This is a genomic window from Rathayibacter sp. AY1B7 (assembly GCF_002932735.1).
Classification (GTDB): Bacteria; Actinomycetota; Actinomycetes; order Actinomycetales; family Microbacteriaceae; genus Rathayibacter.
On record NZ_PSWK01000005.1, the window covers coordinates 1 to 57,211 of the forward strand.

Below are 57,211 nucleotides of genomic sequence, written 5' to 3' on the forward strand. Positions count from 1 at the left end.
CATCGTCTGCACCTTCGACACGACGGGGAGCTGGTCGGAGGCGGCGATCTCGCCCGCGATCCGGCCGACTCCGACGACGCTGATCGGGCCGTTGGCGTCGCGCGCCTCCGAGCCGAACGCCGCCTGGGCGACGTCGATGAGGCGCTGCGGCAGGTTGAGGATCACATGGGCGACGCTGGTGATGTTCGACCAGACCGTCTCGGGCACCGCGGTGACCGGCTGCTGCGCGAGGGCCGACGTGGGCGAGATGCCGATGAAGCCGACCGTCTGCGTCTCGATCGCACCGGAGGCGTCGGTGACGGGGGCGCCGTTCGCGTCGGTCACCGCGACCTCGTTCTCGGCGGGGGTGATCGTGAGGGTCAGCGGGGCGCCGTCGCGCTGGACGGACACGCTGAGCGGGACGCCCGCGGAGCGCTGGATGATCGGGGTCAGGTCGTTCCAGGTGCTCACCGGAGTGCCGTCGATCGCCGTGATCGTGTCTCCCGGCAGCAGGCCCGCCGCGGCTCCGGGTGCCAGCGGGTCGTCGGCGGTGCAGGTCGCGGTCGCGCGCTGCGACTCCGGGACCACGCACTGCGAGACCGCGGCGAGGGTGCTGGTGCTCTGCGGGATCCCGATGCCGCAGAGGAGGACGGTGAAGAGGACCGTGGCGATCACGAGGTTCATGAAGGGGCCGCCGGCCATGACGATCACGCGCTTCCACACGGGGAGCCGGTAGAACGCGCGGTGGTCCTCGCCGTCGCCGATCGTCTCGGCGCTGGCGGCGCGGGCCTCGTCGATCATCGTGGCGTAGGCGCCGCGCCGGGGCTCCTCGAGCTGGGCCTCGGAGGACGCCAGGCCGTTGAAGAAGCCGGTGCTCGACTCCTTGGGCCGGTCCCCCGGGTGCTTCGGCGGGTACATGCCGATCATGGCGATGTAGCCGCCGAGCGGGATCGCCTTGACGCCGTACTCCGTCTCGCCTCGGCGCCGGGAGAAGAGGGTCGGCCCGAACCCGATCATGTACTGCGTGACCTTGACCCCGAACAGCTTGGCGGGGAGCAGGTGCCCGACCTCGTGCAGGGCGATGGAGAGGGCGACGCCGACGGCGACGATGACGACGCCGAGGACGAAGAGCAGCACGGATTCCACCGACACACTGTAGGCCGGGCCCGCCCGTCCACGCTGGGGTGCGCCTGCACGGATCCGATGAACTCCGCGGCCGAGCGGATCAGCGGCGCGACGTCCGCCGACACGGATCCGCGGGGACGGAGCCCGTCCGGATGACCCCTGGTCAGACTCCGGCGATCCGCTCGTCCGCCGTGCGGCGCGCCCACTCCTCCGCCGCGGCCAGCGACTCGCGGGTCAGCGTGCCGTCGACGCTGTGCGCGTCGACCACCGCTTCCACCGTCTCGAGGATGTCGAGGTAGCCGATCCGCCCCGCGTGGAACGCCTGCACGGCCTGCTCGTTCGCCGCGTTGAACACGGCCGGGTAGGAGGCGCCCGCCTCCCCGACGCGCTTCGCGAGCCGGACCGAGGGGAACGCCTCCTCGTCCAGCGGCTCGAACGTCCAGGAGTGGGAGCGGGTCCAGTCGAGCGGGACGCCGACCCCGGCGACGCGGTGCGGCCAGTCGAGGCCGAGCGAGATCGGGAGCCGCATGTCCGGCGGCGAGGCCTGGGCGATCGTCGAGCCGTCGACGTACTCGACCATCGAGTGGATCACCGACTGCGGGTGCACGGTGACGTCGATCCGGTCGTAGGGGACGTCGAAGAGCAGGTGCGCCTCGATCACCTCGAGCCCCTTGTTGACCAGGGTGGAGGAGTTGGTCGTGACGACCAGGCCCATGTCCCAGGTCGGGTGCGCGAGCGCCTGCGCCGGGGTGACGTCGCGGAGGGAGGCGCGGTCGCGTCCCCGGAACGGCCCGCCGGACGCGGTCAGCACCAGGCGGCGGACCTCGCGGTGCTCGCCCGCGAGGAGGGCCTGGGCGATCGCGGAGTGCTCGGAGTCGACCGGCACGATCTGGCCGGGACCGGCGAGCGAGGTGACGAGCTCGCCGCCGACGATCAGCGACTCCTTGTTGGCGAGAGCGAGCGTCCTGCCCTCCTCGAGCGCCGCGAGCGTCGGGCCGAGCCCCACCGAGCCGGTGATCCCGTTCAGCACGACGTCCGCGTCGACCGAGCGGATCAGCTGCTCGGCCTCCTCCGCACCGAACGCCGTGTGCTCGACGCCGAACGCGGACGCCTGCTCGGCGACCGCCGCCCGGTTCGAGCCGGCGGCGAGGCCGACGACCTCGAACCGCTCGCGGTTCGCGCCGATGACGTCGAGAGCCTGCGTGCCGATGGACCCGGTCGAGCCGAGGATGATGACCCTGCGCATCCGCCCATCCTGGCACGGAGCACCCAGCGCCTCCCGGTCAGCTGATGGCGAGGATGTCGACCACGAAGACGAGGGTGTCGGTCCCGCTGATCCCCGCGTTCTGGTTGCCCTGGTCGCCGTAGCCCTTCGACGGCGGGATGGTGACCAGCACCTGCGAGCCGACGGTCTGGCCGACGACGGCCTCCTTGAAGCCCTCGATCACGTCGCCGGTGCCGAAGGCGGCGGGAGCGGGCTTCCCCCAGCTCTGGTCGAACACCTCGCCGGTTCCCCAGACCACGCCCTGGTACTGCACGATCAGCTGGTCGCCGTCGGCCACGGTCGCGCCGCTCCCCTTCTTGAGGACGGCGAGCTGCAGGTCGGCGGGCGGGTCGGTCGAGGGGATGGTGACGGTGGGCGCCCCGTCCTCGGCGAGCGCCACCGTCGGCAGGCCGTCGACCGGGGGCTGCGGCTCGCCGTCGGCGGCGGTCGGCACGATCTGCTCGACGTCGATCACCATGACGATCGAGTCGGTCGCGGCGATGCCGAACTGGCTCTGCCCGGCGTCGCCGAACGCGTCGGCCGGGGGAACGACGGCGACGACGCGCGAGCCGACGGTCGCGCAGTTGACGGCCTTCACGAGGCCGGCGAGGTACTGGTCGGTGTCGACCTCGAAGGCCGCGCGGCCACCGGACGCGTAGCTGCTCGCCGAGAACTCGGCACCGCTCGTCCCGTTGTAGAGCGTGTAGTCGACCAGCACGGTGTCGCCCTCGGCGACCTCCTCGCCGGTGCCCTCGATCGCGACGGAGCGCTCGGTGGCGTCCACGCTGACCGGGCTGGGGAACACGGTGACCGGCTTGGTGGCGAAGTCGCCGCTGGTCTGCACCGCGGCGGTCGCCTCGCCCTCGGTCGCGCAGCCGAGCGGGGTGGCGGAGGCGGACGGCGCTGCATCCGGCTCCCCGGGGGTGCAGGCCGCCAGGCTCAGGGAGGCGCCGAGGACGGCGAGGATCGCGAGGGTTCTGCGCACAGGGGCACCTTTCGTGACCGGCGGCGGCCGGTGGACGTTCGGGGATCGCCTCCATCCTGCACGGCGCGCCTCGCAACGCGCTGGGTGCGGGTCCTCGAACGGTCCCAGGCCTACCATCGGGGCATGCGTGAATTCTCGGTCCCCCAGTCCCGAGAGCTCGTCACCGAGCTCCCCGGCCCGCGCTCCGTCGCCCTCCAGGAGCGCCGCGTCGCCAGCGTCTCCCGCGGCGCCGGGACGCTCGCGAACATCTACATGGACCACGCGTCGGGCGCGGTCCTGGTCGACGTCGACGGCAACCGCCTGATCGACCTCGGCTGCGGCATCGGAGTGACCACCATCGGCCACGCGCACCCCGCGGTCGCCGCGGCGGCCGCCGCGCAGGCCGAGAAGCTGACGCACACCCTCTTCACCGTCACTCCGTACGAGAACTACGTCCGGGTCGCCGAGAAGCTCGCCGAGATCACCCCCGGGGACTTCGAGAAGCACTCGATCCTGGTGAACTCCGGCGCGGAGGCGGTCGAGAACGCCGTCAAGATCGCGCGGAAGTTCACCGGCCGCCGCGCCATCGCGACGCTCGACCACGCCTTCCACGGCCGCACCATCCTCACGATGGCGATGACCTACCGCCCCTGGCCGGAGCGCGCGGGCATGGGCCCCTTCCCAGGAGAGATCTACAGCCTCCCGATCAGCTACCCGTTCCGCGACCCCGAGGGCATGACGGGCGAGGAGGCGGCCGAGCGCACCATCGACTACATCACCACCCACATCGGCGCGCAGGAGCTGGCCGCGCTCTTCGTCGAGCCGATCCAGGGCGACGGCGGCATCATCATCCCGGCGCCGGGCTACTTCCGCCGCCTGTCCGAGTTCTGCACCGAGAACGGCATCGTCTTCGTCGCGGACGAGATCCAGGCCGGCATCGCCCGCACCGGCACCTGGTACTCCATCGAGCACCACGGCGTGGTCCCGGACCTCATCACGACGGCCAAGGGCATCGCCGGCGGCTTCCCGCTCGCCGCCGTCACCGGCCGCGCCGAGATCATGGACGCCGTGCAGCCCGGCGGCATCGGCGGCACGTTCGGCGGCAACCCCGTCTCCACCGCCGCGGCGCTCGCGACGTTCGAGGCGATCGAGTCCGAGGGCCTGCTGGAGGAGGCGCAGCGGGTCGAGCGCCTGCTGCAGGCGCGGATCGGCGACTGGGCCGAGCGCTTCGCGGTCGTGGGCGAGGTCCGCGGCAAGGGCGCGATGTGGGGCGTCGAGCTCGTCCACCCGGGCACGAAGAAGCAGTACCCGGAGGCGCTCACCGCGATCCTGAAGCACGCCACCACGAACGGCGTGATCGTCCTCGACGCGGGCAGCTGGGACAGCGTGCTGCGGATCATGCCGAGCGTGGTCATCAGCGAGGAGCTCATCGACGACGCCGCGACGGTCATCGAGGAGGCGCTCGCCCAGTTCGGCTGATCCGCCGCATGACCGGAGCGGCATGGACGCCCCGGTAGCTTCGTCGGAATGCGGATCGACGACGACCACGAGAGGCCGACTCCCCCGGGGATCGGCCTCTCCGCGCGTCTGGCGCGCCTGTCCATCGGCGTCGTCGGCCGGCTGGTCTACCGGCCGATCGTGGAGGGGCGCGACAACGTCCCGGCCGAGGGACGCGTGATCCTGGCGGCCAACCACCTCTCGTTCATCGACTCCCCGGTGCTGACGCTGCTCGCCCCGCGGCCGGTGCAGTTCCTGGCCAAGTCGGACTACTTCACGGGGACCGGCGTGCGGGGCGCCCTCTCTCGCGCCTTCTTCACGAGCGTCGGAGCCGTCGCGGTCGAGCGCGGCGCCGGCCAGGCCGCTCAGGAGGCGCTGGACCTCGGCCGGGCGATCCTCGAGCGGGACGAGGCGTTCGCCGTCTACCCCGAGGGCACCCGCTCCCGCGACGGGCGCCTCTACAAGGGCCGCACCGGAGTGGCATGGCTCGCCCTCACCACGGGCGCGCCGGTGGTCCCCGTCGGCATGATCGGCACGCAGGAGCTCCAGCCGGTGGGCACGAGGGTGCCGCGCCTGCACCGGATCACGGTCCGCTTCGGGGCTCCGCTGGACCTCTCGCGGCACGGCTCCGCCGACTCCGGCCGCGCCCGACGCCACGCCACCGACGAGGTGATGGCGGCCGTCCACGCGCTCTCCGGGCAGGAGCTCGCCGGTGCGTACAACGAGTCGCCGCCGACGACCACGGTCGAGCGCATCCGCCGGGCGCTCCCGCACGAGCGCCGCTGAGCCTCAGCGCGCGGACGCCTCCGGCTCGTGGGCGACGGGGAAGTTCACCGAGTTGGCGATGAAGCAGAGCCGGGAGGCCTCGGCGTGCAGCGTCTGGGCGATCGCCACCATCGACTCCTCGGCGACAGTGACGCGGGGCCGGAGGGTCACCGAGGTGAAGCGGCCGCTCTCCCCCTCCTGCAGCATCGAGCCCACCGCGTCGTCCGTGTAGCCGGTGACGACGACTCCGTTCTTGACCGCCACGTGCAGGTAGGAGAGGAGGTGGCACTGCGCGAGCGCCGCGAGGAGCAGCTGCTCCGGGTTCCAGCGGTCGGCGTCGCCCCGGAAGGGCGTGTCGGCCGAGGCGAGGATGGGCGCCGGGCCCTCCGCCGTGACGGTCAGCTGGCGCCCGTACTCGCGATAGCCGCTCGTGCCGGTGCCCCGGTCGCCCTCCCAGACGACGGACACCGCGTACTCGTGCTCGGACTTCATCGGGCTCCTCCTCGACGGCGGTGGATCAGGCCGGTCGCGCCGGTCTGGACCTCTGGACGCGGAACCCCCGCGGGTAGACTCCGAGGACCATGACAGACACGCTCGCCCCCCAGGTTCCCACGTCCGCAGTCCCCCAGGAGCGGCGCGTCGCGACCGAGATCCCCGGGCCGCGATCCCGGGCCCTGCACGAGCGCCGCCTCGCCGTCGTGCCCACCGGCGTCGGCACCGCGCTCCCCGTCTACATCGACCGCGCGCACGGCGCGATCCTGGTCGACGTCGACGGCAACAGCTTCATCGACCTCGGCGCCGGCATCGGCGTGACGACGATCGGGCACACCGACGACTCCGTCGTCGCGGCCGCCGCGGAGCAGCTCGCGCGCCTCACGCACACCCTCTTCACCGTCACTCCGTACGAGCCCTACATCCGCGTCGCGGAGCTGCTGGCCCAGCACACCCCCGGCGACTTCGCCAAGAAGACCGTCCTGGTCAACTCCGGTGCCGAGGCGGTCGAGAACGCCGTCAAGATCGCGCGCAAGCACACCGGCCGCCCCGGCGTCGCGGTGCTCGACCACGCGTACCACGGACGCACGAACCTCACGATGGCCATGAACTTCAAGGCGCTGCCCTACGGCCTGGGCTTCGGACCCTTCGCCAGCGACGTCCACCGTGCGCCGAGCTCGTACCCGTACCACGACGGCCTGTCGGGAGCCGAGGCCGCCCAGCGCGCGATCTCGTACCTCGAGAAGACCGTCGGCGCGTCCGCCCTGGCCTGCCTCGTCGCCGAGCCCATCCAGGGCGAGGGCGGCTTCATGGTCCCCGCCGACGGCTTCCTCCCGGCACTGCAGGAGTGGTGCACGGCCAACGGCATCGTCTTCGTCGCCGACGAGATCCAGTCGGGCATGGCCCGCACCGGCGCCTGGTTCGCCAGCGAGCACCTCGGCCTCGTCCCCGACCTCGTCCTCTCGGCCAAGGGCATCGCCGGCGGCCTGCCGCTCGCGGGCGTGACGGGCCGCGCCGAGATCATGGACTCGGCGCAGGCCGGCGGGCTGGGCGGCACCTTCGGCGGGAACCCCGTCGCCGCCGCCGCCGCCGTCGCGGTCTTCGAGCGCATCGAGCGCGAGGGCCTCCTCGCCGAGGCCGATCGGATCGGCGCACGCCTGGGCGCGGCGCTTCGAGGCCTGCAGGAGCGCTACGACATCATCGGCGACGTCCGCGGCATCGGCGCGATGATGGCGATGGAGCTCGTGCAGCCCGGCACCGCCGGCACCACGAAGGAGCCGAACGCCGTCGCGGTCCAGGCGATCATCGACTACGCCGCCCAGCACGGGGTCCTCGTGCTGAGCGCCGGCACCTACGGCAACGTGGTCCGCTTCCTGCCGAGCCTCGCCCTCACCGACGAGCTGCTCGACGACGCCGTGTCGGTCATCGCCGACGCGTTCGCCACCCTCTAGGCGCGATCCTCCGAAGGCCACCGCGGGCGCCGAGGCGCTCCCCGGTGGCCTTCGGCGTCTCCGGGAACGCGGGACCGGGCGGCGCATCGGGCAGGATGGGGGGATGCCAGCAGGAACCTTCACCGTCGCCGAGTCCGTCGAGCTGGCCGTCGTCGAGCGATCCGGGTTCGTCGAGTCGCGCCACGCCGGCTCCGCCGTCCTCCTCGACTCCGAGGGCCGCGTCGCCCGCAGCCTCGGCACCCCGACGGCTCCCGTCTTCCCCCGCTCCTGCCTCAAGCCGTTCCAGGCCCTCGCGGTGATGACCGCCGGAGTCGAGCTGAACGGCGCGGAGGCGGTCATCGCCACCGCGAGCCACGCCGGCATCCCCCAGCACGTGGCGCTGGTGCAGAACCTGCTCTTCCGCGCCGGCCTGGACCACACCGCCCTGCAGTGCCCGGCCGACTGGCCCGGCGACTCCGGGACCCGCGCTCAGCTGCTGCGGGCGGGCGCGACTCCGGACCCGCTCTACATGAACTGCTCGGGCAAGCACGCGGCGATGCTGCTGGCCTGCGTGCAGAACGGCTGGAGCACCGAGGACTACCTCGAGCGGACGCACCCGCTGCAGCAGCACATCGTCGACACGATCGAGCGCCTCACCGGCGAGCGCGTCGTGGCCTCGGGGATCGACGGCTGCGGAGCTCCCGTGCACGCCCTTCCTCTGACCGCGCTGGCGAAGGGCGTCTCGCGGATCGTGTCCTCCTCCCCCGCCTCACCGTTCGGCCTCTACCGCCAGGCCGGCGTCCTCACGGCCGCGATCCTCGAGAACGCGTGGGCGATCGACGGCCCGGGCCGGGACAACACCGTCGTGATCGAGCGCCTGGGCCTGGTCGCCAAGCTCGGCGCCGAGGGCGTGCTCGTGATGGCCTCGCCCGACGGCACCACCGTCGCCCTGAAGATCCTCGACGGGAGCCTCCGCGCCGCGACCGTGGTCGCACTGAAGCTCCTGGTCGAGGCGGACGCGGTGGACCGGACCGCGGCGAACGACGTGCTGGTGCGGCTGAACCCGGTCGTGTCGGGCGGCGGGCGCCCGGTCGGCGCGATCCGCGCCTCCTACGTCTGACCGCACGTCCCGGCACGCCCTGAGCTACTGCTCGCGCGCGAGGCGCTTCGCCCGGGCCGCCGCGGAGACCTGCGTGATCACCACCACGAGGATCGCGAGGACGAACACCGCCGATGCGATGACGTTCGCCTCCGCCGGGATGCCGCGCGCCGCCGCGATGTAGATGTACTTCGGGAACGTGGTGACCGATCCGGAGTTGAAGTTCGTGATGATGAAGTCGTCGAAGCTCAGCGCGAACGAGAGCAGCGCCGCGGCGAGGATGCCGGGCAGCAGCAGCGGGAAGGTGATCCGCCAGAAGACCTGGTTCGGCGACGCGTAGAGGTCGCGTCCCGCCTCCTCCAGCTTCGGGTCCAGGCTCGCCACCCGCGCCTTCACGGTGACCACGACGAAGCTGATGCAGAACATCGTGTGCGCCAGCACGATCGTGACCAGTCCCTTCTCGGCGCCCACGCTGAGGAACTGCGCGGCGAGGCCGGCTCCGAGCACCACCTCCGGAGTCGCCATGGGGAGGAACAGCAGCAGGCTGATCGCCGACCGGAACCGGAAGCGGAACCGCACGAGCGCGATGGCGATCATGGTGCCGAGCGCAGTGGCCAGCACGGTGGCGATCACACCGACCAGCAGGCTGTTCCCGAAGGCGGTCATCACCTCCTCGCTGGTCCAGGCCGACACCCACTTGTCGAGGGTGAAACCGCGCCAGGCGAGGTTGCTCTTCCCCGAGTCGTTGAAGGAGAAGACGAAGGTGTACCCGATCGGGATGAGCAGGAAGAGCAGCGCCAGCGCCGTGTAGACGCCGAGCCCGAGGCCGCGGAAGCGGCGGCGGCCCCGGACCGGGGCGGGGGGCGGCGCGCCGAGCGCCTCCTGGGCGCTCGCGAGCGGACGGTCGGCCGTCGCGGTCACAGGAGGTCCTCCGTTCCACTGCGCTTCACGTAGAAGCCGACGATGACCAGGATCACGGCCATCAGCACGATCGAGAGCGCGGCGGCCGCCGGGTAGTTCTCGAGCGTGAGGAAGTTCGCCTCGATCGCGTTGCCCACCATCGAGGTCTGCGACGAGCCGAGGAAGTCCCGGCTCGCGTTGATGTAGTCGCCAGCCGCGGGGATGAACGTCAGCAGCGTGCCCGAGACGATGCCCGGCATCGACAGGGGGACGGTCACGCTCCAGAACACGGAGGCGGGGTGCGCGTAGAGATCCGACCCTGCCTCCAGGAAGCGCACGTCGAGGCGCTCGAGCGTCGTGTACAGCGGCAACGTCATGAACGGGATGAAGTTGTAGGTGATGCCGAAGATCACGGCGATCGGCGTCCCCGTGAGGTGGCCGTCGCTCGGCAGGACCGCCACGGCCTTGAGCGCCTGCACGAGCGGGCTCTCGTCCGCGAGGATCTGCTTCCACGCCAGCGTCCGGAGCAGGAAGCTGATGAAGAAGGGCGCGATCACCAGCGTGAGGAGCAGGTTCTGCAGCAGCGGCCAGGGCCGCGCCTTCACTCCGATGAAGTAGGCCAGCGGGTAGCTGATCACCAGCGCGAGCACCGTCGCGATCAGCGCGTAGCCGAAGGAGCGGAGCACGTGCGGCCAGTAGTCGCCCATCACCACGAGGTAGTTCTGCCAGGCGAACCCGGGGGCGTACTCGCCGATGTCCCCGTCCGGCACCTCGGCCTGGAAGGACGTGAGCACGAGCGAGATCAGCGGCGCCAGGAAGAACAGCAGCATGTAGGCGATGCCCGGCAGCAGCAGGACGAGCGCGATCGTCGACCGCCGGCGGACCGGAGCGTCCCGAGGATCCGCCTGCCCCGTGGCGAAGGCGGCGAAGGCCATGCCTACGCTCCCCCGCTGCGACCGGCCAGGAGCCCCCGGCGCTGCACGGCGATGGCGCTGGTGGAGTCGTCCGCCTCGAAGCGCGGGACCGAGCCCGGTTCGTCCGCGAGTCCGAAGCCGTGCTCGGTGCTGAAGCCGACCCACACCTCCGCTCCCTCGCCGACGACCGGCCCGAAGACCATGTTCTGCGCGAAGACGACCACCGGGCCCAGGCCCGGCATCCGGATCGTGTACTGGGTGCTGACCCCGCCGAAGGAGACGTCGACCACGCGGCCGGGCCCGAGCACGTTCCGGCCGGAGTCCGTCGGCGGCTCCTGCGTCAGCAGCAGGAGCTTCTCGGGGCGGACGCCGACCGTGATCTCCCCGCTCGTGCGGGCGCAGCGGGCGACGGGCACGACGATCCGGTGCCCGCCCGCGTCGACGGTGAGTGCGCGGTCGGTGCTGCCGACCACCTCACCCGTGAAGAGGTTGGACTGGCCGAGGAAGTTCGCGACGAACGCGGTGCGCGGGAGCTCGTAGAGCTCCTCCGGCGCGCCCATCTGCTCGATCCTGCCCTTGTTCATCACCGCGACGGTGTCGGCCATCGTCATGGCCTCCTCCTGGTCGTGCGTGACGTGGAGGAAGGTGAGGCCCACCTCCTCCTGGATCGACTTGAGCTCCAGCTGCATCTGCCGGCGGAGCTTGAGGTCGAGGGCGCCGAGCGGCTCGTCGAGCAGGAGCAGGGCGGGCCGGTTGACGAGGGCGCGCGCGAGGGCGACCCGCTGCTGCTGACCACCGGAGAGCTGCGCGGGGCGGCGCTGGGCGAGGTGGTCGAGCTCGACCAGGCGGAGCGCCTCGTGCGCCTTGCCGACGGGGTCGGCGATCCTCCGCCGCTTCAGGCCGAAGGCGACGTTCTCGAGGATCGACATGTGCGGGAACAGCGCGTACGACTGGAACACGGTGTTGACGGGCCGCTGGTACGTCTTCGTCTCGGTGACGTCCCGCCCGCCGATGAGGATCCGGCCGGCGGAGGGCTCCTCGAGCCCGGCGACCAGGCGCAGCGTCGTCGTCTTGCCGCAGCCCGAGGGGCCCAGCAGGGCGAAGAAGGAGCCCGCCGGGATGGTGAGGTCCAGGGAGTCGATGGCCGTGAAGCCCGGGTACTGCTTGCTGATCCCGACCAGCTGGAGGTCGGCGCCGCTCTCGGCGAAGGTCCCGATCGCCATCAGATGCCCAGGAGCACCTTCTGGAACTCGGCCTGGTACTCCTTCTCCTCCGCGGCGGTCAGGGTCCGGAACACGTGCGCCTGCGCGAGCGTGTCCTCGTCGGGGAAGATCAGCTGGTTCTCGGCAAGCTCCGGATCGATGCTCTCCATGACGTCCTTCGCTCCATCCACGGGGGTGATGTAGTTGACCCAGGCGGCCACCTCGGCGGCGACCTCGGGCTCGTAGTAGTAGTTCATCAGGGCTTCGGCGTTGGCCTTGCGCTCGGAGCCCATCGGGACCACGAAGGTGTCGTTCCAGAGTGCGCCGCCCGAGTCGGGGAAGGCGAACTCCCACTTGTCGCCGGCCTCGGCGTTGATCAGGGTGATGTCGCCGGACCAGCAGATCGCCGCGAGGGTGTCCTCGTTCTGCAGGTCGTTGAGGTACGCGTTCCCCTTGATGTTGCGGATCTGTCCGGCGTCGACCTGCTCGCGGAAGACGTCGATCGCGTTCATGTACTCGTCGTCGCTCCAGGAGCCGGCGATGTCCGTCCCCTGAGCGAGCATGATGAGCCCGATCGTGTCGCGCATCTCGCTCAGCACGCCGACGCGGCCGCGGAGCGACGGATCCCACAGATCCTCGATGCTCGAGAGGCCCTTCGGCAGCTTCTCCCTGTTCCAGCAGATGCCCGAGAACCCCGCCTGGTACGGGAGGGAGAGCCGGCGGCCCGGATCGAAGTCGGGGTTCGCCAGCGAGGGGGTGAGGTTGGCGATGTTCGGGATGTTCGCGTGGTCGAGCTCCTGCACGTAGCCGCGGCGGACCAGGCGCGAGACCATCCACTCCGTCAGGCAGACCGTGTCGGCGCCGATGTACTGCCCGAGCGCGAGCTGGTCCTTCACCTTGCCGTAGTACGAGTTGTTGTCGTCGACGGCGACGTTGTAGGTCACCGCGATGCCCGTCTGCTCCTCGAAGCCCTGGAGCGTGGGGTGGTTCCCGTCGTCGTCCTCGTCCATGTAGGCGGGCCAGTTGTCCCACACCAGGCGCGGGTCGCCGGCCGATCCGTCGGCGGCGGCGGTCGGAGCGGCACGGGTCTGCGGGGCGCAGGCGGCCAGGGCGAGGGCACCCGCTCCGAGGCCGATCCCGCCGAGGACCGCCCGACGCGAGAGGACCGCCCGGCGCTCGCGCTCGTGCGAGCGTGCCGCGGCGACGGCCCGGCGGAGGACGGGATCCCTCGGGAGGGGACGGGTCATGGCGGGGGCTCCTGACTGCGTCGGGGCTCGTGCCTCGGGGGCCGAACGTGGGGAAATACTGGCACAGCGCTCATCCACCTGTCACGGTGAACGGAGGAGAACGCTCATCCGGAAACATGATCGTCACGAATTCCGCACCCGGAGGCCGTGTCGACCGCCGATTCGGTCCCCGGAGGCCCTGCCGTCAGCGGGTGAGGGGCGGGCGTCCCGAGCCGCCGGCGGACCCGTCGACGCGCTCGACCGCCATCTCGACGGAGGAGAGCAGGATCCGGCTGCCGAGCTTCGCGCGGTAGCGGCGGCCGGCCTCGAGCGGGAGCGGCGCCTGGGTCGGCGCGACCAGCACGGACCCGTTGGCCGACCAGCGGTCCCTGACCCAGAGCCCGCCCTCGTCGAAGCCGAACTCGAGGTGGGTCTTGGAGAGGGATCGCGACGGATCCGGGATCGCGAGGATGTGCCGGAACGTCTCGTTGGGGTCCGGGAGCGGCTGGCGTCCGATCAGGCCGTTGCCGGTCACGATCGCGTGCTGCCCGGTCGCGAAGCTGAGGCGCACGAGCCCCTGCGAGGGCGGCGCCATCGGAGCGCCGGGGGCGGGACGCCGGTGCCGGCCGGGGGCCAGGCCCGGCAGCCAGGCACGGCGGGACGGATCGAGGACCGTCGTGTCGCCGGAGGACGAGGGGCGGGACGCACCCGTCGTGGCATGCGCCGCCACCGACGAACCGCACTCGCCGCAGAGGATCGCCCCGGGAGCGAGGTTGGAGCCACACGTGCTGCAGATCACCGAGAACGCCCTTCCGCTCACCATCGTACCCAGCGCCGGCGCGGGGAGCCCCGAGCCGGCCGAACCCGACGCGAACCGGCAGGCGCAGGGCCGTCGTACGGCCGTTCGGCGCGTGCGGGCGGTCCGGCGGCACCGCCACCGCGGCCGTCCCGTGCCGGAGCGCTGCTCGTCAGACCGGTGCGCCGGCCTCCTCGTCGCCGGTGACCGCGAGGACGTCGACGACGATCACGGTGACGTTGTCGCGCCCGCCGTTGTCCAGCGCGGCGTCGACCAGGGCGTCGGCCGCCTCCTGAGCGGAGCCGGTGCCGCTGAGCAGGTGGCCGACGCCGGCATCGGTCAGCTCCTTCGTGAGTCCGTCCGAGCAGATCAGCAGACGCGATCCGGCGAGGACGGGCACGAGCCGGTAGTCGGGGACGGGCGCCTCGTGGAAGCCGACCGCGCGGGTGATCACGTTGCTGTGCGGATGCACGTCGGCCTCGTCGCGGGAGATCAGGCCCGCGTCGACCAGCTCCTGGACGATGGAGTGGTCCACGGTGAGCTGCACGAGGGTCCCGGCGACGCTCAGGTACACGCGCGAGTCGCCGATGTTGAAGACGGACCAGTAGGGCTCTCCCCCGACCACCGTGAGCGCGATCCCGGTGACCGTGGTCCCGGTGCCGACGTCGGCCGTGTGCGACTGCCGGGCGATGTCCCCTACCGCCTCCCGAAGCGCCCGGTCGATCTCCTCCGCTCCGACGGTCGCGCCGAGCGCCGCGGTGGACAGGCGCGACACGACCGCGTCGCTGGCGACCTCTCCTGCCGCGTGCCCGCCCATCCCGTCGGCGACAGCGAAGAGCGGGCTCTTGGCGAGGTAGCTGTCCTCGTTCGCGCTGCGCACGTGGCCGGTCTCGGTGCGCGCGGCCCAGCCGAGGGTGACTTCGGCCGAGGGTGCGTCGGAGCTCCAGGCGGAGACGGGGACGGTGACGGACGCGCGGCTGCGGCCGATCTGCGTCATCGCTGCTCCTCGCATCCCCGTGGCCTGCGGCCGTCCGGTCCGACGGCCCGTGACCGCCGGCGCCAGGGGTGCCCGGCCGCCTCCCGATGGTAGTCGCTGACGGCCCTCCGCCGAGCCGGCCGCCATCGCTGTCGCCCGATGTCCGTCGCGCAGACGGGTCGACGCTCCGACCACCGGATCCGATGCCGGATCGAGCTCCGACGTGCGGATCCACTTGCCCGGGCATCCGTGGACTGCCAGAATCGCCGCATGGCCCCGTCTCGCCCGCCCTCTCAGCGTCCTGTCCAGCTCGACGAGGTGTCGAAGGCGATCATCGAGCAGCTGCAGGCCGACGGTCGGCGCTCGTACGCCGAGATCGGCAAGGCCGTGGGCCTGAGCGAGGCGGCCGTCCGGCAGCGGGTGCAGAAGCTCACCGAGTCGGGCGTCATGCAGATCGTCGCGGTGACGGATCCGATGCAGCTCGGCTTCTACCGCCAGGCGATGATCGGTGTGCGCGTCACCGGCGACACCCGCGACGTCGCGGACCGGCTCGCCTCCATCCCCGCCGTCGACTACGTCGTGCTGACGGCCGGCTCCTTCGACATCCTCGCCGAGGTCGTGTGCGAGAACGACGACGATCTGATCGCCCTGCTCAACCAGGAGATCCGGTCGCTTCCCGGCGTGCTCTCGACCGAGACCTTCGTCTATCTGAAGCTCCACAAGCAGTTCTACAACTGGGGAACGCGGTAAAAGATGACCACCGAGACAGCCTTCTCGACCTCCGGCCTCGAGTCGGGCGATCCCGTCCGCGGGACCGACGCGCCTGGGGGGACCGACGACGCCTCCCTGCAGAAGAAGGCGAAGGACCACCTCTGGATGCACTTCACCCGTCAGTCGACGATGGACTCGGGCGCGGGCGTGCCGATCATCACGCGCGGCGAGGGACACCACATCTGGGACAGCACCGGGCGCAAGTACTTCGACGGCCTGTCCGGCCTCTTCGTCGTCAATGCGGGACACGGGCGGCGCCGACTGGCGGAGGCCGCGGCGAAGCAGGCGTCCGAGCTCTCCTTCTTCCCGCTCTGGTCCTACGCGACCCCCTCGGCGATCGAGCTGGCCGACCGTCTCGCCGACCACGCGCCGGGCGACCTGAACCGGGTCTTCTTCTCGACCGGCGGCGGCGAGGCGGTGGAGACGGCGTTCAAGCTCGCCAAGCACTACTGGAAGCTGCAGGGCAAGCCGGGCAAGCACAAGGTCGTCTCGCGCTCGGTCGCGTATCACGGCACTCCCCAGGGAGCGCTCGCGATCACGGGCATCCCCGGGATGAAGTCGATGTTCGAACCGCTCGTGCCGGGCGGCTTCCGTGTCCCCAACACCAACTTCTACCGGGCTCCCGAGCACGGCGACGACCTGGAGGCGTTCGGCCTGTGGGCGGCGAACCGCATCGAGGAGATGATCGAGTTCGAGGGGCCGGACACGGTGGCCGCCGTGTTCCTGGAACCCGTGCAGAACTCGGGCGGCTGCTTCCCGCCCCCTCCCGGGTACTTCCAGAGGGTCCGCGAGATCTGCGACAAGCACGACGTGCTGCTGGTGTCCGATGAGGTGATCTGCGCGTTCGGCCGTATCGGGCACATGTTCGCCTGCGACGAGTACGGCTATGTGCCGGACATGATCACCTGCGCGAAGGGGATGACCAGCGGCTACTCCCCCATCGGCGCGACGATCGTCAGCGATCGGATCTACGAGCCCTTCCGCCACGGTCAGGTCGTCTTCCCGCACGGCTACACCTTCGGCGGCCACCCCGTCTCGGCCGCGGTCGCGCTCGAGAACCTCGACATCTTCGAGGAGGAGGGCCTGAACGAGCGCGTGCGAGAGAACTCGCCCGTCTTCCGGTCCACGCTCGAGAAGCTGCTCGACCTGCCGATCGTCGGCGACGTCCGGGGCGACGGCTACTTCTTCGGCATCGAGCTGGTGAAGGACAAGGCGACGAAGGAGACGTTCGACGAGGACGAGTCGGAGCGGCTGCTGCGCGGATTCCTCTCGAAGGGGCTCTTCGACGCGGGGCTGTACTGCCGAGCGGACGACCGAGGCGATCCCGTCGTGCAGCTCGCACCGCCGCTCACCATCGGCCCGCGCGAGTTCGACGAGATCGAGCAGATCCTCCGGAGCGTTCTCACCGAGGCCTGGTCGCGGCTCTAGCGACCTCACGCGGCGCGCTCCCGCCGATCGGCGGCGAGTGCGGCCGCGACCCGGCGCGCACCTGCGTGGTGCGGATCGAGAGCGACGGCCTCGTCGGCGAGCCGTCCGGCCTCGTCGGCACGGCCCTCACCGGCCAGGATCCGCGCGAGGAGGACGAGCACTCCGGCTCGCTCGCTCGCGGGTGCGACGACGGCGGCACGGCGGAGCAGCGGGGCGAGCGCTCCCGCCGCGCCGGGGTCACCGCTCCGCGCCGACCGCAGCACGCGGTCCGCACCGCGGCTGCGCTGCACGGCCACGACGAGCGCAGCCAGGCCCGCCGGCCGGACCTCGGGATCGGGACCGGTGAGAGCTCGCCGGACGAGGTCGTCGACGCCGTGCAACAGCACGTCGGGCAGTTCGGCCCGCGGGTGGCGGTCGAGGAGACGGTCGACCGCGGCGGCCACCGCTCGCGGGTCGTCCCGGTCGCCGGCCTCGAGCCCGTCGTCGCGGCCGGACGACGGGAGCACGGCGACGCGGAGGGCGAGGCCGGGGAGCCGGCGCGCACGCTCCTCGAGGGCGGCGACGAGTCCCTCGCACGACTCCGGACTCGCCTCGCCGGGATGCACCAGCGCGAGTGCTCGCTGCACCCGCCCGAACCGGCCGAGCGCACCGAGGCTGGCCCGCGCGATCAGGGACGGATCCGCCCCCGACAGCTCGAAGCGGAGCGAGCCGCTCGGCGCGCCGGCCCGGAACGGGACGAGCACGAGGCTCGCCTCGGCCGCACCCCGCCGGGACCCGTGAGCGGCGTGGAACAGGGCGGCGTCGTCGGGTGAGGCCGGGACACGCGAAGCGGGAGCGGGGTGGAGGAAGATCGCTGAGGAGGTCATGCTGCGATCCTGCCGACCCTCGCACCCGCCGAGAGCGACGGCCCTCGGGATCATCGGAAGGATCTCGAGATCGCCGCCTGTGGAGGGAGAGGTCCCATCGACACCGAATCGCCGGCGCACGGATGGCGCCCTCCGGCCCCCAGGAATCCCTCCACAGGGACCGATCGGCCGAGTTCTGCACCGGTGTCCGATTCCCGCCGGTCGGTGGGGAGTCCCGCGGATACTCTCGACGCATGAGAACGACTCCCCTTCACGTCCGACGGACGACGAGCCCCCTCGGCCGCATCGAAGTGGGCAGCGACGGCGATGCGATCGTCTCGCTCGCCATCGAGCAGGCCGGTCTGCTCCCGCACGAGCACCTCCCGGAGTCGGACCTCCCGGTGCTCCTGCGGGCCGTCGAGCAGCTGGACGAGTACTTCGACGGGACCCGCCGCTCTTTCGATCTGCCGGTCGCTCTGCGCGGCACGCCCTTCCAGCTCGAGATCTGGCAGCGGCTCCAGGCTCTGGGCTTCGGGGAGATCACCTCCTACGGCGCACTGGGCACGGCCGCCGGTCGCCCCCGGGCGGGCCGGCCGATCGGCGGAGCGGTAGGTGCGAACCCGGTGCCGATCATCGTGGGCTGCCACCGCGTCCTCGCGAGCGACGGACGGATCACCGGCTTCAGCGCGGGCGAGGGCGTCGCCACGAAAGCCTGGCTTCTCGATCACGAGGGGATCCCCCACCGATGAGCACGGCCGACGGACTCGTCGAGGGAGAGGACGGCCTGGTCCGCTGCGCCTGGAGCGGCGCGGATCCGGAGTACCGCCGCTACCACGACGAGGAATGGGGCACCCCGCTGCACGGAGATCGCCCGCTGTTCGAGAAGATCTCCCTCGAGGCGTTCCAGTCCGGCCTCTCCTGGATCACGATCCTCCGCAAGCGGCCGAGGTTCCGCGAGGCCTTCGACGGCTTCGATCCGGCCCGCGTCGCCCGGTACGACGACACCGATGTCGAGCGGCTGATGGAGGACAGCGGCATCATCCGGAACCGCGCGAAGATCATCGCCACCCGGGACAACGCCCGGGCCGTGCTCGCGCTCCTGGAGCAGAGAGGCGAGGGCGCGCTCGACGAGCTCGTGTGGTCCTTCCACGATCCGGACGTCGAGGACCGGGTGGTCCGAGCCGCCGACGTCCCTGCGACGACGCCCGGGTCGACGGCGCTCGCGCGAGCGCTGAAGGCCGCTGGGCTCCGCTTCGTCGGACCGACCACCGCGTACGCGCTGATGCAGTCGGCCGGAATCGTCGACGACCACCTCACCGGCTGCTGGCGCCGACGCTGACGCCTACGACTCCGGCACGACGAGGTCGAGCTCTCCCGTGTGCCGGTTCTCGGCGAGCAGGAACCCGCGCCCGGCCGCCCACGCCGAGAGCTCGCCGAGCGACTCCGTCGCCACCCGGTCCTCCGCCAGCGCCCTGACGAAGCGTCCCTTGCCCTGCTTGTTGAAGTGGTTCAGCGACCGGAGGACGCCGTCGGCCCCGCGCGAGCGGACGCGGACGAAGAACCGCCCCTCGCCCGCAGGGACCGGTCCGAGCGCCGCGTACGCCTCGCTCCGCAGATCGAGGACGAGCCCGTCGAGCGCGCTCAGCACCCGCCCGGCCTCCGCCGCCCACCACCGCTTGAGCGGTCTGCCCGGCACACGGGAGTCGTGGGACAGACGGTATGCAGGGATCAGGTCGAGGGCGCGGATCGGCCCCCAGAGCGCGGACTGCACGATCGCCGTCCGACCGAGCACCTCCCGTGCACCGGAATCGAGGCTGCGCGCGTCGAGCGCATCGAACAGCACCCCGTCGAAGCGGTCGACCGCGGGGAGACCTGCCGCGGTCGCGAGCCCCGCGTTGCGATCGATCTCGCCGAACTGACGCGGACCGAGCTTCAGCGCCCGGGCAGAGAGCTCGGGGTCCCCGGCCAGCGCGATCAGCGCCTCCGCCAGCTCGCGCCGCTTCGCGTGGAGCTCGGGGAAGGCGAGCGACTCGAGCACGAACGGCTCGTCGCCGCCGTCGCGCTTCGTCTCGGACGGTGGCAGCAGGACGTGCACAGGACTCCTTCGGAGAAGAGGGACGGGCGGCACGACGAAGGGGCCGGACGATCGCGATGATCGTCCGGCCCCTCCGAGCCGCGGTGAGCGGCGGTGTACTAGACCAGCGATGCCTGACGGGCGACCACGGTCACCACGTCGTTCTCGACGGACAGGAAGCCGTCGTCGGCCTGCGCGGTGAGACGCGTGCCGTCCAGGGCCGTGACGCGCACCTCGCCGGTGGCGAGGATCGCGAGCATCGGCTCGTGGCCGGCGAGGATGCCGATCTCGCCCTCGACCGTGCGAGCCGTGAGCTGCTTCGCCTCTCCGGACCACACCTCGGCGTTCGCGGACACGACGCTGACCTTCAGGGTCCCGGCCATGATCAGCCGTTCTCCTTCTGGATCTGGGTCCACTTCTCCTCGACGTCCGAGATCGAGCCGACGTTGAAGAACGCCTGCTCGGCCACGTGGTCGAACTCGCCCTTTGTGATCGCGTCGAACGACTCGATCGTGTCCTTCAGCGGGACGGTCGATCCCTCGACACCGGTGAACTTCTTCGCCATGTAGGTGTTCTGCGAGAGGAACTGCTGGATCCGGCGCGCACGCGACACCGTGATCTTGTCCTCCTCCGACAGCTCGTCGACACCGAGGATCGCGATGATCTCCTGCAGCTCCTTGTTCTTCTGCAGGATCTGCTTCACGTTCGTCGCCACGCGGTAGTGGTCGGCGCCCAGGTAGCGGGGGTCGAGGATGCGCGAGGTGGACGTGAGCGGGTCGACGGCCGGGTAGAGGCCCTTCGACGCGATCTCACGGGAGAGCTCGGTGGTCGCGTCGAGGTGGGCGAAGGTGGTCGCCGGCGCCGGGTCGGTGTAGTCGTCGGCGGGGACGTAGATCGCCTGCAGCGAGGTGATCGAGTGTCCGCGCGTCGAGGTGATGCGCTCCTGAAGCACACCCATCTCGTCGGCGAGGTTCGGCTGATAGCCCACCGCGGAGGGCATGCGGCCCAGGAGGGTCGACACCTCCGAGCCGGCCTGCGTGAAGCGGAAGATGTTGTCGATGAAGAGCAGCACGTCCTGCTTCTGCACATCGCGGAAGTACTCCGCCATGGTCAGTGCCGACAGGGCGACGCGCAGACGCGTTCCCGGCGGCTCGTCCATCTGGCCGAAGACGAGCGCGGTCTTGTCGAAGACGCCCGCCTCCTCCATCTCGGCGATGAGGTCGTTGCCCTCACGGGTGCGCTCGCCGACGCCGGCGAACACGGACACTCCACCGTGGTCCTGCGCGACGCGCTGGATCATCTCCTGGATGAGGACGGTCTTGCCGACGCCCGCGCCGCCGAACAGGCCGATCTTGCCGCCCTGCACGTACGGAGTGAGCAGGTCGATGACCTTGATGCCGGTCTCGAACAGCTCGGTCTTGGACTCGAGCTGGTCGAACTGCGGGGGCTTGCGGTGGATCGGCCAGCGCTCGGTGATCTCGAACGACTCTCCGTTGATCTTCCCGTCGGCGTCGGCGTTGAGCACCTCGCCGATCACGTTGAAGACCTTGCCCTTGGTCACGTCGCCGACCGGGACCGAGATCGGCAGGCCGGTGTCGTGGACCTCCTGGCCGCGGACGAGTCCGTCGGTGGGGTTCAGGGAGATGGCCCGGACGAGGTCGTCGCCCAGGTGCTGCGCGACCTCGAAGGTCAGCTTGCTCGAGACGCCCTCGACCTCGACGTGCGTGTAGAGCGCGTTGTAGACCTCGGGGATCGCGTCGTGGGGGAACTCGATGTCAACGACGGGGCCAGTGACGCGGGCGATGCGGCCGATGGCCCCGCCCGACGTCCCGGTCGCCGCCTCAGGTGCGGTCAGTGTCATTGCTACTTCCTTCTGTGGTCTCACCGCTCCCGGAGGGCGGAGTCGAAACTGTGTGGAGCGGAGCCCTCTTACTTGGAGGAGGACAGGGCGTCGGCGCCGCCGACGATCTCGGCGATCTGCTGCGTGATCTCGGTCTGGCGGGCGTTGTTGGCGAGACGCGTGTAGGTCTTGATCAGCGTGTCCGCGTTGTCGCTCGCCGACTTCATGGCCTTCTGACGTGCCGCGTGCTCCGAGGCCGCCGACTGCAGCATCGCGTTGAAGATGCGGCTCTCGACGTACACGGGCAGGAGGCGGTCGAGGACGGTCTCGGGGTCGGGCTCGAACTCGTAGAGCGGGTACAGCTCGCTGTTCTGCTCCTCGGCGCCCTCGACGACCTCGAGCGGCAGCAGCCGGACGACGGTCGGCTGCTGGGTGACCATGCTGACGAAGCGGTTGTAGACGAGGTGGATCTCGTCCACGCCGCCCTCCTCGTCATCGAGGTTGTACGACTCGACGACCGCGTCCGCGATCTCCTTCGCCGTCTCGAACACGGGCTGGTCGGTGCCGCCCGTCCAGACGCGGACGCTGGCCCGCTTCCGGAACGAGAAGTACGCGTTCGCCTTGCGTCCGACCAGGTAGAAGACGACCTCCTTGCCCTCGCTGCGCAGCAGCGCGGCCAGCTCCTCGGCCTCCTTGAGCACGCTCGAGGAGAACGCCCCGGCGAGGCCGCGGTCGGAGGTGAAGATCACGATCGCGGCCGTGTCCAGCTTCTCGCGCTCGGTCGTGAGCGGGTGCTCCACGTTCGAGTAGGTCGCGACAGCGGACACGGCGCGGGTGATCGCGTTCGAGTACGGCGCCGCGGCAGCGACGCGGTTCTGCGCCTTCTGGATGCGCGAGGCCGAGATCAGCTCCATGGCCCGAGTGATCTTCTTGGTCGTCTGGGCCGAGCGGATCTTCGACCGGTAGACCCGGAGTTGCGCTCCCATGTGTCTCCTGTTGTCCTAAAAGTGGCGAATCGTCGGGGTGCCGCTGGTCAGCGACGGCCCTTGACGATCTTCTCCTGGCCGACCTCGTCGGCCGCGATGGCCTGGTGCTCCTCGCGCCCGACCGAGGCGAGCGGCTTGCCCTCACCGGTCTGGAACTCCAGCTTGAAGCCGTCGACGGCACGGTTGAGCTCGGCGACGGTGTCGTCGGAGAGCACGTTGGTGTCGCGGAGGGTGTTCAGCACCTGGGTGTTGCGGCCCAGGTAGTCCAGGAGCTCGCGCTCGAAGCGCAGCACGTCGGGGACCGGGACCTCGTCGAGCTTGCCGTTCGTTCCGGCCCAGATCGAGACGACCTGCTCCTCGACGGGGTACGGCGAGTACTGCGGCTGCTTGAGCAGCTCGGTGAGGCGGGCGCCGCGGGCGAGCTGACGGCGCGAGGCGGCGTCGAGGTCGGAGGCGAACATCGCGAAGGCCTCGAGCGAGCGGTACTGCGCCAGCTCGAGCTTCAGCGTGCCGGAGACCTTCTTGATCGACTTGACCTGCGCGTCGCCGCCGACCCGCGAGACCGAGATGCCCACGTCGACCGCGGGACGCTGGTTGGCGTTGAAGAGGTCGGACTGGAGGAAGATCTGGCCGTCGGTGATCGAGATCACGTTGGTCGGGATGTAGGCCGAGACGTCGTTCGCCTTGGTCTCGATGATCGGGAGACCGGTCATCGAGCCGGCGCCGAGCTCGTCGGACAGCTTCGCGCAGCGCTCCAGCAGACGGGAGTGCAGGTAGAAGACGTCACCCGGGTACGCCTCGCGTCCCGGCGGGCGGCGCAGGAGGAGCGACACGGCGCGGTAAGCCTCGGCCTGCTTCGACAGGTCGTCGAAGATGATCAGGACGTGCTTGCCGCCGTACATCCAGTGCTGGCCGATGGCCGAGCCGGTGTAGGGGGCGAGGTACTTGAAGCCGGCGGGGTCGGAGGCGGGGGACGCGACGATGGTCGTGTACTCCATCGCTCCGGCGTCCTCGAGCGCGCCCTTCACCGAGGCGATGGTCGAGCCCTTCTGGCCGATGGCGACGTAGATGCAGCGGACCTGCTTGTTCGTGTCGCCCGACTCCCAGTTGGCCTTCTGGTTGATGATCGTGTCGATCGCGATGGCCGTCTTGCCGGTCTGGCGGTCGCCGATGATGAGCTGGCGCTGGCCGCGGCCGACCGGGATCATCGCGTCGATGGCCTTGATGCCGGTCTGCAGCGGCTCGTGGACCGACTTGCGCGACATGACGCCGGGAGCCTGGAGCTCGAGGGCGCGGCGGCCCTCGGAGGCGATCTCGCCGAGTCCGTCGATCGGGTTGCCGAGCGGGTCGACGACGCGGCCGAGGTAGCCGTCGCCGACGGGGACCGAGAGGACCTCGCCGGTGCGAGTGACCTCCATGCCCTCCTCGATGCCGGAGAACTCGCCGAGGACGACGACGCCGATCTCGTTCTCGTCGAGGTTCTGGGCCAGGCCCAGGACACCGTTGGAGAAGCGGATGAGCTCGTTGGCCATGACGCCGGGGAGGCCCTCGACGTGGGCGATGCCGTCGGCGGCGTCGATGACGTAGCCGACCTCGGTGGTGGAGGCCTTGCCCGGCTCGTACGACGAGACGAAGTCCTTCAGCGCGTCGCGGATCTCATCCGGGCTGATGGTGATATCTGCCATGGGAATTCCTATTCGTTGGGTCCGTGCGAGCCGAAGAGGTCGTCGGGGCCTGACCTGGATGGTGCGGGGGTCGAGGGCAGTGCCCTCTGAGGATACGTGCGCCCGTCAGGACGCGAGCTGGAGCTTCAGGTCGGACAGCCGTGCGGAGACGGTTCCGTCGATGACCTCGTCGCCGACGTGCAGGCGCATCCCGCCCAGGAGGGAGGGATCGACCACGACGTTGACGGAGACCGGTCGGCTGTACTGGCGCGTGAGCGCCGAGCGGAGCCGGTCGAGCTGCTCGGGGGCGATCGGTGCGGCGACCGAGACCGTGGCGAGGATGAACCCGCCCTGGTCGGCGACCACGCCTGCTGCGAAGCGGACGAGCTCCGGGATGCGGCGACCGCGCGGGTGCGCGATCAGCTGCCGGAGGATCGCCAGCGTCTCGGCCGCGGCCTTGCCCTCGAGGAGGCGCTGCACGAGCGCGACCTTCGAGTCGGCGGCGGCGAGCTTGCTGCCGAGCGCGAGCTCGAGCTGGGCGTCGGAGGCGACGACCTCGCCGAAGGAGTGGAGCTCCTTCTCGAGGTTGACGCCCTCCGGAGCGGACGACGCGATCGCGCGGACCCCGACCTCCTCGACCCCGGCGACCATGTCGCTCGGGCTCGACCAGCGGTGGCCGACGATCACGGTGAGCAGGCGCTTGGCCGGCTCGCCGAAGGGACCGAACACGCGGGCGACGAGAGCCTGCTTGCTGCTCGAGTCGGCGCTCGGGTCGGCGAGGGCCGCGCGCAGCTGCGCCTGGCCGTCGATGACCCGTGCGGCCTCGAAGAGCTGCTGGGCCGTGTCGAGGGACGCCTGACCGGCGAGGGCGGAGAGCTCCGCCTTCGCCGATGCGAGTGCCTTCCTGGACGCGCTGCCCATCAGTTGTTCGCCTTCTCCGAGGCCTCGAGGTCGGCGAGGAAGCGGTCCACGATCGCGGACGCCTTCGCGTCGTCGTTGAGGCTCTCGCCGATCACGCCGGAGGCGAGGTCGATGGCGAGGGTTCCGACTTCGGAGCGGAGCGAGACCACGGCGGCCTGACGGTCCGCCTCGATCTGAGCGTGCGCGTTGTGGAGGATGCGCTCGGCCTCGACCTGCGCCTGCTCCTTCTTCGCCGCCACGATCGCGTTGCCGTCGGCGTTCGCCTTCTCACGGATCACTCCGGCCTCGGCGCGGGCCTCGGCCAGCTGGGCGGTGTACTTCTCGAGGGCGGCCTCGGCCTGTCGCTGAGCCTCGTCGGCCTTCGCGATGTTCCCCTCGATCGCGGCGGAGCGCGCGTCGAGGATCTTCTGCAGGCGCGGCAGGACCAGCCTCCAGAAGAAGAACAGCAGGATGAGGAAGATCACCCCCGACCAGAAGAAGTCGTAGAACTCCGGGATCAGAATGACCGCGGGGACGTCACCTTCTTCCGCAGCGATGTTCACAGCGGTGCTGAACACGACTACGCCGCGAAGATGAAGTAGGTGGCGAGGCCGATGAGCGCGAGCACCTCGGTGAACGCGATGCCGAGGAACATCGTGGTCTGGAGGCGGCCGGCCATCTCGGGCTGGCGCGCCATGGCCTCGACGGTCTTGCCCGCGACGATGCCGACACCGATGCCGGGGCCGATCGCTGCGAGGCCGTAACCGACCGTCGCGATGTTGCCGGTGAGTTCGGCGAGAACGGTGACTGAGTCCACGAGTGGGTCCTTTCAGTGGGGTGATCGTGAGAACGGGCGGGAGCCCGTGAGTAGTGGGGTCAGTGCTCCTCGGCGACGGCCAACTGGATGTAGACCGCAGCGAGGAGGGTGAAGATGTAGGCCTGCAGCACGGCGACGAGGAGCTCGAAGAGCGTGAACGCACCGCCGAAGGCGAAGGTCACGACGCCGAAGAGCTTGAAGCCCGGGTCGATCTGGGAGCTGAAGAGGAAGAACTGCGTGGCCGAGAAGCACAGCACCAGCAGGAGGTGGCCGACGATCATGTTCATCACGAGCCGCAGTGCGAGCGAGAGCGGACGGATGATGAACGTCTGCAGCAGCTCGATCGGCGTGAGGATGAAGTAGATCAGGAACGGCGCTCCGGGCGGGAACAGGGCGTTCTTGAAGAAGCCCATCCCCCGGTCCTTGATGCCCGCGTAGATGAACGTCACGTAGGCGACCAGGCCGAGGAAGAGCGGCATGCCCACCACGGAGGTCCCCGCGATGTTCAGGAACGGGACGATGCCGGTCAGGTTCATCGAGATGATCGCGAAGAAGATCGTCACGAGGATCGGGAGGAACCGGCGCGCGTCCTTCTCGCCGAGGATGTCCTTGGCGATGGTGACGCGGACGAAGTCGAACGCGAGCTCGACGACGTTCTGGAAGCGGCCGGGGACGAGGCGCAGCTTGCGCGTCCCGAGCCAGAAGAACAGCATCAGTGCGATGACCGCGATGAAGCGGACCAGCATGACGCGGTTGATCTCGAAAGGGGTTCCCTCGAAGAGGAAACCGGGCGGGAAGAACTCGGAGATCGACGGGGTGTGGAAGTCACTCTCACCGGTCGAGGACGAGACCAACAGGGTCACAGCGTTAGCAAACAGCGCTAGCTCCTGGAATTCGGGGCGTGGCACGTTGCAGCCGACCGAATCGAATCATTCGGACGCAACGCTCTCGCGACGACGAAAGGTGGGGTTTTCCGCTCGGACGGCGATCGTGCTCGACGACCGCCATCAACGATGAGACGATCTGAGGACACGTTCGCCTGCGGGATTCGTCCCTACTGTAGCAACAGAACGGCCTGAGAGCCGAATCGTGGTCCTCTCAGGAACCGTTCGGCTCGTCCTCATCGAGCGATGTCGCTGACGTTCGGCATGCGCGAGCGCGAGACGACGAGGACGTCGATCACCAGGGACCCCAGGACGGCGACGATGATCGTGACGAACATCGCGGTGCTGTTCAGCCACGGCTGATCGCGCAGGAACAGGGCGGCGATCACGAACAGCACGAACTTGGCGAGCCACGTGCCGAGGACGACGGCGAAGAACCCGCCGATGTCGAGGCGGTTGGCGACGAGGATGCTCGCGGCGGTGAGGAGCACCATCACGCCGCCGACGATCGCGCCGAGGAGGGCTCCGATCGCGCCCTCTCCCCCGGCGGCGATCCCGCCGACGACGGTGCCGAGAACGGCCAGGGCGAGCACGAAGAGGCCGCCCACGACCAGCGCGCGGCGCAGGACGGGGACGGACGCGGGCTGCGGACGGGGGGTGGCCGGGGAGGCTCCGGTCATGATGCTTCCTTCCGCGCCGTGGTCGGCGCTGTCGTGTCTCGGTCGATCGGGAGTCCGGCCGGCGGACGGAGCAGCTCCGTCGAGGACGCGCGGTCGAGGGGGTCGAGGACGGGTGAGGCCTCCGCGGACTGCGCCGCCGCCTCGAGCCGCTTGCGGCGGCTGAGCGGGGCGAGCGTGACGACGGTGCAGACCAGCAGACCGACTCCGAGGAAGACGAGCGGGACCCACAGCACGTCGACCACGAACATCAGCAGGCAGCTGACGGCGACGACGGCGGTCCACGCGTAGAAGATCAGCACGGCGTGCAGGTGGGAGTGCCCCATGTCGAGCAGGCGGTGGTGCAGGTGCTTCCGGTCGGCGCTGAACGGCGACTTTCCCGCGCGCAGGCGCCTGATCACGGCGAGGCCGAAGTCCATCAGCGGCACCACGAGGATCGCGAACGGCAGGATGATCGGGATGAACGCGGGCAGGAGCTCCTTCGCCGCGAGCTGGGCCGGGTCGATCTGGCCGGTGACCGCGATCGCGGAGGTGGCCATCAGCATCCCGATCAGCAGTGCGCCGCTGTCGCCCATGAACATCCGCGCCGGACGCCAGTTGATGGGGAGGAATCCGGCGCAGGCGCCGACGAGCAGGACCGCGATGAGCGAGGCCAGGTTGAAGTAGTCGGTGGGCGAGGTCTGCTGCACCAGCAGGTAGCTGTAGAGGAAGAAGACCCCGTTGGCGATCAGGGCGACGCCCGCCACGAGGCCGTCGAGGCCGTCGATGAAGTTGAGAGCGTTGGTGACCAGGACGATCGCGAGCACGGTGATGATCAGCGACATCCACGGCGAGCCGACGGTCAGGCCGCCGATCGGCAGGGAGACGATCTGCACGCCCTTCCAGGCGATCAGGCCCGCGGCGATCAGCTGACCGGCCAGCTTCGTGGTCCAGTCCAGGTCCCAGATGTCGTCGGCGACGCCGATGAGGACGATGAGCAGGCTCGCGCCGAGGATCGCGAGGATCGGCTCGGGATTGGCGAACACCAGCCGGAAGTAGGGCAGCTGGGAGGCGATGCCGAAGCCGACGAGGATCCCGAGGAACATCGCGATGCCGCCCAGGCGGGGGGTCGGCCGCGTGTGCATGTCCCTGACGCGGATCTTCGGGTAGAGCCGGTACTTCAGGCTCAGCTTCCAGATGACCCACGACAGCGCTCCGGTCACGAGCGCGACCGCGAGCGAGACGAGGGCGAAGGTGATCACCGGTTACTCACCCGGAGCGGAGTCGGTGCGGGCGGCGCCGGTGCCGGTGTTGGGCGTCGGCGCGTTCGTGCTCGACGAACCCGTGTCCGGCGCATCGGCGGAATCGACGGGAGCGGAGTCGTCCTGCAGGCGGGCACCGGAGGCCCAGTCGGGGCGCGCTGTCGGGGTCCGCTCGAAGGCGTACGGGTCGCTGCCAGTCGCGGTCTCGGCGGGCTCCTGCTGGTCCCCGGCCTGCGCCGCGCCGACCGTGGAGGCGTCGGGCTCCGACGTCTCGGCGCGGGGCGCGTCCGGATCCGGCAGCAGGTCGCCGACGACCTCGCGGATCCGCTCGGCCGACACGACGCCCTGGCGCAGGATGCGCAGGGTGCCGCCCTCGAAGCTCAGCGCTGTCGCATCGACGATCGTCGAGGACTCGCTGGCGCCCGCGGGGCGGTCGCTGTAGCGCGATCCGGCGGCGCCGGCGTCGAGATAGACGTCGACGGAGTCGCCGAGCTGGTCGAACGCCTCCTGTGCGGTCGTGGCCGAGGGCTGCCCCGTGCGGTTGGCGGAGGAGACCGCCAGCGGACCGGTCTCGGCGAGGAGCTCGATCGTCACCGGGTTGTCCGGCATGCGCAGCGCCACGGTCCCGCGCGTCTCGCCCAGGTCCCAGACCAGGGAGGGCTGGGCGTGCAGGACGATGGTGAGCCCGCCGGGCCAGAACTCGCGCGCGAGGTCGCGCACCGCCTCCGGCACGTTCTCGGCGAGGGCGTCGAGGGCGGCCACGTCCCCGATCAGGACGGGCGGCGGCGACTGCCTCGTCCGTCCCTTCGCGTCGAGCAGGCGCTGGACCGCGGCGGCGTCGAACGCGTTGGCCGCGACGCCGTAGACGGTGTCGGTGGGGATCACCACGAGCTCGCCGCGGCCGATGGCCGTCCGCGCGAGACGGGTGCCGGTCAGGAGGTCCGTGTCGACGGAGCAGTCGTAGATGCGTGCCATAACGGGTCGATGATACCGGCGCGGTCCGTGTCCGGACCGGCTGCGGCGCGGCGGTCGCGTCAGCGCCGCCCGAGGCCGGGGCTCGGCGGCCGTCGCAGCGGCGCCCGACCCGCGCCGGCCGAGGCCGCCGGAGCGCTTCCGTGAGGCACTCGGCCCGGCGCGGGCGCCTCCGCCGACAGGACGCCCACGAGCGCCACGGAGACGGCGAGCGTCGCGAGCGAGTGCTGATCGCCGAACCAGGTGGTGTTGTCGGCCATCCCGTGCAGGAACGTCCAGAGGACGGCGACGGCGAGCGCACCGACGGCGACGGCCTCGTTCCGGGCGACCCGGAGGAGCAGGCGCACGACGGCGACGGTGGCGAGGAGGAGGAACGCGAGGACGGGGAGCGCGATCGGGAGTCCGCCGTTGGTCCACGCGGTGACGAGGAGGTTGTGGGGCGGGCGCGGCTCGCTGTGCTGGGTGAACTGCGACCCGCGCGCCAGCCACAGCTCCTGCCATCCGCCGTACCCCAGCCCCAGCAGCCAGTTGTCGGGGAACGCGCTCGCAGCCAGGCGCAGGAAGTCGCCGCGGGCCCCGAGCGTGAGCACGCCCGCCTCCGCCAGCTGCGGGAAGGACACGGCGACGGCGTACACGGCCGTGATCCCGGAGGGGATGGTGATCATCCAGGCGACCGGACCGAGGCTGCGTCCCTTGAGTCCGCGGATCGCGGCGACCAGCAGGGGCAGGACGATCGCGAGGACGATCGCGGTCTTGGACAGCGTGAAGAGGGCGCCGACCAGCCCGGCGACGGCGACGAGCAGGAGGAGACTCCCCCGCTGCCGTCTCCAGACGGCGAAGGCCAGCGCGCCGGTCGTGGCCATGTACATCGAGGCGATGTTGCCGTTGAGGAAGAACCCTCCCGACTTCTCCTGCAGGACGTTGTTGAAGGACGTCGTGAAGATGTCCCGCACGTAGATGTCGGAGAACAGCACCGCTTCCGGCCACCGGAGGTAGGCGGTCTCCTGCACGGGATCGAGCTGGAAGAGGATCGTGAGCGTCACCTGGAGGAGGAACACGGGCGCCGCCCAGTTGAGGGCGCGGCCGACGACACGCCAGGCGCCGTCGCCGAGCCCGCGGACGGCCAGGTACGGAGTGAGGAAGGAGACGACGGAGACCACGTCGCGCAGCGCGGCCGCGCGTGCTCCGGAGTAGGTGAGCGCGAAGAGGGTGCCGGCGATCACGAGGAGGACCACGACCACGAACCGGTCGATCCGCCCGCCGCGCAGCCGCGCCACGGAGTACGGGAGGAAGAGCAGGCTCCAGGCGACCGGAGCGGTGACGGGGCCCAGGGTGTAGAGCTGCACGACGCTCAGCGCCAGGAGCACCGCGAGGAAGACGAGGACGATCCGCTCGTGCCGCCGCTGAGCGGGATCCGCCGGCGCGCGCGACGGCCGCCCGCGGGTCTCCGGAGCGTCGGTGACGCGGGTCGCGGCGATGACGGAGGGACGAGAGGCGGTCGGGCGGCGGAGGAGGGCGTCGTCGGCGTGGCGGCCCATGTCAGAGCCGTTCCGCGGAGGTGCTGGTGGCGGCCTCCGTCTGGCGGAGCGGAGGAGCGGCGCGCCGATTCCGGGACGACGGGCCGACCTCTCGCGGCGGGAGGGTCGTCCGCGGGCGCCGGTCCGGGGCGGGAGGCGGATCGAGCAGCACGGGAGAGGCGGTGGCGTCGGCGGACGCGGGCGGGAGAGGGGATGCAGGTGGCATGTCGCGCCGACACTAATCGCGCGGCACGAGCCTCGACGGGCTTGGCGCGGAACGTCGATCCGCGTGCGCGCGGCGGCCCCGCGCCTCAGCCACGGGGGTCTGCCAGCAGCTCGTCCGCGCGGCGGGCGATGCCCGGCCAGCCGAAGTCCGCCGCTCGGCGCCGCGACGCCGCAGCGACCTCCGCGCGTCGCCGGGGATCGCGCAGCGAGGCGATGAGGGCGGGGAGCTCCGCGAGGACGGCGTCCGCGACCTCCTCCTCCGTGCCCGGCGGGACGAGGACGGATCCGTCGACCACTCCGTCGGAGGTGCGCAGGATCTCGGGGAGGCCTCCGCGCTCGACCGTCACGACGGGGATCCCCCGCGAGAGCGCCTCCACCACCACCATCCCGAACGGCTCGTCCCAGCGGCAGGGGTAGAGCAGGAGCGCCGAGGAGCCGAACAGCTCCAGCAGGTCCTCGTGCCGGAGGAACGGGAGCCGGCGCACGACGCCGGGCAGGGCGGCGACAGCCTCGTCGAGCGCTCGGACGTACGGGGTGGGCGTCGCGTCGTCCCCGAGGCCCGATGCGCCGGCGATGACCAGCCGCAGATCGGCGCCGTGCTCGGTCCGCATCCGCCTCACGATCTCGACGGCCTCGCGGGCTCCCTTCTCGGCCACCAGCCTCCCGGCGAAGACCGCCTCCGCAGTACCGCCGAGCGGCGCCGGCGGGACCTCGGGCGGAGGGACGACCCCGTTGTACAGGACGGCTGTGGCGATCAGGCCGTACCGGTCGACCGCCCGGGCGCGCAGGAACTCGCTGCAGAAGATCCACTCGTCGACCGCGTCGAGGTAGCGCCGGGCCGCGGCGGGATCGGGCGGCAGGTGATCGAGCAGGTCGTTGTGCAGGTGTGCGACGATCCGCCCCCGGTAGCCCAGGCGGCGCAGGCGCACGGCGTAGCGGGGGCGGTTGTGGATCCAGACCGTCGGGACACGGCGCAGCGACGGAGCGAGCACCAGCAGCCAGAAGCGCCCGCCGAAGGACAGCCGGCGCAGCTCGGCGCCCGGGTCGCTGTCGCGCCGATGCGCCAGGAGGAGTGCCGCGCGCCGCTGAACCGCGTAGATCCGCCGGTACAGACGATGGGGCCTGACGTCCACGCCCGGTGACGCCGACGACCACGGCGCGTGCACGGCGATCCGGAGCGAGGACCGGGACACCGTCTCGCGGACCCAGGTCGCCACGGCTCCCCCGCTGCCGTCGAAGCGCTCCTCGGCGGCCAGCACCACGGCGACCTCGACCGGGGCGGCGGAGCCGAGCCGGAGCCGGGCGGGCAGTCGCGACAGGACGAGCGATCGCGCCTCGGCGATGTCGCGCCCCGGCGCCAGGAGGGCGGTCGCTCCCAGCACAAGGCCCGCGAGCGCCAGCTCCACCGGGAGCAGCCGCAGGGGCGCGCCCTCGGGGAGCAGGCGGAGCAGGAGCAGCACGATCGCCATCGGTGCGGCGAGCAGCGGCCCCGCGGCGCACGCGCGCAGGAACGCGCCGAGGCGCACTCCGAGCACCACCCGCAGCACGGCGCAGGTGACGGCGAAGCCGAGAGCGCTCGAGAGCAGCAGCCCGCCGATCAAGCCGTCGAGTCCGAACAGCACTCCCCCGCCGACGATCATCGGGACCGTGATCGCGGTCTTCACGATGTTCACGACCAGCCCGAACCGCACCCGGTCCATCGCCATCAGGATGAAGCCGACCGGATTGCCGATCGCCCGCACCGCGCCCACCACCGTCAGTGCGCTCGTCATGCCCGCGATCCAGCCCCAGCCGGGTCCGTAGAACAGCCGCACGATCTCCTCGGAGCGCAGCGCCACCAGCATCAGCGGCGGGATGCTCGCCATGCTGAGCACCGCGGTGACGCGGAGGTGGTTCCGCGCGACGCGCTCACGGTCGTGCTGGATCGAGGAGAACACCGGGAACATCACCCGCGTCACGATCGGGTTGACCCTCGCGGGGAGGTTCACGGCGAGGTTGTATCCCAGGGTGTACCCGCCCAGCTGGGCCGGTCCGAGCAGGCGGCCGATCGCGAGCGAGCCGGCGTTCGAGCCCAGGTAGTTGACGATGCCGTCGAGGGTCTGGAAGACGCCGAAGGAGAGGAAGCGGGCGGTCTCGCGGATCCGGAACCGGAACCGCAGCCGGAACCAGCGGCGGGCCTGCACGAGGGCGAGCACGGAGCGCAGAGCCGCGGTCGCGACGAGCCCCCACGCATAGGAGAGCGCCCCCGCGCCCGAGACCGCGAGGCAGACCGTCACGGCGAAGCCGCCGACGAGAGCGATCGTCTCGGACACGGCGACCGCTCGGAACCGGATCCCCTTCTCGAGCACCGCTCTCGGCACCTGCCCGGCTGCGCTGCCCACGAACACGAGCGAGGCAACGCTGAGGACCGGCGCCGCGGCGGCGGACCCGAGCAGGGAGGCGATCGGTGCGGCGCCCAGGAGGACGGCGACGGTGACCAGGAGCCCGACGGAGAGGTTGAGCCAGAAGACCGACGAGAGCTCGAAGCTGGTCGCCCGCCGGCGCTGGATGATCGCCTGGGCGACCCCCATGCCGAGGAAGATGTCGACGAACGCGTTGAGCAGGGCGACGATCGCGATGATCCCCATCTCGGAGGGGTCCAGCAGTCTCGCCAGGAGCGCGAACTGCCCGAGCTGCACGACGAGCGCGACGGCGAACGAGACCGCCGTCCAGGCGGTCGCGTCGACGGTCCTCCGGCGCAGGCTCACCTCTCCCGCCCGGCGGAGGCCGGACGGAGGCCCGGTCGCGGATCGTCGGCGCGGTGCTCGGCGCGGCTCATCCGCGATCTCCGTCCGTCGTCGTCGGCATCGATCGGCCGGCCGCCCAGTCGTAGAGGTCCTCGAGGTCGCGGATCCGCTCGGCGAGGTCGAACGAGGCGAGCACGCGCTCCCGCCCCTCCGCGCCCATCCGCTCCGCGCGGTCCGGGTCCCGGAGCAGGGCGGCGAGCGCCCCGGTCAGGCTGGGCACGTCCCCCTCCGGGACGAGCAGCCCGGTGACGCCGTCCTGGACCGCCTCCGGGACGCCGCCGTGGCGGTACGAGACGACAGGGACGCCTGCGAGCGCGGCCTCGAGGAAGACCATGCCGAAGCCCTCGGAGTCGCCTGTCGCCGCGGTCCGCGACGGTGCGCAGAAGACCGCGGCGCCGGCGAGGATGCGGGCGACCTCGGCGGGGGGCAGGGAGCCGGTGAAGGTCACCTGCAGGCCCAGCCGCGCCGCCTGCTCGACGAGCGCCCCCCGCAGGTGGCCGTCGCCGACGACGGTCAGGGGGACGTCGCGGATCGGTCCGGGGAGGGCGGCGACCGCCTCGAGCAGATCCGGAACGCCCTTCTTGTCGGTGAGGCGTCCGACGAAGACGATTCCCGCGCGCTCCGCAGCCGGTGCGGCCTCGGGGCGGGAGGTCGGGACGCCGATGTAGCCCACTCCGGTGCGCCGCGGGTCCGCGCCCAGGCGCAGGAGCCCGTCGGTGATGAAGCGGGAGACCCCGATCACCGCGTGCGCGGTGCGGAAGACGGCGCGGGCCTCGAGGGCGCGGTGAGCTCGGGCGAGGGGGCGGAGCAGGCGCGGAGCTCCGGTCGCGAGCGGCCAGCTGGTCACGTCGTAGCCGTGCCCCGTCACGACGAGCGGGAGGCGCCTCCTCCGTGCGTACCGCGCGATGAAGACGGCGTCGATGAGGAAGTGCGCGTGGATGAGGGCGGGCCGGTGCTCATCGACGATCGCGTCGAGCCGTCGTGACACTCCGAGCCACCGCAGGAGGAGGGACCGCCGCCCGCGAGGGGTGATCGGATCGTGCAGGACGATGTCCGTGCGGTCGTGGAGGACGCCCGAGCCGGTGCGCTCGAGGCCCACTCCGAGGGCGCGCCAGCGCTCGAGTCCGTGCATCTGATTGCGGACGAACGTCTCGGAGTCCTGCAGCCACGCGCGCTTCCAGACCAGGACCAGCGGCCTCTCGGCGGCGGCGGCGACTCCCGCGTGCTCAGCGGACGGCACGGCGCACCCGGTAGCGGAGGGCCGCGACCACGCTCGGCAGCACCCGCACGGCGTCGCCCAGATAGCGCCGCCAGAGCCTGCCGGGCTCCCGGCTGAGCCGGTGCGCCCACTCGAGGCCGAGGCGCTGCACCACGAGCGGCGCCCGCGGGATCTCGCCGGCGAGGAAGTCCACGGCGGCGCCGACGCCGAGGCACACCGCTCCCGTGCCGCCGACGGCGAGCAGGCGCTCGCGGACCTCCTCCTGCTTCGGGGAGCCGAGGCAGAGCGCGACGATGCGGACGTCGGCCGCGCGCAGGGTCGAGGAGAGGCGGGCGAGGTAGGCGTCGTCCGCGAGCTCGGCCGGCTCCGGCGAGACGACGACCGGCACCTGCAGCCCGGCGAAGCGCTGCTGCAGCTCGGCGGCTGCGCGATCGCCGACTCCGGGGCGTCCGCCGATGAGAGCGATCGGCGCGCCCTCGAGCGCCGCGCGACGGCAGACCTCGGTGAAGAGGTCGATGCCTGTCACGCGGCTCGCCGTGCGGTGACCGTACGAGCGGGCCAGCCAGACCAGAGGCGCCCCGTCGAGCACCACGAGGGACGCCCGGCCGTAGTACCGCCGGAACTCGCCGGAGTGCTTCCAGCGCACGAAGTGGTCGGTGTTCGGCGTGACGACCAGCTCGTCGCGGCCGCTCCGGGACAGCTCGAGCACGGCCTCCGCCGCCTCGTCGAGCGTGGTGATGCTGGCCGGCATCCGCTCGATGCGGCCGGTGATGTAGGAGGTCATGCCGGTGCTCCTCGGGGGTCGGTGCGGGAGGGAGGGAACGGAGCTGGTGTGCGGAAGGGGCCGGTCGCGGCCGCCTGCACGGGGACCGTCACGTCGTCCACCGGGTGCTCCTCCGATCGGAGAGCCGGCGGCGGGTGTCGTGCACGGCGTAGAGGATCCGGCTGAGCGCCGTGAAGGCGGCGGGGACGTGCTTGAGCACCAGCCCCAGGACGAGCAGCCGCGGCGACCGCGCGGAGCGGAGCACGCGGACGTCGCGCAGCGCCTCGGACCCGAGCCGGACGCCGGTCTCGACGAGCGCCGCGTCGGAGTTCTGGCGGATCGGGGTGAGCGCGACGGGGACGGCGTAGAACCAGGTCGTGAACCAGTCCGACAGCGGGCGCGGCACCTCCTCGAACGTTCGGGCGAGCGCCGCGCGCATCTCCTCGGCGCAGACCAGGAGGTTCCGGAGGTCCGGGTCGCGCCGACGGGTGATCGAGGACGCCGTGTAGACGTAGGAGTAGAGGATCTCCGGCACGAAGAGCACCCGTTCCGACGCCTGGACCGCCCGCAGCACGCCGACGAAGTCGGACTGGGAGCTCAAGAGCGGGAAGAGCTCCTCCTGCAGGACGGCGCGGCGGAAGAGCTTGTTCCAGAGGAAGCCGTGCAGGCGCCCGGACGCCATCCGCTCGAGAGCGAGTTCGGACGAGACCAGTTCGCGCCGGTCGAGCCCGTCGATCACGCGTCCGGAGGTCGACTGCCGGGTGCGGTAGAGCGCCCGGCAGACGACGACGTCGGCCGCCGTCCGCTCGGCCTCGGCGGTGAGGGTCCGGAGGATCTCCGTGTCCCATTCGTCGTCGACGTCCACGAACCAGACGAACTCGGAGTCGATGCCGTCGAGGGCGCGGTTCCGGGCGGCAGCGACGCCGCCGTTCTGCTCGAGGAGCAGGACCCGGGCGTCCTCGCGTCCCTCGGCCCACTTCTCGAGCACCTCCGCCGTGCCGTCCGAGGACGCGTCGTCGACGAGGACGACCCGCATCCCCGGTCCGAGAGTGAGTGCGAGCCGCGCGAGGAAGCCGTCGAGCCGGGCGATCGCGTTGTAGCAGGGAGCCACGACGGTCACCGAGTGCACGCCCCCGCTCACCGTCGGCCCCCGAGCTCGCGGTAGGCGGCGACGACGGGTCCGAAGACGGCGTCGGGTGAGGCGGCCTCGTCCACCCACGCCTTCGCGCGGTCGGCCTGCATCAGGAGCCCCTCGGGTCGCTCCAGAGCGGCGGCGAGGAGCTCGGCGATCCGCTCCCCGTCGGCGTCGGCGGGGAGCAGGAGGCCCCGACCGTCGGCGAGCAGCTCGCCCACACCGCCGACGTCGGTCGCCACGACCGGGCGACGGCGGGCCATCGCCTCCAGCATCACGAGCGGAGTCCCCTCCCACCGCGAGGTCGACAGGAGGAGATGCGCCGCGTCCAGCGCTCCGGTCACGTCCGCCGACGGACCGGCGAAGTCGACCACTCCGGCTCCCCGGGCGCGCTCGCGCAGCACCGGCAGCATCGGACCGTCGCCGAGCCAGGTGCCGGTGACGGGCCGGACCCGGGCGAGGGCCTCGACGGCCGCGAGGAAGCGGATCGGGTCCTTCTGCTCCGCGAGCCGCCCGATGCCGAGGACGCGGACGACCGGCACGGCGAGTTCCTGCGCGCTCGCGGGCTCCGCGGTGACGTTCGCCGGGGCGTTGCCGGTGACCACGACGCGATCCTGCGGGCGGCCGTAGTCCTCGACGACCATCCGCCCCACGGAGGCGGAGACGGCGAACACCCGCCGGGAGCGGAAGGAGAGCGCTCGCCTGTCGATCCCGGGCAGCTCGGTGTGCGCGTGCTCGACCACGGGGACACCGAGCGCGGCGCCGACGAGGAGGGCCAGCAGAGCCTCGCGGCGCTGGTGGGCGTGCAGGACGTGCGGGCGGAACCGGCGGACGGCGAGAGCGACGCCGCGGAGATCGGCCGCGAAGCCCTGTCTCGGTCTCGGCACCACGAAGACGGGCGACTCCTGCGCGGCGCGGTCGCTGAGCGGCCCGGGACGCCCCCAGTAGGCGGTCTCGCAGCCGTGCTCGCGGCTCCACGCGCCCAGGGAGAGTGCCACACGCTGCGCTCCGCCGTCCTCGAAGGAGTCGAGGACGTGCAGGATCCGCAGGGATCGGGAACGGGCGGCCCTCATGAGAGCGCCCCGTCGGGAACCGCGCCCGGGAAGCGGACGTCGAGTTCGGCCAGGACGGCGTCGACGTCGCGGCCCATCGTCCCGGGATCGACGTCGTAGTGATCGGCGAGGAGGTCGACGACCTCGTCCCGGGGCCGGCGCTGCCGGATCACGGCCTCGAAGACCGAGGCGGCGCTCAGCGAGAGCACGATCGGGGGCACCGACGGGCGGGACAGGTCGAGCACGTAGACCTGACGGTCCGTGCGCTCGACGGCGAAGCGCTGGGCCGGCGGCGCGCTGCCACCCTGCGCCTCGGCGGAGGCCTCCACCGGATGCACGGCGCTCGCCGCGGGATCGGACGAGGCCGGGAGGTCGCTCACCGGCGCCGTGGTCGCCGCGATCGCATCGAACGAGGACGCCGGGCCCTGCTCCTCGCTGCGGCCGCTCAGCGCCACCCTGGCGAAACCGGTGAGGGCGGAGGGGAGGCCTCGGAGCGCCCGCAGGGTCCGCTCCCCCCGGAGCCGGAGCCGACGTCGGATCGTCGTCGCCTCGGGATGGCTCGCCTCGAGATCCGCGCGGGTGGGGAAGGCGGCTCTCAGCAGCAGGCCTCCCTTCAGGCGCCAGGGAGCGGACGCCACGGCGTGCAGCCAGTTGAAGGTGTGCCGGTCGGAGCTGCGGCGCACGTCCCAGAGAGTCTGGGCGTGCCGGTAGCGCTCCTCAGGCGCGGCGGGGACTCCCCAGGAGGTGAGGAGCTCCGTCATCGGCGTCTGCGCGCCGAGCTCGACGGCCGCGTCGCGGATCGCCTCGCGCTCCTCGCTCGGAAGGCCGGCGCCGTGCGCCTTCAGAACCGCCAGCGCCGTGGTCGCCGAGGCGGAGCGCGCGCTGCGCAGCTGGTGCAGGGCGTGCAGCACGAGGTGGTGCGCGCGCCCGGGGATCCGCAGGGTCTCGTCGCTCAGCGGCAGATCCTCGGCGGCCGCCCAGAGGCGGTCGAAGACGATCCGCTCCTCCTCGAAGGCACCCGGGAAGGAGCGGTGGACGTCGACGTCACACGGCCACGAGGGGTGGACGAGCGTGATCGAGTGGTCGACGAAGAGCGTCCAGCTGAGAGCCTCGGCGCGGCGGCGCCAGCCCATCGAGGCGAGCAGCTTGAGAGCCTCGTCGAAGCGCTCGGGGTCGACCCAGAGGTCGACGTCGGCCGACGTCATCGGCGCGCGGATCCCCTGGCGGTGCAGACCCTCGCCCTTCACCACGAGGCTGCGGACGCCGTGCGTCCGCAGGGTGTACTGCACCAGCACGGCGGCCAGGCGCAGGGCGACGGCGTTCGGCAGCATCGCGTCGGCGGAGGCGCCGACAGCCGGGACCGGTTCAAGGGACACGGACGCGTCCCTCCGCGAGGGCGAGGATCTCCTCGGCCGCGACGGACCACGGGCGCTCCCGCGCGAGCTCGTCGGCCCCCCGGGAGAGAGCCGTCCACTCGCGTCGGAGCCGGTGGAGGGCGTCCTCGTACTCCTCGCGCGTCGCGTCGTCGGAGAGGACCACGCCCGCCCCCGCCGCGCAGAGATCGGCCAGGACGCTCGACTCGATCGCGAGGACCGGCAGCCCGCTCGCCAGCGCGTCGAGTCCGGCGGCCGCGCCGGTCGTCGACGGCGTCAGATGGGCGTACGCGTGGGAGTGGCGGAGCACCTCGACGACGCCGTCGCGGTCCTGCTCGCCGACGGAGCGCAGCCCCGATGCGAGGTCGTCGGCGATCCCGCCGCCGTCGTCGATCACGGTGACGTACTCGGTGCCGTCCAGCCGGGCGAGGAGATCGAGCCGCTCGGTGCCCCGGTCGAGACCGGAGGCTCCCACGGCGGCGAAGCGGAGGGGCCCGTCGGGGGCGGACGGCGTCGGGAACGACGCGTCCGGCAGGCCCAGAGGCACGACCGTTCCCGCGAGGGCTGACGCGAGCCGCTCCGTCGGGGTGACGACGACAGCACCGCGGCGCTCCTCCTCGAACCGGAGGCGCGGGAGTGCCGGGAGGTCGTCGGCCAGGAGGACGGTCATCGGAGCGAGCCCGGCGAGCTCCACGGCCGTCCCCGGGAGAGCCACCACGAGGTCGGGCCGGCCCGGAGCGAGCAGTCGGCGGGCCCGGCGCGTGACGACGGCGAGCCCGACGGACCCGGCGCCCCTCCGGCCGGCGGGCTCGAGGAAGCGGGCGAGCACGCTGGTGCGGAGCTCCGCCCCGCTGAACCCCTCCGGGTCACCGGTCACCACGACCACGCGGTGTCCCTGGCGGCGCCAGGCGCGCTCGAGCGGAGCCGCGTGCCAGGCATCGAGGGCGACGATCCCGATGGTCAGCACGGGCGGACTCCCCCCGTCAGGGGGAATCGGCGGCAGGGACCGGGAGACGTAAGGAGCGCGGAGTCCCGCTGGTCGATGACCTCGTGCACAGGGCGGTACCTCTCTCCGTCGCGGCAGGCGGAGCCGCGGACGTCGGAGAAGTTATCCCCGTGCCCGGCGGCCTCCGAGTGGGAGGCGCGATACGGACGCGGAGGCGGCGTGCGCGCCGCTCACGGAGTCGGATCGCGTCGGCAGCGGTCGCTCGACCGTCAGTCCCCGCCACGGGTTCCGCGCCCGCTGCACCGGCATGCGGAGGCACCGAGGCGCCGCCGATAGAGTCGGCTCCGTGACCCTCTCCCCGCAGATCTTCACGCTCCCCTCGGCGGTGCAGCGGACCCCCGCCGCCGCTCCTCACCCGGGGCTGCTCCGATGAGGGGCATCGTCCTCGCGGGTGGTTCGGGGTCGCGGTTGTGGCCGATCACCAAGGGCATCTCGAAGCAGCTGATGCCGATCTACGACAAGCCGATGATCTACTACCCGTTGTCGACGCTGATGATGGCCGGGATCGACGAGGTCCTCGTGATCACGACCCCCGAGTACAACGACCAGTTCCGCGCCCTGCTGGGCGACGGGTCGAGCCTGGGCATGCGGATCGAGTACGCCGTGCAGCCCTCCCCCGACGGGCTCGCGCAGGCGTTCCTGATCGGCGAGGAGTTCATCGGCGACGAGTCGGTCGCCCTGGTCCTGGGCGACAACATCTTCCACGGCACCGCCCTGGGCACCGCCCTCGCGGCGAACACCACGATCGAGGGCGCCGTCATCTTCGCCTACCAGGTCGCCGACCCGCGCGCCTACGGGGTCGTCGAGTTCGACGAGCACTTCCGAGCCGTCTCCATCGAGGAGAAGCCCGAGCAGCCGCGCAGCAACTACGCCGTGCCCGGCCTCTACTTCTACGACAACGACGTCGTGGCGATCGCGAAGACGATCACGCCCTCGGCCCGCGGCGAGCTCGAGATCTCGACGATCAACGAGCGCTACCTCGAGGCGGGGCGGCTGAACGTCCAGGTGCTCGACCGGGGAACGGCCTGGCTCGACACCGGGACCTTCGATTCCATGATCGAGGCGACGGAGTTCGTGCGCGTGATCGAGCAGAGGCAGGGGTTCAAGATCGGCTGCATCGAGGAGATCGCCTGGCGCAACTCCTGGATCGACGACGCCCGCCTCGCCGAGCTCGCCGCACCGCTGGTCAAGAGCGGATACGGCGCCTACCTCCACCGCCTGCTCAGCCTCGAAGGCGTGAACGCGGGCCGCTGAGCCCGGCCTCCCCCGACCTTCCCGACCTCCAGGAGAACCCGTGCGGATCCTCGTCACCGGCGGTGCCGGCTTCATCGGCAGCAACTTCGTCCACCTGACCCTGCGCGAGCGTCCCGACGCGCGGATCACCGTGCTCGACAAGCTCACCTACGCGGGCAGCCGCGACTCCCTCGCCCCCGTCGCCGACCGAGTGCGGCTGGTCGAGGGCGACGTCGCCGACGCCGAGCTGGTGGACCGGCTGGTCGCCGACGCGGATCTGGTGGTCCATTTCGCCGCGGAGTCGCACAACGACAACTCCCTGCACGACCCGACGCCCTTCCTCGCGACGAACGTCATCGGCACCTTCGCGCTCCTGCAGGCGGTGCGCGCGCACGACGTGCGGTACCACCACATCTCGACGGACGAGGTGTACGGCGACCTCGAGCTCGAGGACCCCGCGCGCTTCACCGAGCACACCCCGTACAACCCCTCCAGCCCCTACTCCTCGACCAAGGCCGCCAGCGACCTCCTCGTGCGCGCCTGGGTGCGCTCCTTCGGCGTGCGCGCCACGATCTCCAACTGCTCCAACAACTACGGCCCCTACCAGCACGTCGAGAAGTTCATCCCCCGCCAGATCACCAACGCCATCGACGGCATCCGCCCCAAGCTCTACGGCACCGGCGCCAACGTCCGAGACTGGATCCACGTCGACGACCACAACACCGGCGTCTGGGCCATCATCGACCGCGGCGAGATCGGCGAGACCTACCTCATCGGCGCCGACGGCGAGAAGAGCAACCTCGACGTCGTCACCCGCATCCTCACCGCCTTCGGACAACCCGAGGACGCCTTCGACCACGTCACCGACCGCGCCGGACACGACCTCCGCTACGCCATCGACTCCACCCGCCTGCGCACCGAACTCGACTGGCGCCCCCGCTACACCGACTTCGACGCCGGACTCGCCGCCACCATCGACTGGTACCGCGCCAACGAGGACTGGTGGCGCCCCGCGAAGGCCGCCACCGAGGAGAAGTACTCCGCTCAGGCCTGAGGCGGCCCGCCGGCGGGGATCAGTGCGGACCGACTCCGGTCGACACCCGGCCGGAGGGCCGCGGAGAGTCGCACGGGCCGGGCGTCCGCTTCGCGCGGGACCGGCCGGACAGGACGATGCGGAGCAGCTGCAGCGGCTCGAGGAGGTAGCGGGCCGCGAGCCGGCGCGGGTCGCGCGCCAGGCGGAACAGCCACTCCACGCCCAGGGCGCCCATCCACCGCGGGGCGAGCCCCTGCGTGCCGGCGATGTAGTCGAGGCAGCCCCCCCACGTTCGCGAACGCCGCCCGCGGGGCGAGGTCCCGGTTCTCCAGGATCCAGCGCTCCTGGCGGGGCATGCCCATCCCGACCAGGACGAGATCGGCACGGGCGAGCGACTCGGCGAGCGGCCGCTCCTCGCCGATGCCGTGCCACTGCTGGTCGAATCCGTCGTACGCGAGCCAGGTCATCCGGGACGTGCGGGCGGCGACCGCCTCCGCCGCTTTGGCCGAGGACTCCGGCGTGCCGCCCACGGCGACCACCACCAGAGGCTCGTCGTTCTCGATCAGCGGGAACAGCCAGTCGGTGCTGTGTAGAAGGCTTCGCCGACGTCCGTCCAGGAGCCCGCGCCGCCCGCGGTGAGAGAGAGGCTCTGATCGCTGGGCCAGCCGACCTCCCCGACCGAGCAGTGCACCCCGTACCGCCGGCACCACTGCCCGAAGGTCGTCACCGCCGCCACGAAGACATGCTCGTCGGTGCCGCCCTGCTTGTCCGAGCGCAGGGTCGTGCCCGTGCCGCCGGGGTAGAAGTGCTGCGAGTACACGGTCCGGTCCAGCGGGTCCTGGATCCACGGCCCGTCGGGTGCGATCGCGGCGACCGTGCCCGTCGTCGCCTCCCGCATCCCCTCGACCCAGATCGTGTGCCGATCGCCGGTTCCCCGGACGGCCGACACCACGGCCTGCGTGTAGGCCTTGTAGGTCTCGACGGGGACCAGCGACCGCTTCACCTCGTTGAAGAGGTCGTAGGCGGCGATGCGTCCGTCGTTCTGGAACTCCGCCGCGAGCAGGGTCCAGACCCTCTGCGCCTGGGATACCGAGAGCCCGGATCCGAACCAGACGGTCCCCTCGGGCAGATCGCCCTGGCTCGCCGGATAAGTGCCGTTGTTGTGCAGGTCGAGCACGACCCGCATGCCGGCGGCGCCGATGGCGGCGATCTCGGTCCGGAGCAGCGCGACCGCCGCCGGATCGAGCCCCTTCGCCAGAGCGTCGTCGGTGCTCTCCCCGTCGGCCTGCGGTTGCAGGAGCGACCAGGGCACCGCGAGCCGGACCAGGGTGAGCCCGCGGTCCGCCAGGAACTCGTAGCTCTCGGCCGGATTCCCGGCGGTGCAGTCGACTCCGACGTCGACGCGCGACTGCAGATCGAACACGTTGACGCCGCGGAAGTAGGACCGGCCGCCCAGGTAGTCGTCGACCGAGCCGATGGCAGGCGCGGGCGACGCGGAAACGGACGACGGCGCGCAGGCCACGGGAGCAGTTCCGTCGCTCCGCTCGAGGAGCCGCACGGCGACTACGACGAGGGCCGCGACCACCACGACGGCCAGGAAGATCAGCAGCGGGCGGCGGAGCCCATGGCGCGGCCGATCGCGTGCGGCGGCGATGCGAGCCTCCCGAGCCTGCCTGCCCGGTGCGGCCACCGGATCGCCGCTGAGGCTAGCAGAGCTCCGCGACGCCTCAGCGCACCGCCACCGTCGCGCGGTCGCGGCCGGTGAGGTCGCGCTGCGTGGTCGCTCCGCGCCAGCCGTCGGCAGTGAGCAGGGCGCGGATATCGGCGCCCTGCAGCTCGCCGTGCTCCATCACCAGCACTCCCCCGGAGCGGAGCAGGCGGAGGGCGGTCGCCGAGAGCGAGCGGACGACGTCCAGGCCGTCCTCGCCGCCGTAGAGCGCCGAGGGCGGGTCGAACAGGCGCACCTCCGGGTCGCGCGGGACGGCGGCGGCCGGGATGTAGGGCGGGTTGGAGACGACGACGGAGACGGTGCCGTCCAGCTCGGGAAGTGCCCGGGCGAGGTCGTCGAAGACGATGCGGGCGTTCTCGAGCCCGAGCCGCTCGCGGTTGCCGCGGGCCCAGATGAACGCCTCGGGAGCGTTCTCCACGCCGATCACGCGCGCGTGCGGCACCTCGTGCGCAAGCGCGAGCGCCAGGGCTCCGCTGCCCGTGCCGAGGTCGACGGCGATCGGCTCCGGATCGACGACCGCGCGGAGCGCGTCGATCGCGATCTGCGCGACGCCCTCGGTCTCGGGTCGCGGGACGAACACGCCGGGTCCGACCGCGAGCTCGAGCGAGCGGAACGGCGCGATCCCGGTGATGTGCTGCAGCGGCTCGCGAGCCGACCGGCGCTCGATCACGCTCGCGAACGCCGCGGCGTGCTCGTCGTCGACGGTCAGCCCCGTGATGAGGCGCGCCTGCAGCCGGCCGCGGCCGAGCCCGAGCAGGTGCCCGAGAAGCAGCTCCGCGTCGACGTCCGGTGTGGGGACGCGGGCGGCGGCGAGGCGGGCGACCGCGTCCGCGAGGAGGGTGCGCGCGTCGACGCCGGTGGTCACGAGGGTCACGCCTCCTCGGAGCCGATGTCGGCCAGGCGGGCCTCCTCGTCGGCCTGGATGGCGCTCTCCACCACCGGGTCGAGCGCGCCGTTCATCACTCCGTCGAGGTTGTACGCCTTGTAGCCGGTGCGGTGGTCGGCGATGCGGTTCTCGGGGAAGTTGTAGGTCCGGATGCGCTCGGAGCGGTCCATCGTGCGGATCTGCGTCTTGCGCGCGTCCGAGGCCGCCGCGGCGATCTCCTCCTGCTGGCGGGCCAGGATGCGGGCGCGCAGCACGCGCATGCCCGCTTCACGGTTCTGCAGCTGGCTCTTCTCGTTCTGCATCGACACGACGATGCCGGTCGGGAGGTGGGTGATCCGCACGGCGGAGTCGGTCGTGTTGACGGACTGCCCGCCGGGACCGGAGGAGCGGTAGACGTCGATCTTCAGGTCGTTCTGGTTGATCGCGACCTCCTCGGGCGCGTCCACCTCGGGGAACACGAGCACGCCCGTGGTCGAGGTGTGGATCCGCCCCTGCGACTCGGTCACGGGGACGCGCTGCACCCGGTGCACGCCGCCCTCGTACTTGAGGTGCGCCCACACGCCCTGCGAGGGATCGGTGGCGTTGCTCTTGATCGCGACCTGCACGTTCTTGTAGCCGCCGAGGTCGGACTCGTCGCGGTCGAGGATCTCCGTCTTCCAGCCCTTCGCCTCGGCGTAGTGGAGATACATCCGGAGGAGGTCGGCCGCGAACAGCGCGCTCTCGGCTCCGCCCTCGCCGCCCTTGATCTCCATGATGACGTCCCGGCCGTCGTCGGGGTCGCGCGGGATGAGCAGGCGCCGCAGCTTCTCCTGCGCCACCCGCAGCGACTCCTCCAGCTCGGGGACCTCCTCCGCGAAGGCCTCGTCCTCGCGGGCGAGCTCGCGCGCGGCCTCGAGGTCCTCGCCGGCCTCGATCCAGGCGGAGTGGGCCGCCTTGATCTGGCTCAGCTCCGCGTAGCGCCGGTTGACCTTCTTGGCGCGGGCGGCATCGGCGTGGAGGGCCGGGTCGGAGAGCTGCGTCTGCAGGTCCTCGTGCTCGGCGAGGAGGACGCTGACGGATTCGAACATGGGGTCCTGGCTTCCGGAGGTGGTCGGGGTCGGGCTCATCGCCCGGGGACGCGAAAACGTCCGCGGCCGCCCCCGGTGACAGGGGCGACCGCGGACGTCGGGGCGCTAGTGGTGGCCGTTGCCGTGGCCGGCGGTGGCCGGGCCGACGGCCGACTTCGAGACCTGCATGAGGAACTCGACGTTGGACGAGGTCTCCTTCAGGCGCGACAGGATGATCTCGAGCGCCTGCTGCTGGTCGAGCCCGGCGAGGGCGCGGCGCAGCTTCCAGGTGATCTTGACCTCGTCGGCGCTGAGCAGCATCTCCTCGCGGCGCGTGCCGGAGGCGTTCACGTCGACGGCGGGGAAGATCCGCTTGTCGGCGAGGTGACGGGAGAGGCGGAGCTCCATGTTGCCGGTGCCCTTGAACTCCTCGAAGATCACCTCGTCCATCTTCGAGCCGGTCTCGATGAGCGCCGTCGCGAGGATGGTGAGCGAGCCGCCGTTCTCGATGTTGCGCGCCGCTCCGAAGAACTTCTTCGGCGGGTACAGCGCCGAGGCGTCCACGCCGCCCGAGAGCACGCGGCCCGAGGGAGGAGCGGTCACGTTGTAGGCGCGGCCGAGACGGGTGATGGAGTCGAGCAGCACGACCACGTCGTGGCCCAGCTCGACCAGGCGCTTCGCGCGCTCGATCGCGAGCTCGGCGACGGTCGTGTGGTCCTCGGCCGGGCGGTCGAAGGTGGAGGCGACGACCTCGCCGCGCACGGTGCGCTGCATGTCGGTGACCTCCTCCGGACGCTCGTCGACCAGGACGACCATCAGGTGGACCTCGGGGTTGTTCTGCACGATCGCGTTGGCGATCTGCTGCAGGACGATGGTCTTGCCGGCCTTGGGCGGCGCGACGATCAGGCCGCGCTGTCCCTTGCCGATCGGGGCGACCAGGTCGATGATCCGCTGGGTCAGCTTGCCGGGCTCCGTCTCGAGGCGCAGGCGCTCGGTCGGGTAGAGCGGCGTGAGCTTCTGGAACTCGACGCGCGCAGCGGCCTCCTCGACGGTCTGGCCGTTGATCGAGTCGACGCGGACGATCGCGTTGTACTTCTGGCGGCCGCCGCCCTCGCCCTCGCGGGGCTGGCGGATGGCGCCGACGACCGCGTCGCCCTTGCGCAGGTTGTACTTCTTGACCTGGCCGAGGGAGACGTAGACGTCGCTGACGCCGGGCAGGTACCCGGTGGTGCGCACGAAGGCGTAGTTGTCGAGGACGTCGAGGATGCCGGCGACCGGGATGAGGACGTCGTCCTCGCCGATCTCGGGCTCGAAGTCGTCGCCGATCGCTCCGCCGCGGCGCTTTCGGTCGCGGTAGCGGCTGCGGCGGCCGTCCTCGCCCTCGGCCTGCTGGCCGTTCTGGGGCTGTCCGGAGCCGTTCTGCTGAGGAGCCTGCTGGCCCTCGGACTGCGCGGCGCCGCGCGCGCCTTGGCCGTTCTGCGGCTGGGACTGCGCGGCGGGGCTCTGCTGAGCGTCGTTCTGGCGGTCGTCCCCGCGGTTGCGGTTCCGGTTGCGTCGGTTGCGGCCGCGGCCGGTGCCCTGCTGGTCGCCGTTCTGCTGCTGGTCTCCGCCCTGCTGCTCCTGCTGGTCGCCGGATTCGGAGGAGTCGGCGTCGTTCTCGGCGGGCGCCTGCTCGGCCTGCTCGGAGGCGCCCCCGCGGCTGCGGCGGCGTCCGCGGCGCTCGCGCTGGCCGCCCTCGCGGGAGGAGTCGTCCGACTCCGGCCCGTTGGGCAGCTCGATGTCGATGACGGGCTTCGCAGCCTGGTCGGCGTCGCGGTCCTGCTCGATGACGGGGAGGTCGGGGATCAGCGACTCCACGCCGGTCCCGCCGGGGATGTTGAGGTGCTCGCCGGCGGCGACGGTGCCGCTGGAGGCGCGGCGCGAGCTGCGTCGGCGGGGCGCGCGCTCGGCGGGCTCGGCGACCGGCTCGGCCGCCGCGGGGAGCTCGAGCTCGACGGGGGCCGACTCGGCGGCCGTCGCGGAGGGCTCGTCGACTATGGGCGCGGCCTGCTCGAGGACGTCGGCCGTGTCGGCCTCGGTGCTCTCGACGGGCGTCGGCAGCTCCGCCGGCGCCTCGGGCTGCGGAGCGGACTGCTCGGCCACATCGGCTGGCTCGGCCTCGACGCCGGTGGCGTCGACGTCCGGGGCGACCGCTGCGTCGTCCGGAGCGACCGCGTCGGCGATCGCGGCGGGCGCGTCCTCGGCGGAGGCGGCGCGCAGGTCCGAGATGGCCTGGACCAGCTCGCCCTTGCGGAGCTTGGAGGCGCCGCCGAGGCCGAGCCGCGTCGCGAGAGCCTGGAGCTCGGCGACGCGCAGACCGGAGAGGTCGGCGGTGAGGTCCACGGCCGAGCCGTGGGTGTTGACGTCTGTCACTGGAGAGGGTTCCTTCCCCCCGGGAACGAGTGCTCACCGGGAGAGCTCATCGACCGTGCGGTGCCATCGCGTGTTCTGATCCACGCGATGCTCTCGGCCGCCGGGACCGACTGCCGCAGAGAGCGAGGAGAGGGTCCGGAGACCAGGCGCCGGTCTGCAAGAGGAGCAGGGGCGCCCTTCACACGATGTGATGGCCGTGGTTGTCGGGACGATCCGTCGGACAGATTCCGCTCGTTACGCGGTTCCTCGGGATGCGGTCCCCACTGTAGCACCCTTGAAGTCGACGGCCAGCATGTGCGCGCGCCACGGCGTGGGGGCCTCCCGCTCCACCAGATCCGCGGCGGCGAGGCGCTGCGCGGGGTCGCTGCAGAGCACCAGGACGCTCGGTCCGGCACCAGAGACGACCGCCGCGTAGCCGTGCGAGCGCAGCAGCGCGATCAGCGCTGAGGTCTCGGGCATGGCGGCCGCGCGGTAGTTCTGGTGCAGCTTGTCCTCGGTCGCCGCGAACAGCAGCTCCGGGCTCTGGATGAGGGCGGCGATCAGGAGCGAGGAGCGCGAGACGTTGAACACCGCGTCCTCGTGCGGCACGCTCTGCGGCTGCAGCGAGCGTGCCAGCCGCGTCGACATGGTGTGCTCGGGCACGAAGACGACCGGGGACACGCCGCGGTGGACCATGAGCTTCTTGGAGCGCGGTCGCAGCGGCGAGTCGTCGGCGCCGGAGGCGTGCGGCTCGACCCAGGCGATGGTGAGGCCGCCGAACAGTGCGGGCGCCACGTTGTCGGGGTGCCCCTCCATCTCGGTGGCGATGCGGAGGAGGTCGTCCGAGTCGAGCTCGACGACGCCCTCGAGCAGGCCCTTCGCGGCCATGATGCCGGAGACGATCGCGGCGCCGGACGAGCCCATCCCGCGGCCGTGCGGGATGATGTTGCGCGCGATCACCTCGATGCCGGGCATCTCCTGCCGCTGGTCGGCGAACGTGTACGCGATGGCCTGCACGACGAGGTTCGTCTCGTCGGTCGCCACCTCGCCCTCGCCGACTCCGTGCACGGTGACCCGCGCACCCGTGGCCGCGACGGCCGTCACGTCGAGCTCGTCGTAGAACGAGAGCGCCAGGCCGAGCGTGTCGAAGCCGGGGCCCAGGTTCGCCGAGGTGGCGGGGACCTTGACGTGGACGGTGCGGCCGACGGGAACCGCCGAGGTCATGCGCCGGCCAGCCCCAGCACGTCCGCGATCGCGGCGGTATCGACCGGGACGACGGTCGGCGTGATGTCCGCGCCGTCGGCCGTGCGGAGCGCCCACTGCGGGTCCTTGAGCCCGTGGCCGGTGACCGTCAGGACGACGGTCGCGTCCTTCGGGATCGCTCCGGCCTCGGCGCGCTCGAGGAGCCCCGCGACGCTGATCGCCGACGCCGGCTCGACGAAGACGCCGACCTCGCCCGCGAGGATGCGGTACGCCTCGAGGATCTTCTCGTCGCTGATCGCGCCGAAGTAGCCGTCGCTGACGGCGCGCGCGTTGAGGGCGAGCTCCCACGAGGCCGGGTTGCCGATCCGGATCGCGCTGGCGATCGTCTCGGGGTGGCGGACCGGGGCGCCGTGCACGATCGGAGCGGAGCCCTCGGCCTGGAAGCCGAACATGCGCGGGAGGCGGGTCGACTCGCCGCGCTCCAGCTCCTCCGAGTAGCCGCGGAAGTAGGCGGTGTAGTTGCCCGCGTTGCCGACCGGGACGATGTGGAAGTCCGGCGCGTCGCCCAGCACCTCGACGACCTCGAAGGCCGCGGTCTTCTGGCCGGCGATGCGGTCCGGGTTCACCGAGTTGACCAGGTGGACCGGGTAGTTCTTCGCGAGGTCGCGGGCGATGTCGAGGCAGTCGTCGAAGTTGCCCTGCACCTGCAGCAGCTGCGCGTTGTGCGCGATCGCCTGGCTGAGCTTGCCCAGGGCGATCTTGCCCTCCGGCACCAGGACGGCCGCGGTGATGCCGGCGTGCGTCGCGTAGGCGGCGGCCGACGCGGAGGTGTTGCCGGTCGAAGCGCAGATGACGGCCTTCGCGCCGTGCTCGACGGCCTTCGAGATCGCCATGGTCATGCCGCGGTCCTTGAAGGAGCCGGTCGGGTTCATGCCCTCGTACTTGACCCACACCTTCGCGCCCGTGCGCGCCGAGAGGGCCGCCGCGGGGATGAGCGGCGTACCGCCCTCGCCGAGAGTGATGACCGGGGTCGCCTCGGTGACATCGAGGCGGTCCGCGTACTCGTGCAGGACTCCGCGCCACTGCTTGGCCATCTCAGGCTCCTTCAACTCGTAGAACGGACGTCACGGCGCCGACGAAACCATGCGAATGGAGGGCGGTGACGGTGGCCGCCAGATCGGATTCCGCCGCGGCGTGCGTGCCGATGACCAGGGTAGCGGTCGGCTCGCGCCGCTCCGCACCGCCCTGCTCCTCCAGCGGGTCGGCGCCGGGCGGGGTCTGCACCAGGGTCTCGACCGAGACGCCGTGGTCGGCGAAGACGCCCGCGATCTGCGCGAGCACGCCGGGGCGGTCGAGCACCTCGAGGGTGACCTGGTACCGGGTGGTGACGTGGCCGATCGGGAGGACCGCGAGCCCGGAGCTCGCGCTGGTCACCAGGCCGGGGCCGCCGACGACGTGGCGGCGGGCGGCCGACACGACGTCGCCGAGGACGGCGGAGGCCGTCTCGATCCCGCCGGCGCCGGCGCCGTAGAACATCAGGTCGCCGGCCGCCTCCGCCTCGACGAAGACCGCGTTGTTGGCCCCGTGCACGGCCGCGAGCGGGTGGGAGCGGTGCACGAGCGCGGGGTAGACCCGCGCGGACACGCCCTCCACGCCGGTCTTGGCGTCGGTCAGCCGCTCGCAGATCGCGAGCAGCTTGATCACGTAGCCGGAGTCGCGGGCCTGGTCGACCTGCGCCTTCGTGATGCCGGTGATGCCCTCGCGGTGCACCAGGGTGACCGGGACGTCGGTGTGGAAAGCGAGGCGGGCGAGGATCGCCGCCTTCTGCGCCGCGTCGTAGCCCTCGATGTCGGCGGTCGGGTCGGACTCGGCGTAGCCGAGCTCGGTCGCGCGGGCGAGCGCGTCCTCGAGGCTCGCGTGCTCGGTGTCCATCCGGTCGAGGATGTAGTTGGTCGTGCCGTTGACGATGCCGAGGATGCGGTGGACCCGGTCGCCGGCGAGGCTGTCGCGCAGCGGCCGGATGATCGGGATCGCGCCGGCGACGGCCGCCTCGTAGTTGAGCTGGGCGCCCACCTGGTCGGCGGCCTCGAAGAGCTCGTTGCCGTGGGCGGCGAGCAGCGCCTTGTTGGCCGTGATCACGTCCGCGCCCGACGAGATCGCCGTGAGGATGTGGCTGCGGGCGGGCTCGAGCCCGCCGATCAGCTCGACCACGATGTCGGCGCCCAGGATCAGCGACTCGGCGTCGGTGGTGAGCAGGTGCTTCGGGATGTCGGCGGTGCGGGGCGCGTCCACGTCCCTGACGGCCACGCCTACGAGCTCCAGCGGCGCCCCCACGCGCTGGGCGAGCTCGTCGCCGTGGTCGAGCAGGAGGCGCGCCACCTGGGCACCGACGGACCCGGCGCCCAGCAGGGCGACGCGGAGGCTGCGGTACTCGATCATCGGGAGGTGGCCTTTCGTTCGATGCCGGCGTCGCGGCGGAGGAGGTCCTCCTCGGTCTCGCCGCGCACGAGGACGCGCGAGCGCCCGTCGCGGACGGCGACCACCGGGGGGCGCCCGAGGTAGTTGTAGTTGCTGGCGAGCGACCAGCAGTAGGCGCCGGTCGCGGCGACGGCGAGCAGGTCGCCCGGCCGCACGTCCGCGGGCAGGAAGTCGTCGTGGACGACGATGTCGCCCGACTCGCAGTGCTTCCCGGCCACCCGCACGAGGGCGGGCTCGGCCGAGGAGGAGCGGTCGGCGATCCGCGCCGTGTAGTCGGCGCCGTAGAGCGCCGGACGGGCGTTGTCGCTCATGCCGCCGTCGACGCTGACGTAGCGGCGGACCGCGGTCGAGCCCTCGGAGCCGACCGTCACGTCCTTCACGGTGCCCACCTCGTAGAGGGTGACGCCGGCGGGCCCGATCAGCGAGCGGCCGGGCTCGATCGCGATGTGCGGCACCGGGACGCCGCGGGCGGAGCACTGTTCGGCCACCGCGTCGGCGACGGCGGCCGCGATCTCGGCGATCGGGGTCGGGTCGTCGGCACTGGTGTACGCGATGCCGAAGCCGCCGCCGAGGTTGAGCTCCGGCACGGGCCCGTCCGCGAGCAGTGCCGCGTGGACGTCGAGCAGGCGCGACGCCGACTCCGCGAACCCGGCGGAGCCGAAGATCTGGGATCCGATGTGGCAGTGCAGCCCGAGGAACCGCAGGGAGGAGAAGGAGCGGATGCGGGCGACCGCGGCCGGGCAGTCGGCGAGTGCGAGGCCGAACTTCTGGTCCTCGTGCGCCGTGGCGAGGAACTCGTGGGTGTGCGCGTGCACTCCGCTGTTGACCCGGAGGCGCACCGCCTGCACGCGGCCGTGCCGCTCGGCCGCGGCTGCGACGCGCTCGATCTCGACGAGGCTGTCGAGCACGATCGTGCCCGCGCCCACCTCGACGGCCCTGTCGATCTCGCGGAGCGACTTGTTGTTGCCGTGGAGGCCGAAGCGCTCGGGCTCGATCCCGGCGGCGAGGGCCACTGCCATCTCGCCGCCGCTGGAGAGGTCGAGGTTCAGCCCCTCGTCGCGCATCCAGCGGGCGACCTCGGTCGAGAGGAACGCCTTGCCCGCGTAGTAGACCGTGACGCCGGTGCCGATGCGGCCGAGCTCGCGGGCGAAGACCTCGCGCATCTCGACGGCCCGGCGGCGGGCGTCGGCCTCGTCCACCACGTAGAGAGGAGTGCCGTGCTCGCGCACCAGCTCGGCGACGGGCACTCCGGCGATCCGGATCCCGCCGTCCTCGCCGCGCTCGGCGCTGTCCGGCCACACGCCGTCGGCCAGGGCGTTCGGGTCGGCGGGCGTGTGCAGCCACTCAGGCGCGAGCGGATGCCGGGGGGCGCGGGCGCGGGCGTCGACGGTGTCCACGGGTGAGACCTCACAGGAGAGAGTGGGAGCGTCACTGCGGGGCGAGCGGGTCCGGATTGACCCCTGAAGCCAGCGATGTCAGTGTTCGGCCCGCGGAAGACGCCGGCACAGGGCTCCGATCCTACCGGTCCGGGGCGGCGGCGCCGCGCGGGCTCAGGCGCACGTGCCCGGTTCCTGCTCCGCGGGGTCGCTGAGGAACGTCGGAGAGAGCGCGAAGCTCGCGTTCAGCGACTCGTCGGCGACCTCGACTCCGGTCAGCGTCAGTCCGCGCGGCACCGAGTCCGCGATGCACACGGAGGACGGAGCGAGCAGGTCGCCGGAGACGGCGCCGAAGCGGTCGCGGAAGTCGGTCGCCGAGAAGGTCGCACCGGCGGCGGAGACCTCGGCCGGGGTCAGCCGGATGGCGCCGTCCACGGCGGCGAGCTCCATCCCCACGCCCGCGCCGAGCCGGAGACCCAGCACCTCGACGGAGGCGGTCACGCGCACGAGCGGAGCGTCCAGGGTCACCTCGTCGACAGGAACGGTGCTGCGCTCGGTGACGAGCCGCGAGACCGAGGCCGCGTCGATCGCGACCGTCGTGCTGCCCGACTCGACAGCTCCGACGCCGCTCACCGGCACCCCGATCAGGGTCGCGGCGACGTCGCCGTCGAGCTCGCCGAACGTCACGTCCGGGCTGCGCAGGTCGAGCCGGTCCAGCCGCCCCGAGACGAGCTGCGGGAGCACGGCCCAGCCGGCGACGTCGACGTCCACCGCCCGGTCCGCGGGCAGTGCGAGCGCCTCGCGGAGGCTCGCGGCGGCGCGGTCCGCGACGGCGCGGCGGGCGAGCGAGTCGCCCACCACCGCCGCGACCACGAGCAGCACCAGCACCACGACGACCACCACGGCCGCGCGTCCCCCGCGCCGGCGCCGCGGCGCCGCCCCCGACGCGCTCACATCCGGTCCGGGGCCGTGACGCCCAGCAGGGAGAGCCCGTTGCGGAGCACCTGCCCGGTCGCCTCGTTCAGGCGCAGCCGGGTCGAGTGCACGGACTCGACCGGGTCCTCGCCCTGCGGCACGACCCGGCAGTTGTCGTACCAGCGGTGGTAGAGGCCGGCGACCTCCTCGAGGTACCTCGCGACGCGGTGCGGCTCGCGCAGCTCCGCGGCGTGCGCCACGATGCGCGGGAACTCCTGCAGGCCGCCGAGCAGCGCCGACTCGGTCGGATGCACCAGCGTCTCGGGCGCGAACGGCTCGACGGGGACGCCCGACGCCGCGGCCTTCGCCGCGACCTGGCGGGTGCGCGCGTGGGCGTACTGCACGTAGTAGACGGGGTTGTCGTTGCTCCGCTTGGTCAGCAGGTCGAGGTCGATGTCGAGGGTCGAGTCGGCCGAGGAGCGCACCAGCGAGTAGCGCGCGGCGTCCACGCCGACGGCCTCCGTGAGGTCCTCCATCGTGACGACGGTCCCCGCCCGCTTGGACATCCGGACCGCCTCGCCGTCGCGGAGCAGGTTGACCAGCTGGCCGATCAGGATCTCGAGGTTCACGCCCGGGGTGTCGCCGAACGCCGCGCACATCGCCATCATCCGGCCGATGTAGCCGTGGTGGTCGGCGCCGAGCATGATGATCGCCCGATCGAAGCCGCGCTCGCGCTTGTCGAGGTAGTAGGCGAGGTCGCCCGCGATGTAGGCCGCCTCCCCGTCGCTCTTGATGATGACGCGGTCGCGGTCGTCGCCGAACGAGGTGGTCCGCAGCCAGGTGGCGCCGTCCGCCTCGAAGATGTGCCCGAGCTCGCGGAGGCGCTCGATCGCGCGGTCGACGGCACGCGACTCGTGCAGGGAGTTCTCGTGGAAGTACACGTCGAAGTCGACGCCGAACTCGTGCAGGCTCTGCTTGATCTCGCCGAACATCAGCTCGACGCCGATCGAGCGGAAGGTCTCGGCGAGCTCTTCCTCGGGCAGGACGGCGAGGTCGCCCGGGTAGGCGGCCGCGACGCGCTCGGCGATGTCGCCGATGTAGGCGCCGCCGTAGCCGTCCTCCGGGGTCGGCTCGCCGCGGTGGGCGGCGAGGAGGCTCCGCGTGAAGCGGTCGATCTGCGCGCCGTGGTCGTTGAAGTAGTACTCCCGGGTCACCTCGGCGCCCTGCGAGAGGAGCATCCGGGCCAGGCTGTCGCCGACCGCCGCCCAGCGCGTCCCGCCGATGTGGATGGGGCCGGTGGGGTTGGCGGAGACGAACTCGAGGTTCATTCGGACGCCGGCGTAGGCGGACCCGGTGCCGTAGGCCTCGCCCGCCTCGACGATCGCGCCGGCAAGGGCGCCCGCGGCCGCGGCCTCGAGCCGGACGTTGAGGAAGCCGGGACCGGCGACCTCGACCGTGGCGACGCCCTCGACCGCGCCCAGCCCCTCGGCCAGCTCGGCGGCGAGCTCGCGCGGGTTCGCGCCGACCCGCTTCGCGAGCTTCATCGCGATGTTCGAGGCCCACTCGCCGTGGTCGCGGTTCTTCGGGCGCTCCAGCACGACGTCCGAGAGCTCGACGCCCGCATCGCTCCCCCGTCGCTGCACGGCGTCGAGGACGAGGGCGTGCAGGGAGGCGGCGAGCTGTTCGGGAGTCACGGGGAGCGATTCTACCGGCCGCCGCGCCCGCGCCCCCCGTCCCTCCTGCACCGCGGAGCCGCTCGGCAGGGCGGCGTTGCTAGGGTGCGACGCATGCGCCGTCCCGCCGCCCTCCTCCTCGTCGCCCTCGCCGCGGCGGCCCTCTCCGGCTGCTCCCCCGCGGCCGACCCGGAGCCGAGCGCGAGCGGCGCCGTCAGCGGCACGCCGATCCCCCTCGCCTGCGAGCAGCTGGTCCCGGCCTCGGCGCTCGCGGGCCTGTGGGGCGGATTCTCCCCGGACGACGGCATCGGGACCACTGCCGTCTCCGAGGAGATCGCCCAGTACGACGGCCTGGTCTGCGGATGGTCCGACGATTCGGGCGCCGAGCTGCAGCTGGCCGTGGCCCACCTCGACCCCGCGGTGATCGAGGCGCTCAAGAACGAGTTC

53 protein-coding genes and 1 pseudogene (1 of these 54 cut by a window edge) are annotated in these 57,211 nt (G+C 71.8%); 11 read left to right on the plus strand and 43 right to left on the minus strand.

All coding sequences use genetic code 11. The features are described from left to right. The 3 genes from C5C95_RS04165 to C5C95_RS04175 form a co-directional block, all read right to left on the minus strand. A partial coding sequence (locus tag C5C95_RS04165) for an RIP metalloprotease (RefSeq protein ID WP_258072618.1) occupies window positions 1-1,125 on the minus strand: 1,125 nt, incomplete at its 3' end. A gap of 142 nt (window positions 1,126-1,267) precedes the next feature. Next, window positions 1,268-2,350, minus strand: a complete 1,083-nt coding sequence (dxr, locus tag C5C95_RS04170) for a 1-deoxy-D-xylulose-5-phosphate reductoisomerase (RefSeq protein ID WP_104223045.1) — start codon at window positions 2,348-2,350, stop codon at window positions 1,268-1,270. A gap of 37 nt (window positions 2,351-2,387) precedes the next feature. Beyond that, window positions 2,388-3,353, minus strand: a complete 966-nt coding sequence (locus tag C5C95_RS04175; RefSeq protein WP_159939270.1) for an FKBP-type peptidyl-prolyl cis-trans isomerase — start codon at window positions 3,351-3,353, stop codon at window positions 2,388-2,390. Window positions 3,354-3,476: 123 nt separating this feature from the next. Here C5C95_RS04175 and C5C95_RS04180 point away from each other — a divergent pair, with 123 nt between their 5' ends. Continuing rightward, a complete protein-coding gene (locus tag C5C95_RS04180; RefSeq protein WP_104323873.1) occupies window positions 3,477-4,811 on the plus strand; it encodes an aminotransferase class III-fold pyridoxal phosphate-dependent enzyme in 1,335 nt (444 codons plus the stop codon). 48 nt (window positions 4,812-4,859) lie between these two features. Continuing rightward, on the plus strand, window positions 4,860-5,615 hold the full coding sequence (locus tag C5C95_RS04185; protein ID WP_104323874.1) for a 1-acyl-sn-glycerol-3-phosphate acyltransferase: 756 nt from the start codon (window positions 4,860-4,862) through the stop codon (window positions 5,613-5,615). A 3-nt stretch (window positions 5,616-5,618) separates the two neighbouring features. Here C5C95_RS04185 and C5C95_RS04190 read toward each other — a convergent pair whose 3' ends face one another. Then, on the minus strand, window positions 5,619-6,086 hold the full coding sequence (locus C5C95_RS04190) for an OsmC family protein (RefSeq protein ID WP_104223041.1): 468 nt from the start codon (window positions 6,084-6,086) through the stop codon (window positions 5,619-5,621). Window positions 6,087-6,175: 89 nt separating this feature from the next. On the opposite strand from C5C95_RS04190, the gene gabT reads away from it, so the two are divergent. Continuing rightward, a complete protein-coding gene (gabT, locus tag C5C95_RS04195; RefSeq protein ID WP_104223040.1) occupies window positions 6,176-7,537 on the plus strand; it encodes a 4-aminobutyrate--2-oxoglutarate transaminase in 1,362 nt (453 codons plus the stop codon). Between the two features lie 103 nt (window positions 7,538-7,640). Then, window positions 7,641-8,636 carry an asparaginase gene (locus C5C95_RS04200; RefSeq protein ID WP_104223039.1) on the plus strand — a complete coding sequence of 332 codons (996 nt, stop codon included), beginning with the start codon at window positions 7,641-7,643 and terminating at the stop codon, window positions 8,634-8,636. Window positions 8,637-8,660: 24 nt separating this feature from the next. Here C5C95_RS04200 and C5C95_RS04205 read toward each other — a convergent pair whose 3' ends face one another. The 6 genes from C5C95_RS04205 to C5C95_RS04230 all read right to left on the minus strand — a co-directional run bounded on the left by C5C95_RS04205 (window position 8,661) and on the right by C5C95_RS04230 (window position 14,650). Next, entirely contained in the window at window positions 8,661-9,416 is a 756-nt protein-coding gene (locus C5C95_RS04205; protein WP_258060352.1) for an ABC transporter permease, read from the minus strand. Between the two features lie 116 nt (window positions 9,417-9,532). Then, window positions 9,533-10,450 (minus strand): ABC transporter permease, encoded by a 918-nt coding sequence (locus C5C95_RS04210; protein WP_104323875.1) that lies wholly within the window; start codon window positions 10,448-10,450, stop codon window positions 9,533-9,535. A gap of 2 nt (window positions 10,451-10,452) precedes the next feature. Then, window positions 10,453-11,652, minus strand: coding sequence for an ABC transporter ATP-binding protein (locus C5C95_RS04215; protein WP_104323876.1), 1,200 nt, complete (start codon window positions 11,650-11,652; stop codon window positions 10,453-10,455). Further along, window positions 11,652-12,878, minus strand: coding sequence for a PotD/PotF family extracellular solute-binding protein (locus C5C95_RS04220; RefSeq protein ID WP_104323877.1), 1,227 nt, complete (start codon window positions 12,876-12,878; stop codon window positions 11,652-11,654). The genes C5C95_RS04215 and C5C95_RS04220 overlap by 1 nt, the downstream gene beginning before the upstream one ends. Window positions 12,879-13,062: 184 nt before the next feature. After that, window positions 13,063-13,587 carry a hypothetical protein gene (locus tag C5C95_RS04225; RefSeq protein WP_104223034.1) on the minus strand — a complete coding sequence of 175 codons (525 nt, stop codon included), beginning with the start codon at window positions 13,585-13,587 and terminating at the stop codon, window positions 13,063-13,065. Window positions 13,588-13,825: 238 nt separating this feature from the next. Continuing rightward, window positions 13,826-14,650, minus strand: a complete 825-nt coding sequence (locus tag C5C95_RS04230) for a PP2C family serine/threonine-protein phosphatase (protein ID WP_104225583.1) — start codon at window positions 14,648-14,650, stop codon at window positions 13,826-13,828. A 249-nt stretch (window positions 14,651-14,899) separates the two neighbouring features. Here C5C95_RS04230 and C5C95_RS04235 point away from each other — a divergent pair, with 249 nt between their 5' ends. Next, window positions 14,900-15,379, plus strand: a complete 480-nt coding sequence (locus tag C5C95_RS04235) for an Lrp/AsnC family transcriptional regulator (RefSeq protein WP_104223032.1) — start codon at window positions 14,900-14,902, stop codon at window positions 15,377-15,379. Window positions 15,380-15,382: 3 nt separating this feature from the next. Next, complete coding sequence (locus tag C5C95_RS04240) at window positions 15,383-16,828, plus strand: aspartate aminotransferase family protein (protein WP_104262499.1); 1,446 nt, start codon at window positions 15,383-15,385, stop codon at window positions 16,826-16,828. 5 nt (window positions 16,829-16,833) lie between these two features. Here the strand turns inward: C5C95_RS04240 and C5C95_RS04245 are convergent, their stop codons facing one another. Next, window positions 16,834-17,694 (minus strand): hypothetical protein, encoded by an 861-nt coding sequence (locus tag C5C95_RS04245; protein ID WP_104323878.1) that lies wholly within the window; start codon window positions 17,692-17,694, stop codon window positions 16,834-16,836. 233 nt (window positions 17,695-17,927) lie between these two features. Between C5C95_RS04245 and C5C95_RS04250 the strand changes: the two genes are divergently transcribed. After that, on the plus strand, window positions 17,928-18,422 hold the full coding sequence (locus C5C95_RS04250; protein WP_104223029.1) for a methylated-DNA--[protein]-cysteine S-methyltransferase: 495 nt from the start codon (window positions 17,928-17,930) through the stop codon (window positions 18,420-18,422). Next, entirely contained in the window at window positions 18,419-19,012 is a 594-nt protein-coding gene (locus tag C5C95_RS04255; protein ID WP_104323879.1) for a DNA-3-methyladenine glycosylase I, read from the plus strand. The genes C5C95_RS04250 and C5C95_RS04255 overlap by 4 nt, the downstream gene beginning before the upstream one ends. 3 nt (window positions 19,013-19,015) lie before the next feature. Here the strand turns inward: C5C95_RS04255 and C5C95_RS04260 are convergent, their stop codons facing one another. The 20 genes from C5C95_RS04260 to C5C95_RS04355 all read right to left on the minus strand — a co-directional run bounded on the left by C5C95_RS04260 (window position 19,016) and on the right by C5C95_RS04355 (window position 40,762). Then, window positions 19,016-19,768, minus strand: coding sequence for a YaaA family protein (locus C5C95_RS04260; RefSeq protein WP_104223027.1), 753 nt, complete (start codon window positions 19,766-19,768; stop codon window positions 19,016-19,018). 98 nt (window positions 19,769-19,866) lie between these two features. Further along, on the minus strand, window positions 19,867-20,130 hold the full coding sequence (locus tag C5C95_RS04265; protein ID WP_104223026.1) for a F0F1 ATP synthase subunit epsilon: 264 nt from the start codon (window positions 20,128-20,130) through the stop codon (window positions 19,867-19,869). Between the two features lie 2 nt (window positions 20,131-20,132). Continuing rightward, window positions 20,133-21,608 carry a F0F1 ATP synthase subunit beta gene (atpD, locus tag C5C95_RS04270; protein ID WP_104223025.1) on the minus strand — a complete coding sequence of 492 codons (1,476 nt, stop codon included), beginning with the start codon at window positions 21,606-21,608 and terminating at the stop codon, window positions 20,133-20,135. Between the two features lie 68 nt (window positions 21,609-21,676). Beyond that, on the minus strand, window positions 21,677-22,573 hold the full coding sequence (locus C5C95_RS04275; protein ID WP_104223024.1) for a F0F1 ATP synthase subunit gamma: 897 nt from the start codon (window positions 22,571-22,573) through the stop codon (window positions 21,677-21,679). Between the two features lie 47 nt (window positions 22,574-22,620). Continuing rightward, window positions 22,621-24,258: a F0F1 ATP synthase subunit alpha gene (atpA, locus tag C5C95_RS04280; protein ID WP_104223023.1), complete on the minus strand. Its 1,638-nt coding sequence runs from the start codon at window positions 24,256-24,258 to the stop codon at window positions 22,621-22,623. Between the two features lie 105 nt (window positions 24,259-24,363). Further along, complete coding sequence (locus tag C5C95_RS04285) at window positions 24,364-25,158, minus strand: F0F1 ATP synthase subunit delta (protein WP_104323880.1); 795 nt, start codon at window positions 25,156-25,158, stop codon at window positions 24,364-24,366. Then, window positions 25,158-25,715 (minus strand): F0F1 ATP synthase subunit B, encoded by a 558-nt coding sequence (locus tag C5C95_RS04290; RefSeq protein WP_258072619.1) that lies wholly within the window; start codon window positions 25,713-25,715, stop codon window positions 25,158-25,160. The genes C5C95_RS04285 and C5C95_RS04290 overlap by 1 nt, the downstream gene beginning before the upstream one ends. A gap of 2 nt (window positions 25,716-25,717) precedes the next feature. Further along, the gene (locus C5C95_RS04295; RefSeq protein ID WP_055794702.1) at window positions 25,718-25,954 is read right to left on the minus strand and encodes an ATP synthase F0 subunit C; all 237 of its coding nucleotides are present in this window, start codon (window positions 25,952-25,954) and stop codon (window positions 25,718-25,720) included. Window positions 25,955-26,013: 59 nt separating this feature from the next. Then, the gene (gene atpB, locus C5C95_RS04300) at window positions 26,014-26,817 is read right to left on the minus strand and encodes a F0F1 ATP synthase subunit A (RefSeq protein ID WP_068254016.1); all 804 of its coding nucleotides are present in this window, start codon (window positions 26,815-26,817) and stop codon (window positions 26,014-26,016) included. 257 nt (window positions 26,818-27,074) lie between these two features. Further along, the gene (locus C5C95_RS04305; RefSeq protein WP_104323881.1) at window positions 27,075-27,518 is read right to left on the minus strand and encodes a hypothetical protein; all 444 of its coding nucleotides are present in this window, start codon (window positions 27,516-27,518) and stop codon (window positions 27,075-27,077) included. Beyond that, entirely contained in the window at window positions 27,515-28,756 is a 1,242-nt protein-coding gene (locus C5C95_RS04310) for an MraY family glycosyltransferase (protein ID WP_181065442.1), read from the minus strand. The genes C5C95_RS04305 and C5C95_RS04310 overlap by 4 nt, the downstream gene beginning before the upstream one ends. 3 nt (window positions 28,757-28,759) lie before the next feature. Further along, the gene (locus tag C5C95_RS04315; protein WP_104323882.1) at window positions 28,760-29,731 is read right to left on the minus strand and encodes an L-threonylcarbamoyladenylate synthase; all 972 of its coding nucleotides are present in this window, start codon (window positions 29,729-29,731) and stop codon (window positions 28,760-28,762) included. Window positions 29,732-29,790: 59 nt separating this feature from the next. Beyond that, entirely contained in the window at window positions 29,791-31,266 is a 1,476-nt protein-coding gene (locus C5C95_RS04320) for an O-antigen ligase (protein ID WP_104323883.1), read from the minus strand. Window positions 31,267-31,556: 290 nt separating this feature from the next. Further along, on the minus strand, window positions 31,557-34,217 hold the full coding sequence (locus C5C95_RS04325) for an MOP flippase family protein (protein ID WP_104323884.1): 2,661 nt from the start codon (window positions 34,215-34,217) through the stop codon (window positions 31,557-31,559). Window positions 34,218-34,284: 67 nt separating this feature from the next. Next, window positions 34,285-35,496, minus strand: a complete 1,212-nt coding sequence (locus C5C95_RS04330) for a glycosyltransferase (protein ID WP_104323885.1) — start codon at window positions 35,494-35,496, stop codon at window positions 34,285-34,287. Continuing rightward, window positions 35,483-36,259 carry a WecB/TagA/CpsF family glycosyltransferase gene (locus C5C95_RS04335; protein WP_104272658.1) on the minus strand — a complete coding sequence of 259 codons (777 nt, stop codon included), beginning with the start codon at window positions 36,257-36,259 and terminating at the stop codon, window positions 35,483-35,485. The genes C5C95_RS04330 and C5C95_RS04335 overlap by 14 nt, the downstream gene beginning before the upstream one ends. A gap of 88 nt (window positions 36,260-36,347) precedes the next feature. Next, window positions 36,348-37,379: a glycosyltransferase family 2 protein gene (locus C5C95_RS04340; protein ID WP_181125553.1), complete on the minus strand. Its 1,032-nt coding sequence runs from the start codon at window positions 37,377-37,379 to the stop codon at window positions 36,348-36,350. Beyond that, window positions 37,376-38,443 carry a glycosyltransferase family 4 protein gene (locus C5C95_RS04345; protein ID WP_104323887.1) on the minus strand — a complete coding sequence of 356 codons (1,068 nt, stop codon included), beginning with the start codon at window positions 38,441-38,443 and terminating at the stop codon, window positions 37,376-37,378. The genes C5C95_RS04340 and C5C95_RS04345 overlap by 4 nt, the downstream gene beginning before the upstream one ends. Then, window positions 38,440-39,798 carry a PqqD family peptide modification chaperone gene (locus tag C5C95_RS04350; RefSeq protein WP_104323888.1) on the minus strand — a complete coding sequence of 453 codons (1,359 nt, stop codon included), beginning with the start codon at window positions 39,796-39,798 and terminating at the stop codon, window positions 38,440-38,442. Before C5C95_RS04350 ends, C5C95_RS04345 begins: the two co-directional genes overlap by 4 nt. Then, window positions 39,788-40,762, minus strand: a complete 975-nt coding sequence (locus tag C5C95_RS04355) for a glycosyltransferase family 4 protein (RefSeq protein ID WP_146087046.1) — start codon at window positions 40,760-40,762, stop codon at window positions 39,788-39,790. The genes C5C95_RS04350 and C5C95_RS04355 overlap by 11 nt, the downstream gene beginning before the upstream one ends. A 408-nt stretch (window positions 40,763-41,170) precedes the next feature. Here C5C95_RS04355 and rfbA point away from each other — a divergent pair, with 408 nt between their 5' ends. Together rfbA and rfbB are read left to right on the plus strand one after the other, a co-directional pair. Further along, window positions 41,171-42,055 carry a glucose-1-phosphate thymidylyltransferase RfbA gene (rfbA, locus tag C5C95_RS04360; protein WP_104223010.1) on the plus strand — a complete coding sequence of 295 codons (885 nt, stop codon included), beginning with the start codon at window positions 41,171-41,173 and terminating at the stop codon, window positions 42,053-42,055. A 40-nt stretch (window positions 42,056-42,095) separates the two neighbouring features. After that, complete coding sequence (gene rfbB / locus C5C95_RS04365; protein ID WP_104223009.1) at window positions 42,096-43,088, plus strand: dTDP-glucose 4,6-dehydratase; 993 nt, start codon at window positions 42,096-42,098, stop codon at window positions 43,086-43,088. Window positions 43,089-43,107: 19 nt separating this feature from the next. On the opposite strand, the gene C5C95_RS04370 is transcribed toward rfbB, so the two are convergent. From C5C95_RS04370 to argS, 12 genes and pseudogenes are all read right to left on the minus strand, one after another. Further along, window positions 43,108-43,452 (minus strand): WecB/TagA/CpsF family glycosyltransferase, encoded by a 345-nt coding sequence (locus C5C95_RS04370; protein ID WP_219814741.1) that lies wholly within the window; start codon window positions 43,450-43,452, stop codon window positions 43,108-43,110. After that, window positions 43,406-43,609: pseudogene (locus C5C95_RS17995) on the minus strand (WecB/TagA/CpsF family glycosyltransferase); the annotation flags it as partial. The pseudogene C5C95_RS17995 and the gene C5C95_RS04370, both read right to left, overlap by 47 nt. Before the next feature lie 20 nt (window positions 43,610-43,629). Beyond that, window positions 43,630-44,757 carry a glycoside hydrolase family 5 protein gene (locus C5C95_RS04375; protein WP_104323890.1) on the minus strand — a complete coding sequence of 376 codons (1,128 nt, stop codon included), beginning with the start codon at window positions 44,755-44,757 and terminating at the stop codon, window positions 43,630-43,632. Window positions 44,758-44,794: 37 nt separating this feature from the next. Continuing rightward, window positions 44,795-45,670 carry a peptide chain release factor N(5)-glutamine methyltransferase gene (prmC, locus tag C5C95_RS04380; protein ID WP_104223007.1) on the minus strand — a complete coding sequence of 292 codons (876 nt, stop codon included), beginning with the start codon at window positions 45,668-45,670 and terminating at the stop codon, window positions 44,795-44,797. Beyond that, window positions 45,667-46,749 carry a peptide chain release factor 1 gene (gene prfA, locus C5C95_RS04385; RefSeq protein ID WP_104257071.1) on the minus strand — a complete coding sequence of 361 codons (1,083 nt, stop codon included), beginning with the start codon at window positions 46,747-46,749 and terminating at the stop codon, window positions 45,667-45,669. The genes prmC and prfA overlap by 4 nt, the downstream gene beginning before the upstream one ends. A gap of 105 nt (window positions 46,750-46,854) precedes the next feature. Continuing rightward, on the minus strand, window positions 46,855-49,140 hold the full coding sequence (gene rho / locus C5C95_RS04390) for a transcription termination factor Rho (RefSeq protein ID WP_104323891.1): 2,286 nt from the start codon (window positions 49,138-49,140) through the stop codon (window positions 46,855-46,857). A 234-nt stretch (window positions 49,141-49,374) separates the two neighbouring features. Beyond that, entirely contained in the window at window positions 49,375-50,343 is a 969-nt protein-coding gene (gene thrB, locus C5C95_RS04395) for a homoserine kinase (protein ID WP_104223004.1), read from the minus strand. Continuing rightward, entirely contained in the window at window positions 50,340-51,416 is a 1,077-nt protein-coding gene (thrC, locus tag C5C95_RS04400) for a threonine synthase (RefSeq protein WP_104323892.1), read from the minus strand. Before thrC ends, thrB begins: the two co-directional genes overlap by 4 nt. 1 nt (window position 51,417) lies before the next feature. Then, a complete protein-coding gene (locus tag C5C95_RS04405; protein ID WP_104223002.1) occupies window positions 51,418-52,761 on the minus strand; it encodes a homoserine dehydrogenase in 1,344 nt (447 codons plus the stop codon). Next, window positions 52,758-54,197, minus strand: a complete 1,440-nt coding sequence (gene lysA, locus C5C95_RS04410) for a diaminopimelate decarboxylase (protein ID WP_104225560.1) — start codon at window positions 54,195-54,197, stop codon at window positions 52,758-52,760. Before lysA ends, C5C95_RS04405 begins: the two co-directional genes overlap by 4 nt. Window positions 54,198-54,350: 153 nt before the next feature. Further along, the gene (locus C5C95_RS04415; protein WP_181125555.1) at window positions 54,351-55,079 is read right to left on the minus strand and encodes an LmeA family phospholipid-binding protein; all 729 of its coding nucleotides are present in this window, start codon (window positions 55,077-55,079) and stop codon (window positions 54,351-54,353) included. A 47-nt stretch (window positions 55,080-55,126) separates the two neighbouring features. Then, window positions 55,127-56,785 carry an arginine--tRNA ligase gene (gene argS, locus C5C95_RS04420; protein ID WP_104323894.1) on the minus strand — a complete coding sequence of 553 codons (1,659 nt, stop codon included), beginning with the start codon at window positions 56,783-56,785 and terminating at the stop codon, window positions 55,127-55,129. A gap of 93 nt (window positions 56,786-56,878) precedes the next feature. Between argS and C5C95_RS04425 the strand changes: the two genes are divergently transcribed. Beyond that, window positions 56,879-57,211: the 5' portion of a hypothetical protein gene (locus tag C5C95_RS04425; RefSeq protein ID WP_104225558.1), read on the plus strand. It continues 195 nt past the right edge of the window; the window shows 333 of its 528 coding nt (coding positions 1-333); its start codon is at window positions 56,879-56,881; its stop codon lies off the right edge, out of view.

Bases quoted from the DNA above. Each gene is read 5' to 3' on its own strand.
- dxr (WP_104223045.1), bottom strand. From the start codon at position 2,350: ATGCGCAGGGTCATCATCCTCGGCTCGACCGGGTCCATCGGCACGCAG.
- C5C95_RS04180 (WP_104323873.1), top strand. From the start codon at position 3,477: ATGCGTGAATTCTCGGTCCCCCAGTCCCGAGAGCTCGTCACCGAGCTC.
- C5C95_RS04185 (WP_104323874.1), top strand. From the start codon at position 4,860: ATGCGGATCGACGACGACCACGAGAGGCCGACTCCCCCGGGGATCGGC.
- C5C95_RS04190 (WP_104223041.1), bottom strand. From the start codon at position 6,086: ATGAAGTCCGAGCACGAGTACGCGGTGTCCGTCGTCTGGGAGGGCGAC.
- gabT (WP_104223040.1), top strand. From the start codon at position 6,176: ATGACAGACACGCTCGCCCCCCAGGTTCCCACGTCCGCAGTCCCCCAG.
- C5C95_RS04200 (WP_104223039.1), top strand. From the start codon at position 7,641: ATGCCAGCAGGAACCTTCACCGTCGCCGAGTCCGTCGAGCTGGCCGTC.
- C5C95_RS04210 (WP_104323875.1), bottom strand. From the start codon at position 10,450: ATGGCCTTCGCCGCCTTCGCCACGGGGCAGGCGGATCCTCGGGACGCT.
- C5C95_RS04215 (WP_104323876.1), bottom strand. From the start codon at position 11,652: ATGGCGATCGGGACCTTCGCCGAGAGCGGCGCCGACCTCCAGCTGGTC.
- C5C95_RS04220 (WP_104323877.1), bottom strand. From the start codon at position 12,878: ATGACCCGTCCCCTCCCGAGGGATCCCGTCCTCCGCCGGGCCGTCGCC.
- C5C95_RS04230 (WP_104225583.1), bottom strand. From the start codon at position 14,650: ATGACGCAGATCGGCCGCAGCCGCGCGTCCGTCACCGTCCCCGTCTCC.
- C5C95_RS04235 (WP_104223032.1), top strand. From the start codon at position 14,900: ATGGCCCCGTCTCGCCCGCCCTCTCAGCGTCCTGTCCAGCTCGACGAG.
- C5C95_RS04240 (WP_104262499.1), top strand. From the start codon at position 15,383: ATGACCACCGAGACAGCCTTCTCGACCTCCGGCCTCGAGTCGGGCGAT.
- C5C95_RS04245 (WP_104323878.1), bottom strand. From the start codon at position 17,694: ATGACCTCCTCAGCGATCTTCCTCCACCCCGCTCCCGCTTCGCGTGTC.
- C5C95_RS04250 (WP_104223029.1), top strand. From the start codon at position 17,928: ATGAGAACGACTCCCCTTCACGTCCGACGGACGACGAGCCCCCTCGGC.
- C5C95_RS04255 (WP_104323879.1), top strand. From the start codon at position 18,419: ATGAGCACGGCCGACGGACTCGTCGAGGGAGAGGACGGCCTGGTCCGC.
- C5C95_RS04265 (WP_104223026.1), bottom strand. From the start codon at position 20,130: ATGGCCGGGACCCTGAAGGTCAGCGTCGTGTCCGCGAACGCCGAGGTG.
- atpD (WP_104223025.1), bottom strand. From the start codon at position 21,608: ATGACACTGACCGCACCTGAGGCGGCGACCGGGACGTCGGGCGGGGCC.
- C5C95_RS04275 (WP_104223024.1), bottom strand. From the start codon at position 22,573: ATGGGAGCGCAACTCCGGGTCTACCGGTCGAAGATCCGCTCGGCCCAG.
- atpA (WP_104223023.1), bottom strand. From the start codon at position 24,258: ATGGCAGATATCACCATCAGCCCGGATGAGATCCGCGACGCGCTGAAG.
- C5C95_RS04285 (WP_104323880.1), bottom strand. From the start codon at position 25,158: ATGGGCAGCGCGTCCAGGAAGGCACTCGCATCGGCGAAGGCGGAGCTC.
- C5C95_RS04305 (WP_104323881.1), bottom strand. From the start codon at position 27,518: ATGACCGGAGCCTCCCCGGCCACCCCCCGTCCGCAGCCCGCGTCCGTC.
- C5C95_RS04315 (WP_104323882.1), bottom strand. From the start codon at position 29,731: ATGGCACGCATCTACGACTGCTCCGTCGACACGGACCTCCTGACCGGC.
- C5C95_RS04320 (WP_104323883.1), bottom strand. From the start codon at position 31,266: ATGGGCCGCCACGCCGACGACGCCCTCCTCCGCCGCCCGACCGCCTCT.
- C5C95_RS04335 (WP_104272658.1), bottom strand. From the start codon at position 36,259: ATGACCTCCTACATCACCGGCCGCATCGAGCGGATGCCGGCCAGCATC.
- C5C95_RS04345 (WP_104323887.1), bottom strand. From the start codon at position 38,443: ATGAGGGCCGCCCGTTCCCGATCCCTGCGGATCCTGCACGTCCTCGAC.
- rfbA (WP_104223010.1), top strand. From the start codon at position 41,171: ATGAGGGGCATCGTCCTCGCGGGTGGTTCGGGGTCGCGGTTGTGGCCG.
- prfA (WP_104257071.1), bottom strand. From the start codon at position 46,749: ATGTTCGAATCCGTCAGCGTCCTCCTCGCCGAGCACGAGGACCTGCAG.
- thrB (WP_104223004.1), bottom strand. From the start codon at position 50,343: ATGACCTCGGCGGTTCCCGTCGGCCGCACCGTCCACGTCAAGGTCCCC.
- thrC (WP_104323892.1), bottom strand. From the start codon at position 51,416: ATGGCCAAGCAGTGGCGCGGAGTCCTGCACGAGTACGCGGACCGCCTC.
- C5C95_RS04405 (WP_104223002.1), bottom strand. From the start codon at position 52,761: ATGATCGAGTACCGCAGCCTCCGCGTCGCCCTGCTGGGCGCCGGGTCC.